We start from the raw sequence: 57,671 nt of genomic DNA, 5'->3' as shown, positions 1-57,671 counted from the left end.
TTAAATTTGTAAACAAGTAATCATTTTGGACAGTAAAGGTTTTTTGTCTAAGATCAGTAGCCTTCCATGATACAGCTTCATAGCATTTTTTAACTTCATACAGCTTTGGCGTCACGTCACCATTAGCAAATAAAAGTCCGTTACCGCTAAAATTGCCATCATGTGGACTTTCTCCAAAGTCACCACCGTATGCTAAATAAGTAATTCCTTCTTTTGTTGTTGTTTCAAGAGCTTGGTCTCGCCAATCCCAAATGAAGCCGCCTTGTAAGATAGGGTATTGATTAATAATATTCCAATAATCAGCTAAGTTACCGCACGAATTCCCCATTGCATGGCTATATTCACAGAGAAGATAAGGCTTTTTAGGGTTCATCAGCGCATATTTTTCAATGTCGGCCGGCTTAATGTACATCGTGCTTTCGATATCAGATGCATCGTAATCTCGGTGATGGAATATTCCTTCATAATGTACGAGGCGCGTATCATCTTTTTGCTTGAAGAAATCATACATATGCTTGAAATTTTCCCCACCAAACGATTCGTTTCCAAGTGACCAAATGACAATAGAAGAGTGGTTTTTGTCACGTTCGTACATAGAGCGACAGCGATCTAAAACATTTTCTTTCCATTCAGGCTTACTTCCCGGGATTGCATCTTGTTCCCCTTCTTGCAGGTAGCTCCATGTCCCGTGAGTCTCCAGATTTGTCTCGTCAATTACATAAAGGCCATACTCATCGCAAAGTTCGTACCAGCCTGAAGCATTAGGGTAGTGAGAGGTGCGCACTGCGTTAATATTAAACTGCTTCATTAATAAAATATCATGGAGCATATCTTCTTTTGTAATGCCGGCTCTACCTTTCGTCGCAGAAAACTCATGGCGGTTTACGCCTCTGAAAACAATTGTTTCGCCGTTAATCTTCATTAATCCATCTTTTAATTCAAATGTACGAAATCCAACCTTGCAGCTTTGTGCTTCAATTACGTTTCCGTCTCCACCTTTCAAGGTTAGCACAAGCGTATAGAGATAAGGGCTTTCTGCACTCCATTTGTTTGGTGAGGCAATGCTTGCTTCAAGCAAAGCAGTCTCTTGTTCATGTACTGAAAGAGATGTTTGCAATGGCTGATTCAGCATTTCTTTAAGCTCAGCATCATAAAGCATGGCTTCAAGCGTTACGTTTTCAGCAATTTGTTCGATATAATTCGTAATATCAGCAGAAATCGTTAGCTTTCCGTTCACATATTTGTCATCTAGCTGTGCGCGGACGGTAAAGTCAAAAATATGAACTGGAGGAGTAGAGTATAGATAAACGTCTCTAAAAATTCCGCTCATTCGCCAAAAATCTTGATCTTCAAGCCAACTAGCATCGCTCCAACGATATACCTCTACAGCTAGTTTATTTTCACCTTCTTGAATATAAGGAGTTAAATCAAACTCAGCAGGCGTAAAGCTATCTTCACTGTATCCGACTAGTTCACCGTTTACCCATACATAAAAAGCGGATTCTACTCCTTGAAAACTAAGATAGATAGGCTGATTGTTCCAACTTTTATCTACTGTAAAAGTGCGCGTGTATTGTCCTACAGGATTATAGTTAGTTGGTGCAAAAGGTGCTTTAATATCATCATGATGTATCCAAGGATACGTCACGTTTGTATATTGTGGGTAATCGTCTCCTTGAAGCTGCCAGTGGGAAGGGACCGAAATGGATTCCCACGCGCTATGATCAAAATCTTTGCGATAGAAATCCATAATGCGTTCATCAGGGCGCGGTACCCACTGAAACTTCCAATCTCCATTCAAAGACTGATAGTAAGAAGATGAGGTATTAGAGTGTAAGGCTTGTTCTGGCGTTTGATAAATTGTCGTATTTGCATGAGCTGGTAAGCGATTTAATTGGAAAATTTCAGGATTGTTATTCCATTCAGGAAACCCGTTTGCTGGTGGAGTATAGCTGAATTTTTTAATTGTTTTTAACATGTTCATCCATCCCTTATTCATTTATAATGGTATATGAATATGATAACGCTTACTAAAAAGCGAATCAATCAGACAATTTTAAAAACATATAACAAAATTCATATGAAGAATGATGAGCAGGAGAGGGAGTTAAATGGATAAAGCAATTTTTCCAACACTAACAGAGTTAGATATTAGCCTACCCTTTTATGTCTCAAGCGTAGGGTACTGGAAACATCAAGTTCATATCGCACGTGAACACGAGTTTCCAGACTTTCAGTGGATTCAGTGTATGAGTGGGAAGGGGAAGCTTTGTGTGAATAACGAAGCGTATACAATTGAACAGAATGAAGGTTTTTTTCTAACTCCTCATGTTCCGCATGAATATTATCCTTTAAGTGAACAGTGGGAAGTATGGTGGGTTTCGTTTAATGGAGCACAAATCAATGAAACTCTTCGAACATTTGGCTTGCTAAACTCAACAAAGGTTAAGGTAACGTATGCTGAAACGCTTTTGCAAAAGCTAAATGATATGATTACAGCGTTCGAAAGCAAAGGATCATCAAGTAGCTTAAAGGCTTCTGAGTTAATTTATAGCTTTTTACTTCATTTACAAAATGACTGCTTGCTGTCTGAAAGAAAAACGAGACATGAGCACCACGCGCAGCTTCAGCCTGCCATTGATTATATTGAAGGTTCGTATGCTAGTGTTGTAACCCTAGATGCTATTGCTCACTCTTTAAACGTAACGCCTCAGTATACGTGCCTTTTATTTCAGCAAGCTTTTGGTTTAAGACCAATCGAATACGTTACGCGAGTGCGCATTCAAAAAGCGAAGGAGCTCTTAATTAAACATAGCCAAATGTCTGTCTCAGAAGTTGCAGCATTTGTTGGATATGAAAATGTCAGCTATTTTATTAAGCAGTTTAAGAAATATGAAAAATTAACCCCTAAGGCATTTCGCAAACTGTATTTATCATCATAAACTTAAAAAGGAGTCGAGCGATGAATCTTGCTATAATAGAAACAGAGCGGTTAATTTTAAGAAAGATGAAAGCGTCTGATGATCAAGCGCTGTTTCAAATATTTAATGATCCAAAAGCGATGAAATTCTATCTTCATACAAAAAGCATGGATGAAACCAAGCTGTGGATTCAATCTGTCCAAAATCATGATATGTCCTACGGCTTTAGTTTGTGGACCGTAGAAAAAAAGGGGGGAAAACAAATTATCGGGCAGTGTGGCTTGTTGTTGCAAAAGGTTGATGGCACCATAGAAGTAGAGTTAGGGTATTTATTTCTTCAAGATTTTTGGGGGAAAGGCTATGCAACCGAAGCGGCTCAAAGTTGTATTAACCACGGGTTTCAAAACCTTGGGTTAACGAGGATTACAGCTTTAATTGATCCAGAGCATCACGCATCGCGAAAAGTAGTGGTAAAAATAGGAATGAAAAAAGAAAAGCAGATTATAAAGTGGGATAAACCTATTGATGTTTATTCAATTCAAGCTGGAGGGGTGTCAGTTGACTAATATTGTAGAATTAACAAATATTTCACTTATACGCGAAAACAAATTGCTGCTAAACGACATATCGTGGGAAATCAATCAAAACGAGCATTGGTGTTTACTAGGCTTAAATGGCTGTGGCAAAACAACGCTCTTAAACGTTATAAATGGATACATATGGCCAACTAAAGGAGAAGCAACGATTTTAAATCATACGTTTGGTGCAACTAATTTGCCAGAAATGCGCAAAGAAATTGGCTGGGTCAGTTCGTCGTTACAACAGAGATTTCCTGAGGATGAAACGGCAATCACGATTGTTTTAAGCGGTAAGTTTGCTTCAATTGGATTGTATGAAAGCGTAACTCAAGAAGAGATAAAACGTGCAAACCAACTGCTCAAGCAGCTTAAGTGCCAGCACTTTGCAAATCAACTATATCGCACCTTATCTCAAGGTGAGCGTCAACGAGTGTTAATTGCACGCGCATTGATGGCGTCTCCAAAGCTTCTTATTCTAGATGAGCCGTGTACAGGTTTAGACCTTTTAGCTAAAGAGCAATTACTATTGTTAATCCAGCAGATTGCGATAGAACCAGATGGTCCAACTCTTATTTATGTGACGCATCATGTAGAGGAAATCTTATCCTGCTTTACCCATACTATGCTAATGAAAGAAGGACGAGTGTTTTCGGCTGGCAAAACAGCTGATTTGTTAACGGAGGATCGGCTTTCTGCGTTCTTTGAACAGGAAGTATTAGTTCAAAAAATAAAAGACCGTACATGGCTATCGCTAAAAGAAAAAGTTACCTATTGAAAATATAGAATTTTCAAATGAAAAGAGGCTGGGACATAAGTAATTCAGCCAATGATAAACCTGAACGATTGAGAGTTTCTCACTTTTAATCGTTCAGATTTTTTGTTGATTGTGAAAACAATGTTGGAAACAGGGTGGAATGGAGCATAGGACACTCGACTCCTGCGGGAAAGAGAGGGAAAACGGAGATCCCGCAGCGCAGCGAGGAAGCTCAGGTTCCTCCCCGCGGAAAGCGAGTGGCCGTAGCGCAATGGAACGAACGTGTTCAGACAAACCAAAAAGATTGGAACAGCTAGTGTTCGTCTCTTAGAAGCAATCATTTTGTTATGTCCCAAACTCTTTTTTAAGCCTTTGCTTGATAATGAGAAAGAGCTAATAATGGAAAAAGGTCATTATAGCTGTGATAGTTAATATAAAATTGCCCGGGAAGTCCTATACCGGTCGGATAGTTCCGTTGCTGTATAGTTTGTTCTGAGCGATTAAGTAAAAAGGAAACACCATCTATTATTTCTTGGTTTGTTTTTGGACAGACGCTTAGTAGTGCATCTATAGCCCAAGCCGTTTGAGAAGGTGTACTAAACGATAATGGTATATAGCGCTTGTATTTCGCACTAGAGCATGATTCTCCCCAGCCGCCATCTGAACGCTGGATGCTCTTAAGCCAGTTAATTGCTTTTACAATCTGCTTATCGTGTTTTGAAACACCTACTGCTAAAAGGCCCGTAACGGCTGCCCATGTACCGTATATATAGCAAACTCCCCATCGACCATACCAGCTGCCATTCTCTTCTTGATTGTCAAATAACCAATCAACGGCTGCTTGAATTTTTGGGTGATTTTTGTTCATGCCTCCAAATGACCCAAGGCATTCTAGTACTCGGCCCGTTAAATCCGCAGTTGCGGGATCTGTAGCCGCATCTTCCGCATTTTCAAGGGGTAGATACGTAAACAATGTGCTATCAGTGTTTTTTTCAAAGGCAGCGAACCCACCGTCTCGATTTTGCATCGATAACAGCCAGTTGATTCCTTTTTGCCACGAATGGAAATAGGAAGGATCGTCTGAGGCTCGACTTGTTAGTGCACGAATTGCAGCTGAAGTATCATCTAAATCAGGGTTGATGGTGTTGTTATGTGAAAATCCCCATCCACCTGGTTGAATACCTGGGTTGTGAACACGCCAATCTCCAAAGCGAGAATGTTGTTTTTGCTGTAAATAGGAAGTCGCTTTTCTTATCATGGGGTCTTTCCAAGATAGGCCGGCTTCTTGAAGTGCATAAGTTAAAAGAGCTGTATCCCATACGGTTGACGTAGAATTTTCAATATGTGTATAAGTGGAGCATTCACTAGCTAATCCGCAAATTCCCTCAACGGCCCGTTGAACAATTGGAGAATTACGCTTATATCCAAGCGCTAAAAGAGCGTAAATCATAAAAAATGTAGCACTAGCGTAACTGTATAGCGTCCCATCATCTTCTAATCGATCGAGCATGTAGCGCTCAGCTGCTTGATACCCAAGTCGATGAATATAAGATGGAAGGGATGTCAAATGTTTCACTTGCTTAAGAAATGGTGATGCTCGAACATTTCGTTGCATATCCAGTTCCTCTGACCTTGTGAGTAAATGGCTGAGAGAAGGGGTATGCTTAGATGTCACTGAAAATTTTTTATTGGCAACGATCATCATTGGAATAAAATGAATGCGTGCATAAGCGCTTAAATTATAAAAGCTAAGTGGAGCGTTAGGCGGAACGACTAGAAACGAAAGCGGTAAATAAAATAACGAAGGCCAGTCGTACAATCCGTTTGCTGCGAGCATCCATTTTGTCATAAAATGAGCCTTTGATAGCGCATTGGTTTCAATGAGGTAAGCTTCTGCTTTTCGAAGAACGCGATCTTCACGCGTATAGAAGCCAGAATATAAAAGGGCTGCGTAGGCTTGAAGAGTCGCAGAGGGGTTTGGCTTTTCATCATCGTGTAAAGTCCAAACGCCATCTTTGTTTTGTTTTGAAACAATTCGTTTTGTAAGCTTTTCAACAAGCTTTTGGTTTGGGTGTTCGATGCTTCGCAATAGCATAATTAGGAAAGAATCAGTCATAACGCCACCTTCAAAGCAATACTGAAATGAACCATCAGCTGACTGTCTGCCTTGAATTTTTTGTATATAATAATGGATCTCTTTTGCTGTTTTTTCTTGTAGCATGAGTCATCACCTCAAATTAATATTTACTAATTCCAAACCCTCACTATTTAACCTTATTCCATTTGGACGTCTTGTATGAGGGTTGAAAGTTGCAAAGCAATGTTCATTTCCTGCAAAATAATAGTAGATTAAATGAGGTGAAAAGGAATGAAAGAAATAAAGGTAGAGATTATCCAGGGAAGAGGATCTTATTATAACCTTGGTATGCTACAAGGGTTACTGCATAAGGGCACAAAGCTTGAAGAGAATCATTTGAAAAGAAGAAAGCGATCGATTCGAAGCTATGAGGCTAATCAACGTCAGGCTAAAACGTATTATGATTTGTTTGCACCAGGCTTGTGGAGTGAGTTAGAAGGATTGAGTGAAGGGCTAGAATGGTCGCTTGAAGATATTGTTCATGAATACAGTGGCTATCAACAAAACTGGGATAAAACAGGGTGTTCTGCTCTTATGCAAAACGGAGTGTATGTGCGTAACTATGACTATCACCCTAAAACATATGAAGGAAGGTTTTTACTCTTTCAACCCGACCAAGGCTTTGCTAGCGTAGGATTTGGAACTAGAATGATTGGTCGTATGGATGGTATGAACGAAAAAGGCCTTGTAGTCGGCTACCATTTTGTCAATCGTCGCAGGCAGACAGGTGGCTTCATTTGCTGCACGTTAGCTCGTTTTATTTTGGAATCATGCGAAACAACGGAAGAAGCGATAGCTGTTTTAGAGAGAGCACCCCACAGGCATGCATTTAACTATTCACTTTATGATCGAAGTGGGAATGCAGCTGTTGTGGAGGCATCAGGTAGAGGAGTGCGCGTATTGAGAGGAGCTACGATGGCTTGTACAAATCATTTTCATGAATTAGTCGAAGAGAATCGTCATCACCTCGTTGAATCAACAGAGCGTTTAGAGAATATTCGGAACCAGATTGACCAAGCGCTATCCATACGAGATTCGTATCAAGTTTTTAATGATCCAGCCTACGGAGTCTTTAAAGAAGACTATAAAAATTCAGCTGGAACGTTGCATACGGTTGCATATGAACCTCATATGCTGCAAGTAGCAGTTGGAATTGGTCGGTCAGCTGAGCCTTTCACCTTTTCATTTAAAGAATGGATAGAAGGTAAACCTTTGGATAAATCATATTTGAAAGGGATTATTCATACAACAGAGGAATTTCCATTTGAAGAAACCAAGCACTAATGATTTTTTATTAAATTTTGTTAACAACTTTGTCTGACAAGTTGTCAAAAACTTTGGTAAATGATAACGTTGTTGTTAGCTAAAATTATATATAGAAAGAAAGTGATGTTTTGTACTATTCATCAAGGCCAAGAGGCGTACACTTATTTATTCCGGGCCTACTGTTTGTACTGACAATTGTTTTATTTACAATGGTGCAAGTAGGATTTTATTTAGAATCAGGAATTATTCGAAAAATTTGGGTCATCCTAATGGCGTTACTCCCAGTAGCTGGACTTATTACAGCGATTAAAGGAAAGCGTGGGAGCGTGAAGACCTGGTTAATTCTTGGAAATTTAGTGCTTGTGTTAACTGTAACGGTGATGAGCGTTCAAGCTGTTTTCTCATAAGTTTTTACATAGGAAAGAGACTCAGACATAAGTAGTTCAGCCTCTACTATACCTGAACGATTGAGAGTTCATAACTTTTAATCGTTCAGGTTTTTTGGTTGATTGTGAAAACAATGTTGGAAACAGGGTGGAACGAACGTGTTGAGACAAACCAAAGAGATGGGAACAGCTAGTGTTCATCTTTTAGAAGCAATCATTTTGTTATGTCCCAAACTCTTTTTATTGTTTTATTAAATTAAAATAGTTTTTGTTTCTGCATAGACAGCTTCACCAGCAATTGAAATGCACAAATCACGAGAGTTTTCCACTTTAACATACACCAATCCATCCCTCTCTATTTCCAACCCTTGTTCAACAAGTAGATTCATGCTGCTGAAGGCTGAGTCGTGAACATAGGTTGCGTAGTAAGCGCCCATCACGCCTGAAGCAGTTCCTGTTACCGGGTCTTCTACTATCCCTGAATAAGGAGAAGAGAAGTGGCGCCCGTGCATATGTGCATCTTTATGAACGGTTTCAAAGCAAAAAGGATGAATAGAAGCTCTCGGAAAATCTGTTAGTAGTTGCGGGAATCTTTCCGATAAAGGCTGTATTTTTTGACAAGCAGTCAGCGATTTTAATGGCACAATTAAAGTCCAACTTCCCGTGCTTCCGTAAACAATGGGTAAATCTGAAGAAAAGTCATGTACTGTAATTCCAAGAGCACTTGCTAATTCATCTTTTGAGCCATTAAAAGGGTGAAAGCTAGGCTTTGCTTGATTCATTGTAATGAGTACCTGGTCGTTATCTTCTATTTTAATTGGTAAAATGCCAGCTTTGGTTTCAATCGTTAGTTTTTTTGAGAGCATGTTATTCGTATAGAGTGCATAAAGCGACGCAATGGTGGCATGTCCACATAAATCAACTTCCTGTCCAGGAGTAAAGTAGCGGATATGTAATTCTGCGGATGAAGATGGTAAAATAAAAGCTGTTTCACTAAATTTTGCTTTTGTTGCAATGAGCTGCATCTCATGATCTGTTAGTGAGTCAGCTTTAAAAACAACTCCTGCAGGGTTTCCCTTATGTGGTTTTCTACTAAACGCATCGTATTGATTAACTTTAATTTGTTTCATATAGTCACCTTCCTTTCTCTAGCATATCATAGTTTAATTGACTTCGAAGGCAGTAGATAAAGCAGTAGCTCGAATTTTCATTATACAAAAAATGGATTTCGGAGAGCTGTTTTATGTTACCATATGGATGATATAGTATGAAGGGGGACGCGAAAGCATGAAAAACGTAGTAGCTGCGCTTAGCATGGGAATGGGCTCAGTGGGAGTCGGGAAATTTGCAGCAAGCCATGTTTACAAGCAATAAAATCTTTAGTCAAGCCCTGTTTGCGGTCAATGGTGTATCAACAAGGTTATTATATACAGATTTAAGGATGCAAAAGGCTGGTCGCTTTTTAGAACAAGAAAATAAGTTTAAAAATAAAAAAGAAGCCGAAGTTTATCGTGACCTCATTAAAGAGCGCTATCAAACGGTTAAAGATTATTACCAAAACGAGTATGAGCGAAAAGATCAGGTTCGTAAGCAAACAAAGGAAGCAATCGATAAACGAATTAAAGAATAAAGTGGTGAAGCACCATCTTCATCAACTAATGACTAATAGAGAATAAAGGAATGTTAATAAATGAGTACATATATCGTTATCGGAGCAGGAATATTAGGAGCATCAACTGCTTATCATTTAGCCAAATCAGGAGCGGATGTAACGGTTGTAGACAAAAAGCATGATGGACAAGCAACAGATGCAGCTGCAGGAATTGTATGCCCATGGCTGTCACAGCGTCGTAATAAAGCTTGGTACCGTTTAGCTAAGTACGGTGCAAAATATTATCAAGACTTAATTGCAAGCTTAGAAGCGGATGGAGAAACAAATACAGGCTATAAAAAGGTTGGAGCGATCAGTATTCATACAGATGAAAATAAACTTGATAAAATGCAAGAGCGGGCTTACAAGCGACGTGAAGATGCGCCTGAAATTGGTGATATCAGTCGCTTGCTAGAAGATAAAACTCAACGGGAGTTTCCCTTTTTACAAAATGGCTTTCAATCTGTTCACATTAGCGGAGCTGCTCGCGTTAATGGAAGAGCATTGTGTGAAGCTCTGCTTGCAGGGGCCAAAAAACATGGAGCAAAACTCATTCATGATGAAGCCAAACTTCTATATAAAGGTAAAAAAATAAGAGGAGTTCTTACAAGTTCAGCTACTATTGAAGCAGATTATGTTATCGTTACGGCGGGAGCTTGGGCAAGAGAGCTATTTGAACCGATTGGGATTGATTTACAAGTTACGTATCAAAAAGCCCAAATTATGCATTTGCAGCTTGACGAAGAAGACACCGGTTCTTTACCTGTTGTGATGCCACCCAATGACCAATATATTCTCGCTTTTGAACAAGGTAAGATTGTAATTGGGGCAACACATGAAAACGACACGGGCTTTGATTACCGGGTAACAGCTGGTGGGGTTTATGAAGTGCTTAATAAAGCATTAGAGATAGCACCTGGATTAGCCGACGGAGCAATAGATGAAATTCGCGTAGGATTCAGACCGTTTACGCCAGGGTTCTTACCAATTATCGGGGCCGTTCCGTCACATTCAAACGTCTTTTTAGCAAATGGACTTGGAGCATCAGGTTTAACAGTAGGACCTTATTTAGGATCACAGCTTGCTAAGCTTGCGCTCGGACAAGAAATTGAGCTACCTCTTGAAGACTATTCTGTAGAAGATGCAATTCAAGCCAATAAATATATGTTCTAAATAATCATTAAGATGATACATCAGCGGATTAGACGTAATACAGTGATAAAAACTCTCCATTTTTATCTCTTATCCTAAAAAAATAAGAAAAGATAATGGAGTGGTGAAGAATGGATTGCTGTTTGCGTACAGCTCTCTCTTTACTAAAAAGATGTGTTCAATATAGCATGCAGAACACATCTTTTTACTTAGTCAACTGCTGATGGGACGAGATCTTCTTTTTGAATACTTGGTACACTTTTTGGTTCGTAGCGAAGGTCATTTGTTGAAAATAGTATAATGCTTACTGTACTTCCCTTTGCATAAGCGCGAATAAGGAGCGGTTGGTCATAGTTGTTTCGAAAATTGAAGTCAGGACCGTACCAGCTTACAGTGGCATCTCTTCCCGGTGGAACATAGTGAACCGTTTTGCTATGTGAAAATCGCTGAGTTACTTCCAATCCCGCACGATCAACGGCGTTAAACAAGGTTGAGGAAACTTGACAAATGCCACCCCCAATTCCTTCTGAAAATTCACCACGCACGATAATTTTAGCAGGAAGATAGCCTTTTTCTTTTGTTCGTTGCCCCACAGTACGATTAAACGAAAACGTTTCTCCAGGAAAAATAACTTGATTATTAATGGCTTCTGTAGCTAAAGAAATGTTGTGTGAGCGGTTTTTATTATGCGTATTAAAATAAGTATAATAATGACTAATTTGCTTGGACCGTACGGATGCTAACAGTTCGCTGTCCACTTTAGGATAAATAGCCACCTTTGGAATCTTAATGGATGGTTGTGAATGATTATAAAAGGTTCTGTAAAACTCTTCTTTAAATAATACGCTGTTAAGCTGTGAGCCAGGTTGCTCAGAAATGATGTTGCCCGCACGATCAAGCTTTGCATTAACAGGTGGTTTATACACAATAGGCTGAATTTTTTTCAATAGCATGTCGTATTTATCATCATCAATAAGTGGAACGCCTGGAATATCACTTTGAATATCTGCACGATTAATGGTTGTAATTGGTTTATTGTCATCGGTTAATAACAAATGGTCTGATACCGCAGTTGGATGAGCAACCAACATAAGACCTAACATCCAAGTTAGTTTCATACGCATTTCCCTCCCGATGTTAGTATAAGGAAGCATAACAATTTCATGTAACCGAATAAAGGTTTCTTTTAGTTATTAAGTGCCAATCATAAAATACATAAACTGTCGTATATTAATAAAGCTAAAATGTACATGAAAGAGGTTTATGTATGAACAAATATTTCATTATTTTATTGTTTATAAGTCTTATTACGCCGACTCAAGCAAGTGCAAAAGCAAAAAATCATCCTTTAACTTATTATGGCGCAGTACAAAAAGGTAAAATTATACCATGGAAAGAAGCCCAACATTTACTTCTTAAAGGCAAGAAATTTACGGTAATTGATATGGATACAGGTTTATCCTTTAACGTGCAGCGGCGAGCGGGAAACAAGCATGCAGATGTACAACCGTTAACAAGAACCGATACAGCCGTTATGAAATACATCTATGACAATCATTGGAGCTGGAATAGAAAAGCAGTTCTGATTCCTGTAAAAGAACAGCTTATAGCTGCATCGATGAATGGTATGCCACACGGGGCCGGGGCGCTAGATAACGGATTTCCAGGACATTTTTGCATTCATTTTTTAGGCAGCACTACTCATAAACGAAATCATGCTGACCCAGATCATCAAATGATGGTGTTAAAAGCCGGAGATAATCTTGAGAAATTTGTTTCTACAGCTACACCAGAACAACTCATTCAGCTTTTCTTAATTGGAGTTAAACAAAGAGATGATATACTGTTGAAAGCAGCGGTAGGTAAAAAACAGCTAGAAAAAGTCTATTCAAAAGTGGAAAAGATTGAAGCATTACATTACAAACAAGAAGAAATTCAATCAGTGATAGAAACACAGCCCTTAATCGTAAAGGGAGCAGTAAATGTTTCAACTATTGCAGTTGAGAGAGGTGAAGGTCAAAGAAGCTTAACAGTGAGCTTTAAATTAGAAAAACCTTCAACCAGTGGTACTTGGAAGATTAAAGAGGTAAGTTTTAACTAGCTAACAAAAAGCTGTTTGTATGAGGCAGTTTTTTTATAAAATAACAGGATCACTGTTTAAAATGCTATACACGCGATAATGAGTAATTTATACTAATAGTGAGTTTATCGACTTATTTTTAAAAATTAGAAAGAGGTTTTTATCGTGGTGAAAGCGGGTTTATTTGGACATTATACCTTTGTAGGAGTTTTATTTGGCTGTATTTCTGGGCTCTTTATTGAAGGGGTTGTATACGAAGAAATCGCAGTTTTACCGCTCGGTCTATTCAGTGGTTTGTTAGTGGGTAGCTGCGTCGATTTATATCGGTGGTGGAAAACGCCTGTAAAATAAAAAATCGTCAACATAAACTGAATTGTAGCAGTTGTCACAATCGGTATTTTGAAAATAAGTAATGGAAAAGAAAATATGTTATAATGCTCTTAACAGTAACAGTTAAGGGTGATGACAATGGAAATTGGTCAGCGTATTAGAGAGTTAAGAGGAAAAAAAGGAATGTCTTTAACCGAACTTGCTACACGAGCTGGGGTAGCTAAATCTTATATTTCATCGGTAGAGCGTGGCATTCAGCTTAATCCTTCAATTCAGTTTTTAACAAAAGTGTCGAATGTATTAAATGTTAATGTTGAGACGCTTATCAATGGTACCGGTGATAAAGATGAATCACAGTTAGACGCAGAATGGGTAGAGCTTGCAAAAGAAGCGGCACATTCCGGAGTTAGTAAAGAACAATTTAAGCAGTTTTTAGAGTTTCAAAAGTGGCAGCGCACTAATCAATAAGCTGCTTAAAAAATAAATGAGATGGTGTTTAAATTCAGAAAATAACGAAAGATTATTGACAATAAAATGTTAAAGTGATAAGATTCACATGTGTTCTTTATAAAGAACACATGTGTTTTTTGCTCTTATTTACTTGTTTATGAGGTACATGAGCAGTTATGAAACAAAAGCATATAAAGGAGGATTAAAATGAAAAAAGAATGGAATACGCCAACGGTTGAAGTGTTAGAAGTCAAAATGACATTAAAAGGTTGGGAAGACAAGCCATCAAAAGATTCTTCCAACAATGACCTAGACAGCTAATAACAGCTAGATGGCCTTGTTACGTTGTTCGCAAGGTCATCTTCTGGTTTTTTATAAACCACAGCATGTAGTGATCCTGGGAAATAGATAAACTTTGTTTACATCTAAACTATCAGCGTCAAGGTTACTTCAGTCATTTCTTTTCTATTTTTAACCATCATGCAAAGATCTATCAGCCTAAGTACTACATAGCCCTCGTTGAAAAGAAGCTGTACCGTATGCTTCGCTTTTCATATCACTCGTGGGTTGAACAAACAGGTCCTGAGTTGGTTGGGCCTACAACATCTCTAATTCCAGTTATCATTCATATTGAAAAAATGATGCAAGAAGGAATCCTGTTGTCAATTATGAAAGAACCGAACACCCACTAAGCATAAATGATAAAAAATAAAAAAACATTATATTGACACGTTCTTTATAAAGAACAATATTATTGTTGAACATGCATAATAAGGGTGGTTAGCATGAAGAGTGAGAATATACAAACCTTTCAAAGAGGTAAAAGTGACAAAGAAATTAATTTAAAGGAATATTATGATGTGTTAAAGAAAAGAGTCTGGGTCATTCTAATCATTACGGCTATTACTACAATGATTGGCGTTATCTACAGCGGCTTAAATAGCTCCCCTCTTTATCAAACATCAACACGAATTATTATTAATACAGATAGTGAATACATGAAAACGTTAATGGTCATGATTAAAGATCCTATCATGATGCAAAAAGTAAAAGAAGAGTTAAGGCTACAAAAATCTCCAGAGTCGATTGCGAATCAAATACAAGTTACAAGGATTGACGAATCTCAAGTTGTGAGCATCTCAGTTGTTGACTCGACTCCACAAAGGGCAGTAAGTATTGCGGATACAACGGCTCGCGTTTTTAAAAATGAAATTGCTTCCATCTTAAAATTTAAAGATGTACAGCTATTATCCGGTGCAAAAGAAAACCCTTATCCCATCAATGAATCCCAAAGTCGTACAATTATTTTTACCTTTTTGTTTGGATTAGCAGTTGGTGTGGGTTTGGCATTCTTATTGGACTCTTTAGATGTAACGCTACGAAAGCATAGTGAGATTGAAGATATTCTCGGTGTTCCAGTTCTCGGCGTAATCTCAAGTATGAATAAGAAAAATTTATCTATTAATAAAAAACGAGCGAAAGAAATGGAAGTAAGGAGAGAAGCTGCTGATGCTAAGTAAAAAAAGTCAATCATCCGCTTTTAAAAAACAAAGTCTAATTGCTTACTCAAATCCAAACTCTTTAATTTCAGATCAGTTTCGAACAATTAGAACCAATATTCAATTTTTAATGAAAGAGAAAAAGAACTACTTGCTGTTAATTACATCTGCAGAGCAAGGAACTGGAAAATCAATGATTGCAGCGAATCTAGCGACTTCTATTGCTCAAAAGCAAAGAGTGTTATTAATTGATGCCAATCTCCGCTCTCCGTTCATCCATACAATTTTTAAGCTGTCTAATAAAGTTGGGCTTACAGATGTACTAGAAAGAACCGCTGATTTAGTAGAGGCTATATATCAGCCCGCCATCGGTCAGCTTGAAATTTTAACGAGCGGTAAACCATCTTATAATCCAGCAGAGCTTTTGGGAAGCGACACAATGATTCGACTTATGCAAATTATTGTTAATCGCTACGATGTAGTGATTATTGACTCACCGTCCGTATTAGATTTTACGGAAACAAGGTTAATGGCTAACCGGTGTCATGGGGTTGTACTTGTACTTAAGCAGGGAAAGATCAAACCTCAGCAATTGATTGAAGCGAAAAATATTTTAGATTTAGCGCATGCAAAGCTAGTAGGAACGATTATTAATGAAAAATAAGTATACAAATGTTCTTTATAAAGAACGAGGTGATGTCTACTTACCTGTATCAATGGAGACACTCGACCGTGCTGTGGGTTACAAAACCTTAGACGCTAGTCGTCAAAAGTGTGGTGTGAGGATAGGTTAGATGCCTATTTAGTTTAAATAAAGTTTTTATGTATGAAGTATAGTGTGAACTTTATACATAAGAACTTTATTATATTAATTCCAGAAAGAAAGGGATCAATTCATGACGCACAGACAGAGATTATCACTATTTATCGTCATCGATTCATGTATTGTTTTCATGACAATCTTCATTAGTAGATTTCTTGTTAATAGTGACTTTCATATAGTAACTGCTGAAATATGGATGAGTTCACTAGTATTGCTGCTTGGGCACCATCTGTTCGCTATTAAATTGGGCTTATATTATAAATCATGGGAGTATGCAAGCGTAGGGGAGCTCGTTATCATTTTAAAAGCTGTTTCTTACTCAGTTATGCTGGCCGGTGTGTTTCAACAAGTGATTATACAGACCGTTCATGTTCGACTTTTATTAATAACGTGGCTTTTGCATCTTTTGCTTATTGGGGGGTCACGATTTGTGTGGCGTGTTTATTTAGATTCTTTAAATAAAGAAAAGCAAAAGAAAAAACGAACACTAATTGTAGGCGCAGGCTCTGCCGGCACCATGGTTGTGCGACAGCTAGTAAAAAACAAACAAAGTGAGCTTTATCCTGTTGCGTTTATTGATGATAACGTAAGCAAGCAACACCTTGATATTTTAGGTGTAAGAGTTGTAGGAGGCTTGGACAGCATTGATTGGGTCGTTAGTGATTTAAAAATTGACAATATCATAATTGCAATTCCTTCTTTAACAAAAAAGCAGTTACATCGCATATCAAAAGCTTGTGTTAAAACACGAGTGAAAACTCAGACACTTCCAATGCTTGAAGATTTGGTAACTGGGAAAGTATCAGTCAATCAATTTCAAGATGTGAAGATAGAGAGCTTGTTGGGAAGAGAGCCTGTAGATATGGACATGCAAAGCGTGGCCAAGTACGTAACAAATAAAACGGTTCTCATTACGGGAGCTGGTGGATCCATTGGTTCTGAAATCGCTAGACAAATTACAGGGTTTGCGCCTAAGCAATTAATCTTATTGGGACACGGAGAAAACAGTATTTATTCGATTAGCGTAGAGCTAAAAGAACAATTCCCCACTACGAAAACGCTTTTTATAACAGAAATTGCAGATATTCAAGATGCTGAAAAAATGATGCGTGTGATGAAACACTATGCTCCTGACGTCGTGTATCATGCCGCCGCTCATAAACATGTTCCACTTATGGAACATAATCCAGAGGAAGCTGTAAAAAACAATGTTATTGGCACGATAAACGTAGCAAGAGCTGCCAGTGATAATCACGTGAACACATTTGTCATGATTTCATCAGATAAAGCCGTAAATCCGACAAGCGTTATGGGAGCAACAAAAAAACTAGCTGAATCCATTGTTCAATATATGAATGAACAGAGTGCAACAACATTTGTAGCCGTCCGCTTTGGAAACGTGCTTGGAAGCAGAGGGAGTGTTATTCCTCTTTTTAAGAAGCAAATTGAAGCAGGAGGACCTGTGACCGTTACAGATCCAGAAATGGTTCGCTATTTTATGACGATTCCAGAAGCGTCTCGACTTGTTATTCAAGCTGGAGCATTAGCAAAAGGTGGCGAAGTATTTGTTTTAGATATGGGAAAGCCTGTGAGAATTGTTGATTTAGCTAAAAATTTAATTACCTTATCTGGTTATAGTTTGGATGATATTGACATTGCATACACGGGAATTCGTCCAGGAGAAAAACTATTTGAAGAATTATTGACAAAAGAAGAAGTTCATGAGGAACAGGTTTATCCAAAAATTTACGTAGGCAAAACATCTTCGCCTTATTTTCAAGAGATTGAGAGATTACTTGCAACATCTCATGAATTAAATAAGCATGAACTGCGCAGCGAGTTAATTTATTTAGCAAATAAGAAGGTAGATAAGACATTATCTGTATCAAGTTAATATTACTGTAGTAGAAAGGAACGCTCGTCTATGCCTAAAATATTGTTTTGTGCGACAGTTGATTTTCACTTCAATGCGTTTCACCTTCCATATTTAAAGTGGTTTAAAGAACAAGGGTGGGAAGTCCATGTTGCAGCGGCTAAAACAATGGATTTACCATATGTCACTCACCAGCATGCGTTATCTATTCAGCGTTCACCTTTTCATATGAAGAATCTGCTTGCATATAAAGAGTTAAAGAAACTAATGAAAAAGCATCAATATGAAGTTATTCACTGCCACACGCCAATGGGTGGCATATTAGGGCGCTTAGCGGCTTTACAAATTCGAAAGTATGAAGCGTGTGTCCTTTATACAGCGCACGGCTTTCATTTCTATAAAGGGGCACCTTTATTAAATTGGCTTGTATATTATCCAATTGAGCGAGCAATTTCGTCTTACACTGATGTTTTAATTACAATTAATAGTGAAGATTATCATCTGGCTAAAGCAAAACTAAAAGCGCATAAAACAGTGCATGTAAAAGGTGTAGGGGTTAATACTGATAAATTCAAGCCAAGGTCCAAAAATCTTAATAAAACAATACTAGGCTACCATTCTCAGGATTTTTTACTAATCTACGCCGGAGAGTTTAATCACAATAAAAATCAACAGTACCTTATTCATTTAATGAAAGAGTTAAAAATACGAATACCACATGCTAAATTGTTGCTTGCAGGAGAGGGACCTTTACAAGCAAATTGCAGGTTATTAGCTGAACAATTAGGTGTAAGAGAAAGCGTTGAGTTTTTAGGGTACCATAAGGACTTAAATGAATTACTGCCGCTTTGCGATGTTGCTGTTGCTTCAAGTTTTAGAGAAGGTCTACCCGTCAATGTAATGGAAGCCATGGCATGTGGGTTACCGATCGTAGGTACAGATAATAGAGGACATAGAGAACTAATTCAGCAGCGACAAAACGGCTTCATTGCTCATACTCTGCAAGAATTTGCTTCTTATATTGAAGAGCTAGCAACAAACCAAGAATTAAAATATAGAATGGGCATGAAAGGGAGAAACGCAATTATGAATCATTACAGTTTAGAGAAAGTAATGGATAGAAAAAGAGCAATCTACGAAGCATGTATGAGAAAGGAAGAGAAACGGTGGATTGCAAATTAAGAGTACTTCATGTTGTCGTTAATATGAACAGAGGTGGAGCAGAAACGTTGCTCATGAATTTGTACCGCAACATCGACCGTTCTAAAGTTCAGTTTGATTTTTTAACATGCAAAGAAGGGGTTTTTGATTCAGAAATAAAAGAACTGGGTGGAAAGGTCTACCGTATTCCATATGTAACTGAAGTTGGTCACCGCTTGTATTTAAAGCAACTCTACTTATTTTTTCAACAACATCACACTTATCAAATTGTACACGCTCATTTAGATAAAATGAGTGGTTTTGTACTGCAAACAGCTAAAAAAGCTAAAATTCCAATTCGAATTGCCCATAGTCATAATACGAGAAGTGAAGGTGGTTTAGTGGCGCGCACTTATAAATGGTATGCAGGAACTCGAATTGTCCCATCTGCTACACACTTATATGCTTGTTCAAAAGCAGCTGCTAGCTGGTTATTTCAGAAGCATGACAGGAAAGTCATTCTGTTGAACAACGGAGTTGACGTGGATCGATTCCGCTATTGTCAGCAAGCAAGGCAGAAAGCTCGTGCAGAGTGGGGCGTTAATGAACGTACACTTGTATGGGGACATGTTGGTCGCTTTAACCATCAGAAAAACCATCGCTTTTTACTTGAATTATTTCATAAAGTTCATCAAAAAAATCAAAATACCGTGCTGGTCCTCGTTGGAGAGGGAGTATTAAAAAGCGAGATTGAAAAGCAAATTAAAGAACTGGAGCTCGCACAAAGCGTTAGATTATTAGGCGTTCGCTCAGATGTTCATGAGATCTTGCAAGGGTTTGATTGCTTTGTTTTTCCTTCAGTACATGAAGGGTTACCCTTAACCTTGATTGAAGCACAAGCATGTGGTCTACCCTGTATCATCTCTGATGACATCAGTGAAGAAGTTGACATGGAATGTGGTCTTATTCAGCGATTATCACTAGATAAGGCGAAGGAGTGGGAAAGGGTTCTATCTTTTATAGACCCTTCTTTGCCTCGAAAAGAAGTGGCTTATTTATTAGATAGAAAAGGCTATAACATTAAGCATCAAGCTGAAAAAATTGAGCATTTTTATCGGGTGTGCATGAAGGAGGGCCATGATGAAAACCATAACCATTTTTACGCCAACATATAATCGGGCATATTGTTTGAACGATTGTTATGAAAGTTTAAAAGTCCAAACGTGCAAAGACTTTATTTGGTTAATTATCGATGATGGCTCCACGGATGATACTCGTCAAAAAGTGGCTGTTTGGAAAGAAGAAGGAGATGTAGATATCTCCTATTGTTTCCAAGAAAATAAAGGCATGCACGCTGCACACAATAAGGCGTATGAATTAATAGATACAGAACTGAATGTCTGTATCGACTCAGACGATTACATGCCAAGAGACGCGGTAGAGAAGATTATACAGCATTGGAAGCGATACGGAAATAGCAGCGTAAGCGGAATTATGGGGTTAGATTCAAACCGTAACGGCACTATCATCGGAACGGCTTTTCCTGAAGAATTAAAGCAGTCAACGCTGTTTCATCTTTATCATAAGCACGGCGTTACAGGAGATAAAAAGCTTGTATATCGAACAGAACTAACTAAAAGATATCCATATCCACTGTTTGAAGGTGAAAAATATGTCGGGCTTGCTTATAAGTATCACATGCTTGATAAAGACTATGAGCTGCTTTTAATGAACGAAGTTTTGTGCTGTGTAGAATATCTTCCCGATGGATCATCTCAAAATATGTTATCACAGTATCTAAAGAATCCACAGGGGTTTGCATTTTACAGAAAAGAGTTGATGAAACTTCCTTTTGCCAGCCCTCTGTTTAAATTTCGCCAAGCTGTTCATTATGTATCAAGCAGCCTCATCAGCCGGAACGGTCAGTTTTTAAAGGAGACACCTCTTAAAACAATAACTCTGTTAGCTGTCCCACTTGGTATTACGCTATATGGCTATATTACGTTAAAAACGAGAATGTTTATATCCTAAAACTTGGTTTAAATGAAAGGATCTTTTCAAATGGCTCTTTTATGGTTAAACCTAATTATTGTCTTTTTGTTGTCTTTTTTTTCACGGTATGCAGCTACACCTTTAATGGAATCAGGTTCACCTGTTGAAATTCGCCCTAATAAGCTTCTTGTTACAGGAGCGCTGATGGCGCTTGTTTGTATTTCAGGTTTGAGATCAAATATCGGCGATACATTGGCTTATATAGATATTTACACATCCAATGATTTTACGTGGCAATATGTGATGAGTCAAAAAGACATCGGGTTTGGGTTGTTTCAAATGCAGCTAAAGAACCTTTCACAAGATCCACAGCTTCTCATCTTTTCAACAGCTTTAATAACAAATGTTTTGGTTGTAACCGTCCTCTATAAATATTCGAGAATGCTAGATTTAAGCCTTTATGTATACATTACGGGAGGTTTATTTTTAGTATCAATGAATGGTATTAGGCAAATGTTAGCAGCAGCTATTATCTTCACAGCCACAAAACTGCTAATTGAAGGTAGATGGAAAGGATATTTTCTAGTTGTTATATGCGCTTCGTTTTTTCATCAAAGCGCATTTATTTTACTTCCTTTATATTTTGTTGTTCGGACAAAAGCATGGTCTAAATCTACAGTCGCTCTCGTTTTGTTAGCTGTAACTGCAGTGATTGGCTTTGACCAATTTATAAACATCTTGTTCTCAGCTATTGAAGATACCCAGTATGCAGAGTACAAAAACTTTGATGAAGGAGGAGCAAATTTTCTACGAGTTTTGATTAATGCCATACCTTTAGTCATTGCCTATTTAGGGAGAGAGCGGCTGCGAGAATTATTTCCAGAAAGTGATTATATCGTCAATATGACGCTTCTTGGCTTTGTATTCATGATTGTTTCAACACAAAACTGGATCTTTGCTCGCTTTACCATTTACTTTGGTCTTTATCAGCTAATTTTAATTTCCTGGCTAGTCAAGCTATTTCGAGAGAAAGATCAGAAAGTCGTTTACTACGGAATCTTAGCTTTTTACTTTGTTTATTTTTATTACGAGCACGTGGTGACGTTAAATATTATATATAAAAGTGACTTCTTAAACTGGTTTTAAAAGTTTAAGAGTAAAGTGAATGGAGGAGGAAAAAGATGGCTATTTTAGTCACAGGAGGAGCTGGTTATATTGGCAGTCACCTCTGCGTAGAGCTATTAAATGCAGGCTATGAGCTGATTGTAGTTGATAATTTTTCAAATAGTCATCCTGAAGCATTAAAAAGGGTTTCTAAGCTAACAGAGAAGTCTTTCGCTACATATAGTATCAGCCTACTGGATGAGCAAAAGCTTAAACAAATCTTTGCAAAACATCCTATCGAAGCAGTTATACATTTAGCAGGTCTCAAAGCTGTTGAAGAGTCTGTAAAGGAACCTTTGATGTACTATCAGCACAATTTAACTTCAACATTTGTACTATGTAATGTAATGAAGCAATACGGGGTGAAAAAGATGGTATTTAGCTCGTCAGCAACTGTTTATGGGAAGAGCAAGCAGGTTCCCATTACAGAAAAAACCCCCTTAGGAGCGATTAATCCCTATGGAAAAACGAAGGAGATCATCGAACAAGTTTTAGGTGACTTGTATGGCTCAGATGCTTCATGGAGCATTGCAATACTAAGATATTTTAACCCTGTTGGTGCTCATGAGAGTGGGTTAATCGGTGAAGACCCTCGAGGGATTCCAAGCAACCTAATGCCATATCTTTCACAAGTAGCAATAGGTGGGCTTTCTCACCTTAATGTTTATGGAAACGACTATCCGACGGTTGATGGTACGGGAGTTCGAGACTATATTCATGTCGTAGATTTGGCTATAGGACATATAAAAGCAATGGAAAAGGTGAGGAATCAAACAGGAATTCATACGTATAACTTAGGAACAGGAAAAGGCTATAGTGTATTGGAACTAGTGGCTGCATTCCAGCTTGCTTCAAAGAAAAATATTCCGTTTCGTACAACGAATCGTCGAAGTGGTGACACGGCCATTTGCTTTGCTGACGTAACGAAAGCGGAAAAAGAATTAAATTGGTCTGCGCTTCGTGGTATTGATGAGATTTGTAAAGATACGTGGAATTGGCAGAAATTAAACCCAAATGGGTACACCACTCAATCAGTGCAGAAAATAATTTTATCAGAATAGGATGAATTTAATGGCTTCTAACATTAAGCAACTAAATGAACAGACATTACGGCGGATTTTAGCTGAATTGGAGAAAAAAGCACAGGTAGCCACACACTTAACGCTTTCGGAAGTACTCGATGATTTAAAGCAGAGTTTACTAGCCGTGAATGTGACAGCAGATGCTACGTCAAAAAGTAAACAAGATAAGGAGTAAGTGTTCACATGAAGCGTTTACTTGATATTGTTGTTACATTTATCTTATTAATTCTGCTATTTCCTATACTACTAATTTGTTGTATGATTGTGAAATTTAGCTTAGGTTCACCAATTTTCTTTAAGCAACAGCGTCCTGGCTTAGAGCAGAAACCTTTTTATGTATACAAACTTCGTACAATGAACTCGACGGTAGATGAAGAGGGTGAACTATTAGCTGACCATATAAGATTAACCAAAATGGGATTATTTTTAAGGAAATATAGCTTAGATGAACTTCCCCAATTAGTTAATGTTTTAAAAGGGGACATGAGCTTAGTGGGACCTAGACCACTTTTAATGGAATACTTAACCCTCTATACAAAAGAACAAGAAACTCGTCATTCAGTTAGACCAGGAATAACAGGATGGGCACAGGTGAACGGTCGGAACAATCTTTCTTGGGAAGAAAAGCTTGCGTTAGATACTTGGTATGTTCGAAACCAAACGATGGGCTTGGATTTGAAAATATTACTACTGACGGCTTTAAAAGTTGTAAAAAAAGAAGGGGTTTCAAAGCAAGGGCACGTCACGACGGATAAATTTACGGGTTCGAAAGATGTGATATAGGATGAATGTTGTTGTTATAGGTAACGGAGGTCACAGTAAAGTTATTCAAGAGATAATTCGCTTAAACGGCTATATCATTATCGCGGTGTTAGATGATCAATATCAGACTAATTTCTTTGAGGATGAAGTGATTTATGCACCTATATCGTATATAGAAAAATTGGAGAGTGCGTATGTATTTCAAATTAGTATTGCTATTGGAGATAATTCAATAAGAAGACAGTTAATGGAGCTGTTAAATCTTTCACCCAGTCAGTATTTATCTGTTATTCATCCAACGGCTGTTATCAGTCAAACAGCAGAGATTGGTAATGGAACCGTTATTATGCCATATGCGGTTGTTAATGCTGGTGCAGTGATAAAAAAACATTGCATTATCAACTCAGGTGCAATCATTGAACACGATAGTTTACTAGAAGATTATGTACATGCTGCTCCTCGAGCTACGATTACAGGTGAAGTAACAATAGGTGAAGGCGCATTTATTGGAGCAGGAGCTACCGTTATCCCTCAAAAAAAAATTGGAGCATGGTCAATAATTGGTGCTGGCTCAACGGTTACATCAGATTTACCAAGTTATTGTATAGCAGTGGGCTCGCCAGCAATAGTGAAAAATAATAACTCCATAAAAGCAGAAAGAAGGTGAGTAAGTTCCATGTACCAAATTTATTTATCGCCTCCTCATATGAGTGGAGAAGAGCAAAGGTATATTCAACAAGCATTTCAAACGAATTGGATTGCACCAGTAGGCCCTAATATTGACCGGTTCGAGCAAGAAGTAGCCTTATACGTAAGAGCTAAAGGAGCTGTAGCAGTAAGTTCAGGTACTGCTGCCATTCATTTAGCTCTTTCTTTGCTAGAAGTTAAAAAAGGAGATCGGGTATTTTGCTCAACTCTAACATTTGTGGCAAGTGCTAATCCCATTCTTTATCAAGGAGCAGAACCGGTTTTTATTGACTCAGAGCCAGATACATGGAATATGTCTCCACGTGCACTAGAAAGAGCATTGAAAGAAGCTGTTCAAATAAATCAGTTACCTAAAGCTGTAATTGTCGTTCATTTGTATGGACAAAGTGCAAGGATGAACGAAATTATGGAACTTTGTCAGAAATATAAGGTACCTGTAATTGAAGATGCTGCTGAATCTCTAGGCTCCACTTATAGAGGCCAGTATACAGGAACGTTCGGTGATTTTGGTATTTATTCATTTAACGGCAACAAAATTATTACGACATCAGGTGGTGGAATGCTTGTTTCAAATAATGAAGAAGCATTGAACAAAGCGAAGTTTTTAGCAACACAAGCAAGGGATCCAGCGATTCACTATGAGCATAGCACGATGGGATACAATTACCGGATGAGCAACATATTGGCTGGAATTGGTTTGGCTCAATTAAATGTTTTACAGAAACGAATTGAAGCTAGGAGAGCAGTATTTCAGCGCTATTATAAACGTTTATCTCATATTAACGGCGTTGCGTTCATGCCTGAGCTACGAGAGACTATCACCAATCGATGGCTGACAGCCCTTACAATTGATTGTGACAAGCTAAACATAAAGCCTAAAGAAATTATAAATGTCTTAAAGAAAAACAAAATTGAAGCAAGACCTGTATGGAAACCTTTGCACTTACAGTCACTATTTAAAGGCTGCCTTTACTATAGCCATTCTGAAGTCGAGCATATTGCTGAAACGCTTTTTTATACAGGAGTGTGTTTACCATCTGGTTCCAACCTCTCCGTAGGTGAACAAACAGCTGTTATTAAGCTATTGCAAACTAGTATGATGACCAGCAGTCATTCAATCGTGTAGTCAATAAGAGAAAGTATGAGGTATGTATATAATGATAGGAGATAATATATATAGGATTCGTAAATCAAGAGGCTTAACTTTGTCAGAGCTTGCAGAAAGATCAAATGTCTCAAAGTCATATTTAAGCAATATTGAACGAAATGTAAACCAAAACCCATCTATACAAGTTGTTGAGAAGATTGCAGCAGTATTGGGCGTCGAATTTAATTGGTTATTAGAATTACAACCTCAACATGACTCTCTCCCGGAACAAGAATGGCTAGATTTTATTGATGAACTAAAGAAGATAGGTGTGAAAAAAGAACAGTTAGAAGAGTATAAAAGGGTTTTTGCGTTTATTAAATGGCAGCAGGAAACGAAAAATACGTTGGTAGAATAGTAGGAAGGAGTTATGAGAGGTGGCTAAATCCAAAGAGACAATCCCTAAGATTATTCATTACTGCTGGTTTGGTAATAAAGAAAAGCCTCCATTAGTTCAAAAGTGTATTCAAAGCTGGCGAGATTGTTTGAAAGATTACGAAATCATTGAGTGGAATGAATCAAATACATCGTTAGAGTCTAACCAATACGTGAAAGAAGCGTATAAACAAGAGCAGTATGCATTTGTCAGTGATTATGTTCGAATGCAAGCGTTGTATAACATGGGCGGAATTTATTTAGACACAGATGTAGAACTGTTTAAATCTTTTGATAATTTGTTAATCAATCAGTCTTTCTTTGGCTTTGAAGAAAAAAGTTTTGTCGCGACAAGTACATTTGGTGCTATGAAAGAACATCCTATTATAAAGAACATGCTTGATTATTATGATGGGCAAAGCTTTATTCAAAAAGATGGATCCTACAACCAGCTGACAAACGTCGCTGTTATGACAAAAATGTTTGAAAAAATGGGAATGAAAAGAACAGGAGAGCAACAGTATATTGAAGAAATGGCAGTTATTTATCCGCAAAGTTATTTTTCACCGTACGATTATATAAACTGTCGTCTACTTCAAACGGAAGAAACGTACGCGGTCCACCATTTTTATAAAAGCTGGCTTTCCCCACGGCAAAAAGCGAAAGGAATGGCAAAGCAAGCAGTTGTCAAGCTTATTGGTGGTAACAACTTAGCATATATTCGTAGCATTATAACGAAGGGATCGTGAAGCCATGAAGAAAATGTTAATCTCTTCGTTTGACATGGAAGTAGGAGGTGTGGAGCGTAGCTTATTAAGTATGCTCGGTCATTTTGATTATGAAGCATATGAAGTAGATCTTCATCTTCATAGTCATACAGGAGATTTATTTGCGGACTTACCATCAAAAGCTAAACTGTTACCAGAATTAAAAGCATATAAAACGTTTCGTAAATCAATTGTTCAAAATATAAAAGATAAGCAGTTCCCCATTGCGCTAGCTCGACTTTTAGCTAAGTATCGAGTAGCTTACTGTAAAAGTGCTGAAAGTGGCTATAAGCAAATGCAGTATATGTGGAGGTATACTCTGCCTTTCTTACCTGCTCTGAAGCAAGAGTATGATGTAGCAATTAGCTATCTATGGCCACATGATTTTGTAGCAGAAAAAGTACAGGCTAAAATTAAAATTGCGTGGATACATACTGATTTTTCTACGATCAAAACGGATAAGGTACTCGACCTTAAAGTATGGAAACAGTTTAACCACATCGTAGCGGTGTCAGAAGAGTGTAAACAAGCATTCTTAAGAAAGTATCCTTCTTTAGCTGATAAAACAACAGTGGTTGAAAACATTCGCTCCCCTAAGCTTATTGAAAATCAAGCTAATGAGCCTTTAGAATCTCGAATGGCGAAAGATAATCGATTTAAAATTGTCACGGTAGCTAGGCTTTCTCATGCTAAAGGGATTGATCGAGCTGTGCAAGCATTCAAATACTTGAAAGCAAAAGGACATAGCAATATCGCCTGGTACGTGGTTGGATATGGTGGGGATGAGGAGATGCTTCAATCGTTAATCCAAGAAAATAATTTAGAGAATGATTTCCTACTGGTAGGAAAAAAAATGAATCCATATCCGTATATAAAAGCAGCCGATCTATACGTGCAGCCTTCCAGGTACGAAGGGAAAGCAGTAACGATATGTGAGGCGCAAATCCTTGCAAAGCCGGTGCTTATTACGAACTACCCAACGGCTGTGAGTCAGGTGAAGAGCTATGAAGACGGCGTTATATGTGAAGCTTCTATAGAAGGAATAGCAAGTGGAATTGAAGAAATGCTACATAACTCGGGTTTGAGGAGTCAGCTAACTTCTAAGTGTAAAAGTATAAACTATCACAATGAGAAAGAATTAGAGAAGCTTTATGAGTTAATGAACTAGGTTGCCGTATTCTTAAATAGAAGACGTGTGAAAAGTGAGGCAAACTAAATGAAAAAACGGATCCTAATTGTAATAGACTCTTTAAATAGTGGAGGGGCCGAAAAAAGCCTAATCTCACTATTAGCTTGTTTTAATTATCAAAAATATAAAGTAGATTTACTATTATTTTCAATTGAGGGGCTCTATTTAAATATGCTTCCAAAGGAAGTTACTATTTTACCGCAGCCTGCGTATATGAAAAAGCAAGCTAAAAAGCGAGTAGATTTAGTAAAAGAAAAAGAGTTTAAATCACTCTATTTTAGAACGTTCGCATCGCTTGCTTTGCGTAACCCTTTAAAAAAGAAAACAATGCACTCCTCTCAAATTTTATGGACATGGGCGAATAGAGGAATGGAACCGCTAGAACAAAGATATGACGTAGCGATTGCATATAGTCAAGGAATGCCAACTTATTTTGTAGCAGAGAAAGTACAGGCAGCTAAAAAACTTGCCTGGGTAAATACTGACTACAAATTAATTCGTCATCATAAAAAATTTGATGTGTATTACTATAATCAATTTCACCATATTATTGCTGTTTCGGATTCATGTAAAGAAGTGTTGACGACTGAGCTACCAAGCATAGCAAAAAAAGTGGAAGTCATTTATGATATTATCTCTCCTGCGCTCATTTATGAGATGGCAATAAAAAAAGGAGGGTTTACTGATTTGTTCGATGGCATAAGAATATTGACAATAGGGCGACTTGTTGAGCAAAAGGGCTATGATCTTGCCATTGAAGCGTGCTATAGATTAAAAAAGCAAGGCTTCAATATAAAGTGGTACGCAATTGGTGAAGGCTCACTAGAACAGAACCTAAAGCAAAAAGTAGCCGCCTACCACTTAGAAGGTGTATTTGTTTTTTTAGGCACATATCAAAATCCCTATCCTTTTTTACATCAGGCGGATATCTACGTGCAACCTTCTAAATTAGAAGGCTATGGTTTAGCTATGGCGGAAGCGAGGCTATTGAAAAAGCCGATTGTCGCTACTAATTTTCCGATTGTCTATAATCAGCTTAGAGATCGAGAGAATGGATTAATTGTAAAAATGAACGCTGTCAGTTTGGCTAAAGGTATTCAAGAAATGATTTGTGATAGTGAATTAAAAAAGTCTGTCTGTGAAAAGCTGAGCCATGAACAAGTAGGGACAGAAGCTGAAATCTTCAAGGTGTATTCCTTACTTGAGGCCGCAAAATAAAGGTGGAAGATGAAATGAGAGTACAAAAAGCAACCTTAAATGCGGTGATGAACGTATTATCTTTTATTCTACTATTATTTCCCGCCTTTATAGTGAGAAAAGCTTTTATTGATGCTTTAGGTAACGAACTACTAGGGCTTACTGCGCTATATACTAGCATGATTGGGATGCTATCAATTCTAGAATTAGGTATTGGTAGTGCAATTGTATATGCTTTATATCAACCATTTGCTGAAAGAAATACAATCAAGATTAAAGGATACCTTAATTATTATGCTAAATTTTATAAAATAATTGGTGCAATTATATTGGGCGTAGGTATATGTATGCTACCGTTTTTACCGCTGTTTATAAAAGGAAATTTGAATATAATGGACGCAAGAATATACTTTCTTTTATTTTTAGCGAATAGCGTTATCACCTATTTTTTTTCATATAAATTTAGTTTGCTCATTGTAGCACAAGAAGAATATCGAATAGCTGTGAGCATGACCTTAGCTAAGCTGGGGACCTTTGCTTTACAGTTTGTGTTATTAAAACTATATCCAAGCTTATATGCTTTCTTGATTATTCAGCTCGTTATTAACCTTCTCTTTTATTATATATTAAATCGCTTAATTCATAAAAAGTTTGCTTGGGTATTTGAGGCAAAGGGAGAAATAGAACCTTCAGAAAAAAGAGAGTTAACGAAGAATATGAAAGCCATGTTCTTTCATAAAATTGGCGGTATCTTGGTGTTTAGTACAGATAATATCATCATGGCTTACTATATTAACCTAGGAGTAGTAGGAGTGTTTAATAATTACTATATGATTATTAGTGCGTTTCAAGCTACCATACTAAACGGCTTATCAGGTATAACAGCAAGCATTGGCCAGCTGCTCACAGAAAATAATCGAGAAAATGCGTTTGTCGTTCATCAACGTTTATTTTTTATAAGCTTTTGGTTGGTGTCATGTATGGTTATTTCACTGTGGAATACGATTAATTCGTTTATTTTGATATGGCTTAATGAAGAACAGCTATTAGACTCACTAACGATTGGCCTCATATTAGTAAATTTGTATATTTTTTTAATGCGAGGGTCGGTAGATCGATTTAAAGAAGCGGGTGGAATATTTTATCAAGATCGATATGCTCCTTTAATTGAAGGTGCTGTGAATATCGTTGCGTCACTTGTGCTGGTAAAAGTGATGGGTTTATCAGGTGTTTTTTTAGGAACGCTCATCAGCAACATAGCGGTTATCTTTTGGGTTAAACCAAAAATGGTATATAAATATGTATTTCATAAGCCTTTACGCCAATACTTCCAGCTCTATTTTAAGTATTTACTATTTGCTTTAATTCCTTTGTTCGTAACGCATTTGGTGACGTCTAGTCTTAAAGGTTCAGATAGTATTCTGTTATTTTTATCCAATTGTGTGCTTAATTTAGTTATTATTAATGGTTTCTATTGGGCACTTTTTCATCGTACACCGGAGTTTTCTTATTTTAAGAAGTTAGTAGTAAACAGCTTAGCGGCTAGTCGTTCTCGTTTTTCTTTCCAAAAAGGTTTTAGTAGAGGTCAATAATTGACGACAAAACTGGAAGAAACAGTATTGCAATGAAGAAAGAAGTATAGTAAAGTTCTTTATAAAGAACAAAAATGAGATATATTTTTTAATTATGTGTTCTTTATTAAGAATAGAAAAGTGGGGAGTAGAGAAGTGAGTGCAATTGCTGGTATATACCATTTTAATTCAAGAGAAGTATCAACCGAAGAAATAAACCGGGTAATGCGTTCATTTCAATCATACCCAGCCGATGATATTCAGGTTTGGCGTCAAAAAGGTTTGTTTTTGGGTTGTCATAATCAATGGATTACGCCTGAATCTATTTCTCAACCTATCCCATTTTATAATTTAGAGAAAAAGCTTGTTATCACAGCGGATGCTATCATTGACAATCGTGAAGAGCTTTTTTTAAAGCTAGGTGTTGATAAAAACGCTTGGGGAGACATTTCTGATACGGAGCTAATCTTACTTGCATATGAGCGCTGGAATAGTAGCTGTCCAAGTTATTTAATTGGTGACTTTGCTTTTATGATTTGGGATGAAAGCGAAAACCAGTTGTTTGGGGCAAGAGACTTCTCAGGAGCTCGTACACTTTATTATCATCATGGTTACGAAACATTCGCATTTTCTACCCTTGTTCGCCCGCTGTTACATCTGCCATTCGTGAGGTCAAAAAGAAATGAAGAGTGGATAGCAGAATTCTTAACAATTCCGTGGAACTTTGAGTCCGTTGATACATCTTCAACGGTATACGAACAGATCAAGCAGCTGTCTCCTGGTTATCAAATCATCGTCAAAAGCGGACGCGTAACGCTAACACGCTATGCATTTATTCAGCAACAAGACTTGCTATTGAAAACAAACGAGGAATATGAAGAAGCATTTAAAGAAGTTTTTCAAGTAGCTATTAGCTCAAGAATTCGTACGCATAAAGCAATTGGTGCACATTTAAGCGGGGGATTGGATTCAGGGTCAGTTGTTAGCTTCGCTGCGAAAGCTTTACGAAATCGAGAGGAAAAACTTCGCACCTTTAGCTATGTACCTATTCAAGATTTCGTTGATTGGACGCCAAAATATAGAATAGCTAATGAGAAAAAATTTATAAAATCAACTGTCCAATATTTAGGGAATATAGAAGATACTTATCTAGATTTTAAAGAGCGAAATCCATTTACGGAAATCGATGATTGGATTAACTTATTAGAAATGCCCTACAAATTTTTTGAGAACACGTTTTGGCTTAAAGGAATTTATGAGGAAGCTGCGCGACAGAATATAGGTATTTTGTTAAATGGTCAAAGAGGAAACTGGACAATTTCTTGGGGGCATGCGCTTGACTACCAGGCATCTCTTTTGAAGAAGTTATCTTTGAAAAAGCTGTCTCACGAGATGAAACTGTATAGTCAAAACATCGGCGTTACTCGCTCAAGGGTTTTTCATTTTGTCCGTAGAAAAGCTTTTCCACTACTACATTTGTCGTCGTACCGAAAGCAAGAAAGTCAATTTCCACAAATGGTTAATCCCAACTTTGCTCGAAAGCAAGACGTATATAAAAAGCTGAAGAAGCACCAAATTGATTTAACAGGAAATGCTATAACCAGCGTATATGAAGTGAAAGAGAAACAATTTGAACACCCTTATTATTGGAATATTACTGGTACATATGGCTCTAAACTATCTGTACGGTATGGTGTGTGGGATCGAGACCCGACCAACGATTTGCGCGTGATTCGTTTTTGCTTATCCGTCCCAGAATCTCAATACGTACAAGATGGAGTTGACAGATCGCTGATTAGAAGAGCTACAAAAGGGATGCTTCCGGATAACATTCGTATGAATCAAAAGGTGAAAGGTGTGCAAGGCGCTGACGGGACTTTACGTATGGTTCAAGCATGGCCAAGTTTTCTACAGGAAGTTGAAGCTTTAATTTCTGATGAACAAATGGCTTGTTATCTTGATATGGCTTCTTTAAAAGAAGCTAAAAAGACGATTGGTACTATCCCGAAGCCTGAATTGATTTTCGACCTTCGCTTTCGATTGCTTATGCGTAGCCTAATTTTTTATCGGTTTATGAAAAAAATGAATTGAAAGGGGGTGAACGAATGAAAAAACAGTGGGAATTACCAGTATTAGAGGTAGTAGAAGTTAAAATGACGATGGCAGGGCCTGGAATTAAAACACCGGATGCAGTGCAGCCTGATGTTGATGAAGTGATTCACCATAGCTAAATAGATGATTTAATTGATGGACTGCCCTTGTACGCACTTTATCAGTATAAGGGTATCTTTCAACTAATGAACGTATCTTTTTCACTGGTTGTTCTTTATAATGAACAAAAGTGTTTTTAAATAGAGGAGGCGTGATGATTGTTAGATATTCAAACAAAAGTAAGGTATCAAGCGTTTGGATTATTAATTGCTAGTGAAATGAAGATCCCGGAACTGATAGCGGTCGATTTAGGAAAAAGCGAAGAGGAAGTAACCGTGCAAATAAAAGAGTTGGAGCTTTTATGGAATCAAACATGCCGTGAAGATCAATATTTTCATGTTGAAGCAAATCGATTCTTTTTTAAAGTCCCTGATGTAGCCATTTTTGATGTAAAAAATGGCAATGAGATTAGCATATGTCCTATGAAAAACTCAAATGAAGATCAAATCAGGCTGTATGTGCTTGGTTCTTGCATGGGTGCACTATTATTGCAGCGAAAAATCCTGCCTTTACACGGAAGTGCAGTTGTTATTAATGGAAAAGCGTACGGAATTGTTGGGAAATCAGGCGCGGGTAAATCTACGCTAGCGTCAGCTTTTTTACAAAAAGGATACGAGCTGCTAACAGATGATGTGATTGCCCTGCCTTTGCAGAATAACCAGCCAGTTGTGATTCCTGCTTATCCACAGCAAAAGCTATGGCAAGAAAGCTTAAGTCATTTTGGTATGAACGCTACCATATATCGCCCGATTGTCCAGCGTGAAACAAAGTTTTCGATTCCAGTTACTTCTCAGTTTGCTAATTGTCCAGTTCCGCTAGCAGGCGTAGTAGAGTTGGTAAAAAGCAATCAAGAGGAAATAGAAATAAACGAAGTAGCGGGTATAGAAAAGCTCCAAATGCTGTTTAATCATACGTATCGTCGTTTTTTAATGGAATCGTTTAATCTGTATGATTGGCATTTTCAAACCACAGTATCCGTCGCTAACCAAATCGGTATGTATCAGCTAAAACGACCTATTAATCGCTTTACAGCAAGTGAGTTAGTAGAAAGTATTCTACATAAAATTCATGAAGGAGAGAAGAAAAATGATAAATAGCCAAGTGATTGAAAAAAGCCAACTTGTTGCACAAGCAAAAGGACAGATTGTAAGTGATATGGGTGGAGAGAAAGTTATGCTAAGCATTCAAAACAGCAAATATTACAATCTAGGTGAAGTTGGTGGTGATATTTGGGAAGAATTAAAGCAACCGATGACAGTGAGCAACCTAATCTTACGCTTAACAGAAAAGTATGAAGTCGAAAAAGACGTTTGTGAGCAGCAGGTCATGCACTTTTTAACCTCTCTAAAAGCTGAAGGCTTACTTTTAATCCAAGACGCACCTAATAAATAACTAGCAGGGGGCCATCATGAAAATTTGGAGTAGGTGCAGGCGATTTATAGAATTGGAGCGTCAAAAAAAGCGTTTATTTATTGAAGCTTTTGTGTATTTAGCATGGGCACGCTTGATGAAAGAAAAGTCATTTGAAAAAGTGGCATCATCGCTTCATTTACAGATGAATGAAACTTCTTTTGAAACAGAGGCAGCTCATAAACAAACGCTTCAAAACGTTTCAGACGCGCTTTACGCAATGAGCGGCTACACTTTTTGGGAAAGTCAATGCTTGGTTAAAGCGCTAGCTGGGATGAAGATGCTGGAAAAAAGAAATATTGAAAGCACACTTTATTTAGGAACGGCTAAAGATGAGGATCACCAGCTAGTAGCTCACGCGTGGTTACGAAGTGGGAGCTTTTATGTATCAGGTGTTGAAGGAAAAGAGCGCTATACCGTCATTGCAAAGTTTGCAAAGCATCCCACGAAAAGGAGAACAGGATGAACCAGACGTTACCATTAACAAATATTCCGCAGGAACTTAAGCTTATTTTAGAGTTGTTAAGGAACCAGCACGACGATCAAAGTGAAGAATCTTGGGTTAATTATACACGGTCAATCGATTGGAATCATTTTTTTAAGTTAGCAATGCATCATCGGGTATACCCTTTGCTGCATGTAAAGCTCAATGAAAATAAGAAATTAAAAATCCCAAAAGCAGTTTCAGAAAAACTAAAAGCACAATATGAGCATAATACGATTAAAATGCTTTATTTAAGTGGTGAAATGGAAGCAGTCAGTACCTTATTCTTAGGTGAGAATATTCCAACTTTGTTCTTAAAAGGTCCTGTTATCGCAGAACATCTTTATCAGAATTTATCGCTTCGGACATCGAGTGACTTAGATTTTTTAATTTCAATAGAGCATCTACAGAAAGCTGAAGAGCTGCTTGTTAGTCTTGGATATGAAAAAGATGATTATATCCAAACGGTCTTGGGTGACTGGAAGTGGAGACATCATCACGTAACCTACTTTCATCCTATAAAGCGCATTAAGCTTGAGATTCATTGGCGGTTAAATCCAGGCCCAAGCAGTGAGCCACAGTTTAAAGAATTATGGAGTCGCAAAAGGCTAAGCACCGTAACAAGTTCGCCTGTGTATTTTTTAGGACAAGAAGATCTAACTGTGTTTTTAATCTCTCATGGAGCTCGGCACGGCTGGTCAAGACTGCGCTGGTTAGCAGATATTCATCAAATTTTAAATCAGGATATAGAATGGAAGCTGGTATATAATCTGTTTAAAAAACATTCTAATTACCATGTCGGTGGGCAGGCGCTTTTGCTAGTAAAAGCATGTTTTCAGTCGTCCATCCCCGAAGGAGCACACAAGTTTTTTATAACAAAAAAGGCAAAACGCTTAGCACAAGGAGCCTTTTATTATTTAGAACAAATGATTAATCTTCATACGGAGCCTTTAGCCGAAGACATTTCCGCTTATCACTCTCGTCATTTGTTTTCGCTGATGTCAACTCAACAAAAAGCATGGTTCTTGCTTAGCTTTTTATATCCTTATCCAGAGGATGCTGAAACGCTCCCTTTACCAAGCTATTTACATTTTTTCTATTTTCCTTTGCGACCTGTATTATGGGCATGGCGCAAAACTAGGAAGCAAGTATTTTCCTAGGAGGTGTAGTCGATTTATGAATTATGTTTTTTATTTCTTGAAACAAATTCACTCATATGCTGGAAAGGCTCTTTATTTAAATTTATTGGCTATGGTAGCCATTAGTTTACTTGAAGGAGTAGCTATTTTATTGTTAGTTCCAATGCTTACTATGAGTGGAATCGTTGATTTTAGTAAGGTAAATGAATCGGGGATGAAATTCTTTGAGTTGTTTACATATGTACCGAATCAGCTTAGTCTTTCGCTTATTTTAGTAGTATTCGTATTGATTGCTTTTGTTCAGTACTTTTTGTACAGGCATGTCTCTATTAAAAATGCGATGATACAGCAGGGTTTTTTTCGACAGATGCGCCTGCAAACATATGAGAGCGTTCTACATGCTAATTGGAGCTTTTTTTTAAGAAAAAGAAAATCAGATCTTATTCATTTATTACAAACGGAAGTGGCTAGAGTCAGTGGAGGCACTCACGCACTTTTGCAGTTTATGACTTCTTTAGTGTTTACGTGTATTCAAATTATGTTAGCTTTATTGCTCTCACCTGTTATTACGCTATTTGTATTATTATGCGGTGCGATTTTGCTCTTTTTCAATCGAACCTTTTTGAGAAAGTCATTGTCATTAGGAAAGCGAAATTTCACATTGGGCAGAGACTACGTAGCAGGGTTGACTGATCAAATTAATGGTATTAAAGATATCAAGAGCAATACATTAGAAGCTTCGAGGGTAGAATGGCACTCATCTATTACGAAACAAATGCAAAGTGAGCAGCTGGAATATACAAAGATGAAGATGACGTCTCAATTTTACTATAAAGTAGCTTCCTCCATTTTTATTGCTCTCTTTATCTTTGTTGCGATTAAGTTGTTCCAGGCCCAAGCAAGCCAGCTAATGCTCATTATTTTAATTTTTTCAAGGCTTTGGCCAAAGGTAGCGGGTATACAAGGGGAGTTAGAACAAATTGCGAAGTCGTTTCCATCTTTTGAAGCGATTAAACTTTTACAGGAGGAATGTAGAGAAGCGCAAGAGTACGGTAATAGACAGTCGCAAAGTACTCAGCTCGTATTTAAACGAGAAATCGCTTGTCGAAATATCCATTTTCGTTACAACGAAGACGGAGAAGCCTACGCATTACAAAATATCAATCTTGTCATTCCAGTTCATCAAATGACGGCGCTAGTAGGAAGATCGGGTGCTGGGAAAAGTACATTGATTGATATTATAATGGGGTTAAATCAACCTCAAAAAGGAGCCGTATTTATAGATGGTGTTCCTTTAAGTGCTACTAACATAATGGCATTTCGACAGTTGATTAGCTATGTGCCGCAAGATCCAGTTTTATTTAATGCGAGCATTAGAGAGAACTTATTATTAGTAGATCCTAACGCTACAGAAGAAAGAATGTGGGAAGCTCTTCAGTTTTCCTTAGCTGCTGATTTCGTAGAAAATCTACCAAGCGGTTTAGATACGTTAATAGGAGACAGAGGAATAAAGCTGTCTGGTGGTGAACGACAGCGTTTAGTGCTAGCAAGAGCTATTTTAAAAAAACCAAAAATTCTTGTGTTAGATGAGGCCACCAGTGCGTTAGATACGGAAAATGAGTATAAAATTCAGCGGGCTTTAGATAGTTTAAAAGGCAGAATGACTATTGTTGTAATTGCTCATCGATTATCTACAATTCGCAACGCCGATCAAGTACTTGTACTTCAAGAAGGACAAGTTATTCAGCAGGGAGAGTTTAAAAGTCTAGCGGCTGACAAAGGGTTGTTGTTTAACAGACTGTTGGAAAAGCAAATGAAAGTAATGGAATAGCGAACTTTAATGGTGTAGAGAAGGTTTCTTTTTAAATGGTTTTGTTTTAGGTCCATATATCTACTTTAAATAAAAAAATTCCATAAATATCATTCTATCTCATCAAAGTGAATCTGTGGAATTTATGGTACAGTTAAATTTAGATATTTTCTGAAAATGTCGGTTTTCAGACAGAGTAAGATGAGTGGATGGAGGTATACAATGAAACCATTTAAAAAATTAATTGAAGAATTAGGAAATAGAGTCGATGTTTTGACAAGTAAACAGTCGAGCATTTATTTTGAAAAATTAGTGGGGCAATTCCCCTTTACAAAAACGAATACCATTGATTGGAAACGAGTGCTAATTAAAGAAAAATGTCAGCAGGTTCAGCAGGTTATTCAATGGCTACAAACAATGAAAATTTATGATGAACACGTTATTTTATTTTCAAAAGATTATCGTATTCCGGCTGTGCGAGTGAATTTGAAAGAAGCTTTAACAGTGGTGACAAAACTGCAAGATTGTCATTTGTTTATCTATTGTCCAACAATTGAGTATGTCATTGAGTGGGTGAAAGACAAATGCTTTACTGTCGGATTAGCTGCAAGATAACGAATAAAGAAGCATCGTCGTCCTATACGACGGTGCTTTTTTTATTATCCAAGCATAAATTCACTTCTTTTTGTTGACATTATAAAAAAAGTACGTATAATTAACATTAATCAAATTGTTAATTATAAAACTAATCAGGAGATAGAGCAATGTTAAATCATGATCAAAAAAATGTAAAAAAAGAATATCCAAAGCCATACGGATATACGGCAGATATTGCTGTGTTTACGATTGTAGCTACTGAAAAAGAAGCATATAAGCCACCAAAAATGGTGCTAAAACTAATGTTGATTCAACGAGCAATTTTAAATGCTGAAGGTGAACAAAATATAGAAGCAGGCAAATGGGCGCTTCCAGGTGGATTTGTGCACCCTGCTGAATCCGCTTATGAAGCAGCTAAGCGTGAACTAGAAGAAGAAACAGGTGTAGCTGGTATTCATATGAAGCAGTATGGAGTCTATGATAAACCTGGGAGAGACGCACGGGGATGGGTTATTTCAAATGCTCACTATGCCATTGTACCAGAAGAAATGTTAGCTAAAAGACAAGCAAATGATGATGCAGCAAACGTTGAACTTTTTGATTTAGAAGAAGTTTTTTCACTACCACTGGCATTTGATCATGCTCAAATTATTCAAGATGGAATTGCTGAAATTAAAAAAGATCTCCTTCAGACGACGGTTGCACAAAAATTTTTACCTAAAATGTTTACGTATTCCGAGCTTCAGGCTGTATTGCTTACAATTACGGATAATCCGGCAATTAGGAGTGATCAAGCATTTGCGCGTAAGATTCGAATGCTGCCTTTTATTGAAGAAGTAGAAGGACAAACAACGACTAGAACATCTAAAAAGCCAACAAAGCTATATCGGTTTATTGATGCAGATTTTGCTACATCTATCTACACAGCTAGATATTAATTAATAAACAATTTGTTTATTGTTAATTAATGATAAGGGGGAAAAGTAATGAAAGCACTTTTAAACATCGATTACACGAATGATTTTGTAGACGATAAAGGAGCTTTAACTTGTGGAGAGCCTGGACAGCAAATTGAATCAGAAATAGTTAGCTTAACTAAGCAATTTATCGATAACGGTGACTATGTGGTATTTGCAATTGATTTGCACGAAGAAAAGGATCAATACCATCCTGAAACCAAACTATATCCGCCACATAATATTAAAGGTACAAAGGGAAGAAGTTTATACGGTACGTTACAAGAGGTATATGATACGTACAAAGAAAACCAAAACACTTACTGGATGGATAAAACAAGATACAGTGCTTTTGCAGGCACAAATTTGGAAATGAAGCTTCGGGAAAGAGGAATTACTGAGGTACATCTAGTAGGCGTATGCACCGATATTTGCGTTTTGCATACTGCTGTAGACGCGTATAATAAAGGATTTAGTATCACCGTGTATGAAAAAGCGGTTGCAAGTTTTAACCAAGTAGGGCATGAATGGGCGTTAACTCATTTTAAGAATTCATTAAACGCAACGGTTATTAAATAAGTTGTGGATTGATTATTTGGAGGAAAATAGAATGACTGTGTATAAAGATGATAGCGTTATGCTGCATACGGATTTGTATCAAATTAATATGGGTGAAACGTATTGGGAAGATGGTATTCATAACAAAAAATCAGTGTTTGAGGTGTTCTTTCGCAAGCTTCCATTTGGAAACGGCTATGCAGTATTTGCGGGATTAGAACGCATTATAAACTATATTGAAAGCTTTCGTTTTTCAGAATCAGACATTACGTATTTACGTGAAGAAGTAGGGTTTAAAGAAGACTACTTAGACTTTTTAAAAGAGCTACGCTTTACAGGAAATATTCGTTCAATGGTAGAAGGGGAGCTTGTGTTTCAAAATGAGCCCATTTTACGAATTGAAGCCCCGTTAATTGAAGCCCAGCTTGTTGAAACGGCTATTTTAAACATTGTTAATTACCAAACGCTAATTGCTACAAAAGCTTCTCGCATTAAGCATGTAGTTGGAGATCAAGTAGCAATGGAATTCGGTACTCGCCGCGCTCAGGAAATGGATGCAGCAATCTGGGGAACAAGAGCGGCATATATCGGTGGATTTCAGGCAACATCAAACGTGAGAGCTGGGAAAAAATTTGGTATCCCAGTAGCAGGAACCCATGCTCACTCAATGGTTCAAGCTTATAAAGATGAGTACGTAGCGTTTCACAAATACGCGCGCCGCCATAAAGACTGCGTATTCTTAGTTGATACGTATGATACCTTAAAATCAGGCGTGCCAAATGCTATTAAAGTTGCAAAAGAATTAGGAGATAAAATAAACTTTCGAGCGATTCGATTAGATAGCGGAGATTTAACATATCTTTCTAAAAAAGCACGTCAGCTTTTAGATGAAGCGGGATTTGTTGATACAAAAATTGTGGCTTCAAATGATCTCGATGAAGACACTATTATGCACTTGAAGTCTCAAGGTGCTCAAATCGATATGTGGGGTGTTGGCACAAAGCTTATTACGGCATATGACCAACCTGCATTAGGTGCTGTATACAAGCTCGTATCTATTGAAGGAGAAAACGGTGAGATGGTTGATACAATTAAAATTAGCGCTAACCCTGAAAAAGTAAGTACACCAGGCTTAAAGCGCGTATATCGTATCATCAATAAGCTGAACGGCAAATCAGAAGGTGACTACATTACCCTTGAAGGTGAAGATCCACAAAGTGAAGAACGATTAAAAATGTTCCACCCAGTGCATACATTTATTAGTAAATTTGTGACAAACTTTGAAGCAAAAGAACTTCATCAAGATATATACAAAAGTGGAGAGCTTGTGTATCAAACGCCAAACTTACAGACGATCCAACAGTATGCAGAAGATAACTTAGGGTTGCTTTGGGATGAGTATAAACGAACGCGAAATCCAGAGGAATACCCAGTTGATTTAAGTGAGAAATGCTGGGAAAACAAAGCACGTCAAATAAATGAAGTGCGTAAAAAAGTCTCATCCAAATTAAATCAAGCGTAAAAGGGGATACTGAAGATGGAAGAAAATAAGTGGAACGAACTGAAACAGTTAAATGATACGAAGCAACTCAATCAGCTTACTTCACCGGGAATAAAGATTGGAATATACGGTTCATCCTTTGATCCAATTACTAATGTGCACTTGTGGACCGCATCAACCGTAGCTCATCGTAAAAAGCTAGATTATATTATCTTTCTTCCATCTTCTAATAAACGTACAGATAAACGCTTGCAAATAACCGATGAACATCGCGTTGCCATGATTCAAAAAGCTATTTCAACTAATCCTAAATTTTTATTAGATACTCATGAATTAAATGTATTGCCAGGTTATCATTACACATACTACACAATGGATTATTTCAAAAAGCTTTTGCCAAAAGCAAATCTCTATTTCATCATGGGTGCAGACTTACTGGTTGATATTGCGGGTGGTAAATGGAAAATGTCAGAAGAACTTGTCAGCGAAAATCAGTTTATTGTCATGGCTCGAAATGGCATTGACATGTTACAAGCAATTAGTCGCTCACCACTTTTACGAAATTATGATGATGGTCGCTTTCAGCTCTTAGATAAAGGATTAGCTATGGAAATTAGCTCTACTTATATCAGAGAGGAATTCGCCAGAGGTGGAGAACCTCGCTATTTACTACCAGACGCATGCTATGACTATATTAAGAATCATCATTTATATAAAAGATAAAGTGAGAAATTGAAAGGAGCTTATTATGACAATTCAACAGCAAATTATGAAAGAGTTAAACGTTTCTCCAACAATCACTTCATCAGAAGAGGTTCGTAAACGCGTTGATTTTTTAAAAACATATGTAAAAACAGCTCACGCGAAGGGGCTTGTGTTAGGGATTAGTGGAGGTCAAGACTCAAGCTTAGCAGGAAGGCTTGCTCAGCTTGCAGTTGAAGAACTTCGTAAAGAAGGTTATGAAGCAAAATTCATCGCGGTTCGTTTGCCGTATGGAGTTCAAAAAGACGAAGACGATGCGCAAGCGTCATTGGATTTTATTAAGCCTGATGAAACGATTACATTTAACATTGAAAAAACAGTTACGTCATTTTCTCAAACTTTTAATGAAGCAGCTGGTCATGAATTGGGAGACTTTCATAAAGGAAATGTGAAAGCACGTGTTCGTATGATTGCGCAGTACGCAATTGGCGGGGAACATGGACTATTGGTAATAGGTACAGATCATGCTGCTGAAGCAGTCACAGGATTTTTCACGAAGTATGGAGACGGTGGAGCGGACGTCCTACCGTTATCTGGATTAACAAAGCGCCAAGGAAAAGAATTACTAAAAGAACTAGGTGCAGATAAGCGCTTATATGAAAAAGTTCCAACTGCAGACTTATTGGATAACAAGCCAGGCCAAGCAGACGAAACGGAATTAGGCATTAAATATGATGAGCTGGATGATTATTTAGAAGGAAAAGAAGTGGCGCCAGAAGTAGCTGAAAAGATTGAGAAGCGCTATCGAATGACTGAGCATAAGCGCCAGCTTCCGGCAACTATGTTTGATACGTGGTGGAAATAACAGAAATAGCAAAAGGAGCTCTGGTTGTAGAGCTCCTTTTTTAGGGTTATTCTTGCACGGCTTCAAGTAGTAAATCCACGAGATGAACAGCTCTTACTTTCGAGGATAATCCTTCCCTTTCAATTCCTAACTTCATTTGAAGAAGGCAGCCTGGATTAGCTGTCACAATCGTTGTAGCTTGTGTAGCCACAGCATTTTTCATTTTTGTATCGAGGATTTGCATGGACATTTCAGATTCAACGATGTTATAGATACCAGCTGATCCGCAGCAGCTATCTGCATTTTTCATTTCCCTATATTCTACGTTAGCAATGGCTTTTAAAAGCTTTCTAGGTTCACTTGATGTTTTCATGACGTTGCGCAAGTGACAAGAATCTTGATACGTAATCACTTGTTGAGGCAGTGAAAGTTTCATGTTGAAAAATTCCAGATCGACAAGAATACTGCTTATATCCTTCAGCTTTTTAGAGAACGCTTGAGCGCGCTCAGCCCAGTTAACATCATCTTTTAACAGGTGATCATAATCGATTAAAAAAGCACCACAGCCTCCTGCATTTGTGATAATATAATCTATTTTTAAATCTTCAAAGGCTTGAATATTGCGCTTCGCAAGCTGTTTCGCTCCGTCTTTTTCACCGCTGTGACCATGTAAAGCCCCGCAGCAAGCTTGATTTTTAGGAATCACAATTTCACAACCCGCAAGCTGAAGTAGCTTCATTGTAGCATCATTTGTTTTCATAAACATGGTATCCATCAAGCAACCAGAAAAAAAGGCCACTCGTTTTTTTGTTTCAACTTTTGAAAGCAAATGGGTAGGTCGATTTTTCATTTCCTTTAAAGGAGGAACAGTTGGTAATACTGTTTCCATTAACGCTAGGTTGTCTGGAAGAAGCTTTAGTATTCCGGTAGAGCGAACAATGCGTTGAAGGCCAGAACGCTGATAAAAGCTAAGTAACCCTGTCGCGTTTTGCATGCGGTTTTGATGAGGAAACAGGCCTTCAAATACCACTTTTCGAATCGTTTTTACAGGAATAGAGTGCTTTTTATTTTGATTGATAATATCTCTTGCTTCTTCAAGTAAATGTCCATAGTTGACTCCAGAAGGACATACAGGCTCACAGGCTCTACAGCCAAGGCACATGTTTAACGATTTTTCTACCTCTTCATCAGGCTCAATAACACCGTCAACTACGGCTTTCATGAGCGCAATTCTTCCTCTTGGAGAATGCGATTCTTGAAAGCCTGATTCAATATAAGTAGGGCAGGTTGGTAAGCAAAAACCACAGCGCATGCAGTTTAATAGTTCATCTTCATTCATTTGTTCTTTAAATTGCTTTTGGATTTTCTCACGTTCTTTAACTGTTGTCATGTTGTAATCACCACTCGTTTTCGGGAATCTTTAGCAAAAACTTTCCCTGGGTTGAGAATGTTATTTGGATCTAGGGAACTCTTAATGGCTTGCATTGCAGCAATTCCTTCTTTGCCCACTTTAAGCTCAAGATAAGGAGCTTTCATGACGCCAACTCCGTGTTCACCTGTAATTGTGCCTCCGAGCTCAATCGCTTTAATAAATATCTCTTCAAAGGCCTTTTCAACACGCTCAATTTCTTCATGGTTTCGTACATCTGTTAAACATGTTGGATGAAGGTTACCGTCTCCAGCATGACCGAATGTACAAACTGTTAAGTTATATTTTTTAGCAATTTCATTAGTGGCCACAACCATCTTTGCAATTTCAGATCTTGGAACCGTTGCGTCTTCTAAAATAGTCGTTGGCTTTAAACGCGCTAAAGCTGATAGGGCAGACCTTCTTGCTGTGCGAAGATCATCAGCTTCTTTTTCTGAATCAGCTACCTTTACCGATACAGCATGCTCTCTTTCACAAATGGCAGCCATCTTCAGCATGTCTCGCTTCACAATGTCAATTGGTCCATCTTGTTCAATTAATAAAACAGCTTTTACATCTGTAGGAAGCCCAATTTTAGCAAAATCCTCTACGACTTTTAATGTTGGTTGATCTAAAAATTCAAGCGTAGTCGGAATAATTTTATTCGCAATAATCGTTGACACCGATTTTGCTGCGGCTTCAAGGTCTTGATAAAGAGCAAGCATCGTCATTTTTGATTCAGGCATTGGTATTAGTTTTAAGATTGCATTTGTAATGATTCCAAGAGTTCCTTCAGAACCGACAAACAAGCGTGTTAAATCGTAGCCAGCTACGTCTTTTGCGAGCTTTCCTCCCGTCTTAATAACGTCTCCATTTGCGAGTACAATCTCAAGCCCTAACACATAGTCGCGCGTAACGCCATATTTAAGACCGCGAAGCCCCCCTGAGTTTTCGTTGATATTTCCCCCGATTGTAGAAATTTTCATCGAGCTCGGATCTGGAGGATAAAACAGACCTCTTTCTTCTACTTGGTGGATGAAATCTAAGGTAATGACGCCTGGTTCAACTGTAGCAGTTAGGTTTTCTTCATCAATTTCTAACACTTGATTTAGATGTTTAAACAAAAGAACGATACCACCTTCAGTTGGACAGGTTCCTGCGCATAAGTTTGTGCCCGACCCTCTAGGTACAATCGGAATTTTATATTCATTACATAGTTTTACAATAGCTGCTACTTCTTCAGTGTTATTGGGCGCAATAACGGCATCAGGCAGTGATTGGAATTGAGGTGTAGCATCGTAGGAGTAAACGAGTCGACCGGCTTTTGAGTCATCATAATTATGGGCGCCGACAATGTCTTCAAAGGATTTCTTGAGTTCAATAGGTATCATGGTTATAGCTCCTTTTAAGTAAACGAATTCTTACTTTTATAATAAGAAATAGAAGAAGGATTAACTATGGTTAATCCTCTAAAGTGTAGCAGTTATTTATGCGGTATCGTTGGTTATTCATCTAAAAACAAAAAAGCGAGGTGAAAAATGAGCAAGTCCTCGGTATGGCGAAGGTTTAGTCCAGTTAATTCTTCGACTCGCTTTATTCGATAGTGTAGCGTGTTGATATGAATGTGCAGTGCATCTGCCGTAGCTTTGAAGGATTGATTTTGCCTTAAAAACGTTTTAACAGTTTTTATTAATTCTTGATCATTCATAACCTGGGAAATGGTTCTGCGAATAAATTCAACCTTTGTTTCTTTTTTTATATCTTTTAACAACATTTCAAGACGAAGGTCATCATCAAATATAATAGCTCCGGATTTTTTTGCAGTACTCAAAGCTCGTTCCGCTTCGTGAAAAGATTGATGAACCATTCTAGGAGAAGCAGGTTGTCCAATTCCAATTGAAGCGTTTACTTGATATCGAGTTTTGAAATGGCGGCTAATTTGCTTAGCAAAATGAAGCGTACGTTCCTTTGTCTTTTGGTCAGCTTGTAAAATAATAAAGCGGTCGTTTCCCCAGCGAACAAACACATCTTTGTTGTCCTGACTAAAGTTCTCCATAAGATCTTTTAACATTTTGTTATTCATTACGTCTGAACAGTGACCGATTAAAACTTGTCGTTCAATTGAAAGATCGATACCAATCAATTCCGCTTGGTGGATAAATTCTTCACTCCAATCGGATTTTTGGACCCAATCGAATACAAACGCTTCAAGTGCTCGCGCTTGCCATTCAAGCTGCTCGGAATAGTAGCGTTCATTCATCATTAGTTCAGTCATTCTTTTTAAAATTTCGGCATAAGCGGATACGCGTTCTGGGTTACCGGTAATACCAATTACACCAGCAATTTGATTTTGAAAAAGGATTGGAAGATTAATTCCCGCTTTGACGCCTTTTAAAGGAGCTTGATTTTCTTGAGTAATAATGAACTTTTGCTTTTTTTGCGTGCAAATGAGAGCTCCTTCATGAAATGTATTTACTCGGTTTTTATCCGTGCTGGCGATGATCATGCCAGACGTATCGGCTACAATTAAATCTTCATGAATTAGATGATTGATTTCTGAAATGATGCTATCTGCTAAAGATGCTATCATCATACATGTTCCCCCGTTCTGTTTCTATCACTAGTGTAGCATAGTGGGAGTGAAGAGCTAGTAGTGAAAAGCATAGGCTTTAAATAGAAAGATAAGGAAGTAAGTCGTCTGGATTCTAACAAGAATACTTCACCTTTCTCATAATCTTGAAAACAAGAGGGGGCTAAAAGAGCCCTCTCTTGTTTTCATTGAGCCGTATATCCCCCGTCAATAACGACAGCTTGACCGGTCACGCCTTTTGCTGCATCACTTGCTAGAAAGAGGGCGTAATCGGCAATTTCACTTACATCTAATAAACGTTTCTGAGGGACGAGTGGATAAATTACTTCTTCAAGTACTTTCTCGAGCTCAACGTTTCTCGTACGAGCTAAGTCTTGTAATTGGTTACGGACAAGAGGCGTATCTACGTAGCCAGGGCAAATAGCGTTAACGGTTATTCCATGTTCAGCACCTTCTAGCGCCGCTACTTTTGTTAAGCCGATGACTCCGTGTTTTGCACTGTTATAAGCTGCTTTTCCTGCAAAGCCAATCAAGCCATTTATGGATGCCATATTGATAATGCGACCAAATTTTTGCTGCTTCATAAGAGGAAAGACGTGCTTTGTAGCAACAAAAGGTGCAGTCAGCATAATCTTTAATAAAAGTTCAAATTTTTCAGTTGGAAACTCTTCGAGTGGGGAGACAAACTGCATGCCCGCATTGTTAATTAATACGTCAACTTTTCCGTATTTTGCAGAAGCAGCGTTAATCATCGATTTAATATCATCTTCATTTGTGACGTCTGCTTTTACACCGTAGACGTCATATCCCTTTGAAGAGAGTTCTTGCTCTGCTTTTTTAACACCTTCTTCATTTAAATCAGTCAAGACAACCTTTGCATCATGTTCAGCAAAACGCTCGCCGATTTGAAAGCCAATTCCTTGAGCAGCCCCTGTAATTAATACAACTTTATTTTTAACCATTGTTCATTCCTCCCACACGCTTTATATAAAACGCTTACTTTTCCATTTTATCAAAATAGTAGGTTGATATAAATATAATTGCTTTTCAAAAAAGGAAATTTTCTTTGGTTGAAGAATATAATACAAGTTCATAGAAAGTTTATACAGGAACGAGAAGGTAATAGAAAGAAGGTTTTATATGCAAGCAGCAGTAAAGTTACAAACGAAACAAGAACAAACTATTTATCGTATTTTATTTGCTATCAGCTTAGGTCACTTTTTAAACGACTGCATGCAATCAGTTGTTCCAGCGCTTTTTCCCATTCTAGAGCAATCAATGAATTTAAATTATACGCAAATTGGTTGGATTGCATTTGCGCTGAATATGACATCCTCTATCATGCAGCCGGTATTTGGTATCTTCGCAGATAAGCGGCCACTCCCATTTTTATTACCAATTGCAATGTGTTTAAGTTTAGTCGGCATTATTGGCTTAGCGCTAGCACCTAACTTTTATTTTGTTCTAGCGTCCGTGCTGTTTATTGGATTAGGATCAGCCATTTTTCATCCGGAAGGGTCACGTGTTGCCTATATGGCTGCTGGACAGAAAAGGGGGTTAGCTCAGTCAATCTATCAAGTAGGAGGTAATACGGGGCAGTCGATGGCGCCTTTATTTACTGCTTTTATCTTTATTAGCTTAGGTCAGTTTGGTGCAATGTGGTTTACACTCTTGGCAGCGGTTGGTATTGTAACTCTTTACTATGTATCAACGTGGTACAAGCAAGAGCTGATTGTTCGAAAACAGTTGCAAAAAAAGCGATCAGTAAATGAAATGAAAGTGACAAGCAAATTAGTATTCGCTGTTGCTTTATTAATTTTTTTAGTTTTTGCTCGTTCGTGGTATGGAGCTGGGATTTTGAATTACTTCCAATTTTATTTAATTGAAGCATACGGAGTCACAATAAAACATGCACAAATCTATGTCTTTTTATTTATGATTGCAGGAGTCTTTGGCACTTTTTTTGGGGGACCTTTAGCAGATCGTTTCGGAAAACGAAACGTTTTGTTGGTATCCATGCTTGGGTCAGCACCATTTGCACTTATGCTACCGCACGTGATGCTTGGTGCAGCAGCCCTGTTGTTAGTGCTTATTGGTTTTATTCTTCAATCTAGTTTCAGCGTTACGGTAGTTTACGCTCAAGAATTATTACCTGGAAAAATCGGCCTTGTTTCAGGGCTTATCGTGGGCTTGGCGTTCGGGATGGGAGCGCTGGGAGCCGTTATATTTGGAAAGTTAGCGGATATATATAGCCTAAAATTTATTATGCTGTTTTGTAGTATCCTTCCTCTAATTGGAATTCTAACGTGGTTATTGCCAAGTGACAAGCAAGTAAAAGAGATGAATAACGAATTATAAAAGAGGCTGGGACATAAGTAATTCAGCCAATGATAAACCTGAACGATTGAGAGTTTCTCACTTTTAATCGTTCAGGTTTTTTGGTTGATTGTGAAAACAATGTTGGAAACAGGGTGGAATGGAGCGTAGGACACTCGACTCCTGCGGGAAAGAGAGGGAAAACTGAGATCCCGCAGCGCAGCGAGGAAGCTCAGGTTCCTCCCCGCGGAAAGCGAGTGGCCGTAGCGCAATGGAATGAACGTGTTCAGACAAACCAAAAAGATTGGAACAGCTATTGTTCGTCTCTTAGAAGCAATCATTTTGTTATGTCCCAAACTCTTCTTATCATTCACAAATTTAAGAAAAACAAATCCAGAAGGATAAATTTTTGAATCAATTAACGAAAGTGGCGTGTCAGCTACGTTTCTTTGAAAGAGAGGAATGCCACTTCCTAGCAATATAGGCTTTTGAAAGATCCAATACTCATCAATTAAGTTTTCATTTAAAAACAGTGCATTTAGTGACCCGCCCCCTACAAGAAAGATGTTTTTCCCTTCCAGCTTCTTTAATTCGGTGACTTTGTCGTGAACTTCTGTAGGTGAGATGAACGTTACGTCTTCAGATTTGCCGCCCTTTTTTGTTGTCACTACAAATACTTCCTTTCCCTTATAAGGAAACTCGCCGAACGTTAATACTTGTTCGTACGTGTGGCGACCCATAAATACGGTATCAATGCTTTCATCAAATTCATTATATCCATAATCTTCGTTTGTTTCATTCTCCACTAGCCAATCAATTTTTCCGTTTTCACGCGCAATAAATCCATCAATTGTAGTTGCAATATATAAAATTACTTTTCTTGTCATGCCATGTTCCTCCTTAGCAAATCGCTATTATATTTTACCCGCTTCGTGTATGATAATAACATTTAAATGCGTCAAAAACTGTCATAGATAGGTGAATATTATGAAAACAAAAAAGTTATTTGAACTGATGTTTTATATTAATGCGAAGCGCTATTTTACTGCTAGAGAAGTTGCAGAAGAGTTTGATATGTCTGTGCGTACTGTTCAGCGCTACTTATTGGATTTACAGGAGCTAGGGGTTCCTTTATATGCTGAAAAAGGAAAATATGGCGGCTATCGTGTTTTGAACAATCGCGTATTGCCTCCTTTATTCTTTTCTGAGGAAGAAGGAAAAATGATGTATTTTTTACTTGAAATGATCACTCATTATCCTACAATCCCGTTTCAAGTAGATACTCAGAGGGTAAAAACAAAGTTTTATACTCATTTACCTGCAGATGTAAGAAATCAGTTAGAACAGATAAAAGATTTTGTTGTATTTTTAACGCCAAATCGTTCAGAGGAAGCCCCCCTTTTAAAAGACTTATTGCTATCAGCAATGAAGCATAAAAAAGTAGTGATTCAGTATGAAAGTAAAACAGGGATAAAGGGGCATATTGTTAAACCAATTGGTATTTATGCGCATGAAGGTCTATGGTACTTTCCGGCATATAGCTATAAAAAAGAAAAAATCCTGCTTTTTCGTGCAGATAGGGTAAAAAAAATAGAGAACTTAGGTGAAGATTTTACGGAATCGCTAACGTTAAAGAAATGGTTAGCTCAAGACTATGTTCCCACAAAGGCTCTATTGTTGCATATTGAAATAACAAAAGAAGGCGTGCGGTTAGCAAGTGCAAATCCTAGCTTAGGACCTCATATAACCATAAATAACGATGGAACGGGAACAATAAAATCAGTAATTGGTCGAGATGACCTTGATTTTACGGCAAATATATTGCTGAATTTAGGACGTTATGCAGAAGTAATTGAACCAAAAGAATTACGGGAGTCATTAAAAAAGAAAGCAACTGAAATTGTAAATATGTATACATAAATGACTAAGCAAAATAACGGACGAGCAAGCCTCTTTCTTTTAAAATAAAAGCAAAGGAAGTGATATCAATTATAATTTTAAGCGTATTAGATCAGTCTCCAATATCAAGCGGCCAAACAGCAAAAGATGCGCTTGCTCAGACGGTACAGCTAGCAAAGTGGACAGAAAGACTAGGATATCATCGCTTTTGGGTAGCTGAACATCATAATACAAATGGGTTAGCAGGCTCTTCGCCACTTTTATTAATGACTCATTTGGCATCTCAAACAAGTTCGATTCGAATTGGCTCTGGAGGCGTGCTTCTCCCTCAATACAGCCCATATAAAGTGGCTGAAGACGTACAGTTATTAGAGAATTTGTTTCCAGGGCGAATTGATTTGGGATTAGGTCGATCTCCAGGAGGCGATGCACTAACGAGGTTAGCATTAACAGACGGAGTACGAAAAAGTCTGAATGAATTTCCACGTCAAATTCAAGCGCTACAGGGACATTTGCTGCAAAACCTTCCTGAAAATCACCCTTATTACGGGGTAACAGCTTATCCCAAAAGTGATACTAAGCCTGAGATGTGGCAGCTAGGCATTAACAAACGAGGTGCGCGAGCAGCTGGGGAACTTGGCGTTTCCTTTACGTTTGGTCACTTTATTTCTCCTATTGGAGGAAAAGAAGCCCTGAAACACTATCGACAAGAATACGTTCCATCAGACTATCAGCAAGTGCCTCACACGAACGTTTGCGTATTTGTGGTGTGTGCTGATACAGACGAAGAAGCGGAGCAACATGCCAAAACGCTTGATGATTGGTTGCTCAAAGTAGAAAAAGGAAAAGATACAAAGGTTTCTTCTATTAATGAAGTCAACCAGCGCGTGTATTCTGAATATGAGAAACAAAAAATAAAGAAAAATAGGAGTCGAATGATTGTAGGATCTACAGAAACTGTTCATGCTAAATTGTTACGCTTACAAAATGAATATAATAACGATGAATTCTTAATCATTACTAACATTCACGATTTCCAGGCGAAGCTACATTCTTATGAGCTCATTAGCAAGATGTTTCAATAACATAATTACAGCCTAGAACGTTCATACTATACTACTGACTAGTAGGTAGGAGTGATTATATGAATTTAGAAGATATTGATCTGTCTAAAAAGATTTCATCTAAAAAAGAATATAAAAAAAAGCTAAAATCTTTGCAGCTACGCTTATTGCAGTTAGAACACATTATCTATATGGAAAAGGTACCTATTATATTTGCGTTTGAAGGGTGGGATGCGGCAGGGAAAGGGGGAGCTATTAAGCGTATTACACAAAAGTTGGACCCCCGAGGCTTTCACGTGTATCCGATTAGTGCACCAACTGATGATGAACGTAGGTATCACTATCTTCATCGCTTTTGGACAAGATTGCCGCACGCGGGGCAAATAGCTTTATTTGATCGTTCTTGGTATGGACGCGTACTCGTCGAGCGGGTTGAAAATTTAATTTCAACAAGTGAGTGGGGAAGGGCGTACGAAGAGATTAATCAGTTTGAGCGTACGTTAACGGATAACGGCTATATTGTAGCAAAGTTTTGGTTCCACATTAGTAAGGATGAGCAGCTCAAGCGCTTTAAAGAAAGGGAAGCGGATCCTTTTAAACGCTGGAAGTTAACAGAAGAAGATTGGCGTAATCGAAAAAAGTGGGACGAGTATGAAGAAGCGGTAGAGCATATGTTTAAATATACGAATACGAATCAAGCTCCGTGGTTTGTTATTGCAGGTAACGATAAGCAATATGCGCGAGTCAAAACCTTAAGCGTGATGATTTCTTACTTTGAACAAAAATTGATGGAGCGTGGAATTCAAGTATAGTAAAAAGGTGACGAATATTCGTCACCTTTTTATGATTAAGCGTACATACCTTTAACTTGTTTTTGTAAGTCTGTGTTTGTTAGGTATTCATCATATGTTGTTTGCTTATCAACCACTCCGTTTGGCGTGATTTCAATAATGCGATTCGCAATTGTTTCAACGAACTGATGGTCATGAGATGTGAAAATCATTGCACCTTTATAGCTCATTAATCCGTTATTTAATGCCGTAATCGATTCTAAGTCTAAGTGGTTGGTAGGATCGTCTAAAAGAAGAACGTTTGAACCACTTAGCATCATTTTAGAAAGCATACAGCGAACCTTTTCGCCTCCAGATAATACATTGGCTTTCTTTAGTACTTCTTCACCAGAGAATAACATTCTTCCTAGGAATCCACGAAGGAAGCTTTCGCTTTCATCTTGTGGTGAGTATTGGCGTAACCACTCAACTAAGTTTAAGTCGCTATTCTCAAAGTACTCAGAGTTATCTTTCGGGAAGAACGATTGAGATGTTGTTACACCCCATTTAAATGTACCGCTATCTGCTTCCATTTCACCCATTAGAATCTTCATAAGCGTTGAGTTTGCAATTTCGTTACGGCCAACTAACGCAATTTTATCTTCTCGATTCATTGTAAAACTTACGTTATCTAGTACCTTAACACCATCAATGATTTTTGTTAAACCTTCAACTCGCAGTACGTCGTTTCCAATTTCACGCTCTGGCGTAAAGTTTACGTATGGGTAACGACGAGAAGATGGACGGATATCATCTAACGTAATTTTATCAAGTAATTTTTTGCGAGATGTTGCCTGCTTTGATTTTGATGCATTGGCGCTAAAACGAGCGACAAACGCCTGAAGTTCTTTAATTTTTTCTTCTTTTTTCTTATTAGCATCAGATGCCATTTTTTGAGCAAGCTGGCTAGATTCATACCAGAAGTCGTAGTTACCAACGTAAACTTGAATTTTACCAAAATCTAAATCCGCAATGTGCGTACACACTTTGTTCAAGAAGTGACGGTCATGGGATACAACGATTACTGTGTTTTCAAAGTTAATTAAAAACTCTTCTAACCACTGAATTGCCTGAATATCTAAGTTATTGGTCGGCTCATCTAGTAGTAAAACGTCAGGTTTGCCAAATAAAGCTTGAGCAAGTAATACTTTTACTTTTTCACTACCTGTCAGCTCAGCCATTTTTTTATCGTGAAGATCTTCAGAAACGCCTAAACCTTTTAAAAGAATCGCTGCTTCAGATTCAGCTTCCCAACCGTTAAGTTCAGCAAATTCACCTTCAAGCTCAGCTGCTTTCATTCCATCTTCATCAGTGAAGTCAGCTTTCATATAAATAGCATCCTTCTCTTGCATCACTTCATATAAGCGAGCGTGACCCATAATAACGGTTTTTAATACTTCATATTCTTCGTATTCGAAATGGTTTTGTTTTAAGAACGCTAGGCGTTCGCCAGGTCCCATATGTACATCACCAGTTTGTGACTCAAGTTCACCAGATAAGATTTTCAAAAATGTTGACTTTCCAGCACCGTTCGCTCCAATCAATCCGTAGCAGTTACCAGGCGTAAACTTAATGTTTACATCTTCAAATAACTTACGGTCTGCAAAACGTAGGCTTACATTACTAACTGTAATCATGTATGAGCAATCCTCCAAATTCAATATCTATCAAATTATATCATTCTTTCTTTACAAGAGCGATATCAATAGCAATAAATTGAACATAAAGTGTACATGAACCAAGGAATAACGTCAAGGAGGCTCAGCTTTTACTCTATTTCTGGCAGGAGCCGAATGTCTTACGCTCCATTCCACAAGTTTTTTAACTTGTTTTGGGAACGAACAAAAAATATCCGAACGATTGCAGGTTAGCGATCGTTCGGATATCTCATTAACTAAAATACTTATGAATCAGCCTTATTCAAAGATATAAGCCAGTGCACGAATTGCTTGGTCTGGTGTTTCAACGACAACTTGTGCTTTGTTTGAAAGCTCTTTTAAAGGATGGTGCAGTTTTTCTGGACGTACAAGGATAAGGGGCTTGTTAAATGCAACGGCTGTAGCCGCGTCCATTGCGCTATTCCACTGTTTGTATTTTTCACCGAAAAGCGCAATGACTACGTCGGATTTCTTAAGCAGTACTTCTGTGCGCAAGTTGTTAAAAGCTGAAGCGGCTTCATCTTTTAAAATAGCTGAGTCTTGTTTACCTAAAATGACTTCGCCGATATTATCCGAGCGATCATGGTCCGTCATCGGTCCTACAAACGTAATTGGAAGCTTTAAGCCCTCCGCTTGCTTTTTGATATCGTCTCTCCAATTATCATGAATTTGTCCTGCTAAATAAACGACTAATTCCATAACGGCATCCCCTTTATAAAAAAATATATATACGTATAGCTTACCAAAAAAATGAAAAATAAACGAATGGTTTGTTTTAATCTAGACAAATACCTCAAAACAAGGAAAAATAAAAGAAGGATTACATAGAAGAGAGGATGAACATTATGTCAGAGAGAGAGGTACTACAGGTTCATAACGTCACGAAAAAGATTGGCAATAAAATTATTTTGGATAACGTATCATTGTCTGTGCGAAAAGGAGAAATCTTTGGGTTACTAGGTCCAAACGGTTCGGGTAAAACTACGCTTATTCGAGCAGTTGTAGGTTTAGTAAGTTCAACAGGAGACGTTACCATTAACAATCATGACCAGCGCAAACAATTTAATGAAGCTGTCAAATCAATTGGTGCAATCATTGAAAACCCGGAGTTTTATGGATATTTGACAGGTTATCAAAATTTAAAGCATTTTGCACGAATGCACGGTGTGTCTGCAAATCGAATCGATGAAGTGGTCGAGCTAACAAGGTTAGAAAAAAGCATTCACCAACCGGTAAAGACTTATTCACTCGGAATGCGTCAGCGCCTCGGAGTTGCACAAGCTATTCTACATAAACCGTCACTACTGCTACTAGATGAGCCTACTAACGGCTTGGATCCAGCAGGAATGATTGAATTTAAAACATATTTAAAACGGTTGTGCAAAGAAGAAGGAATTTCAATTCTTATTGCTAGCCATTTGTTGAAAGAAGTGGAAGCCTTGTGTGATCGCGTAGGGATTATTCAAGACGGCAGACTGCTATCTGTTCAAGAATTAGCTAAGCGTAATACAGAAGAGAACCTAACGATTGTATTTGCAGTTGATGCTGTAGAAAAAGCGGAAAATCTGCTATCAAATCAAGGCTACACTTGTGCAATAAAAGAAAAGCAGCTTTCTGTACAAGCTCAACCGAAAGAGGCTGCTGCTATTAATAAACTTCTAGTGGAAGAAGGCATTGAAGTATACCAAATTACTCCAATTTATGAATCGCTAGAACAATCGTTTATGTCTGTTACGGGAGGAGATTTCAATGCTTAATTTAATACAAAATGAACATATGAAGTGGTTTATGAAAAAAAGCACGAAAGTCGTATTTCTGGCAATTGCTGTCTTAACGCTTGGAATGGCTCTTATAATGAGAGCTATTACAACAAATGCTGGAATTACAGAAACGTTGCCAGGCTTTGTTGCTTTCACTTCAAACTTTTTAATTATTGTCCAATTTTTTGCTGTAGCCGCTGCTGGATCGATTGTTGCATCTGAATTTGAAAAAGGAACGATTAAACTTCTATTAATTCGTCCTAAGAGTCGCTCAACTATTCTTTTATCCAAATACCTGACTAGCATTTTTATTAGCTTGTACTATTTGGCTGCCTTCTTTTTATTTTCAATCATTTGGGGGATTATTTTCTTTTCAGGAGGAGCTTTTAATGGTCAAGAAGGACAAGGTATCTGGATTGCATATGGTGTTTCATATCTTGAAACCTTTATGATGGTTGCTTTTGCGTTTATGCTATCGTCGGTATTCAGAAATAGTGCATTAGCAGTTGGTCTTGGCATTGTTGTTGGAGTAGGAGCAAAAATGCTTGCTGGAATTTTATCTGAGTTTCAAGTACAGTGGGGAATTATTTTACTGTTTGCTAACACCAACCTTAGTCAATATATGGATGGAAATCAAACGTATTTCCCTGGGATGACCCTACCGTTTTCTCTATTGATTATTATAGCTCATCTACTCTTCTTTGTTGGAACGGCTTGGCTGTTTTTCTTAAAGCGAGACGTAGCGAATTGATATTTGAATTTTCTTTCTTTTTGTTTTTCTACAATAGTGTTTGACAAGGAAAGTAAAAGGTATTAAAGTAGTTAAGAGTTAATTTTGAATAATAAATCACTAGTGTTGCATTAATTTAAATTAACTATTAAAAAGACTCAAAATCTTCAATTTTATTATTTTAGGCAAACAAAAAGTCCTTTATAATGG

60 protein-coding genes and 1 pseudogene (1 of these 61 running past the window's edge) are annotated in these 57,671 nt (G+C 37.8%); 50 read left to right on the top strand and 11 right to left on the bottom strand.

Annotation, left to right across the window (positions count from 1 at the left end):
- Positions 1-1,978 carry the 5' portion of a beta-galactosidase, LacZ type gene (locus AS180_RS04335; protein ID WP_025910520.1) on the bottom strand. 1,130 nt of this gene lie to the left of the window's left edge, so the window shows 1,978 of its 3,108 coding nt (coding positions 1-1,978); it begins with the start codon at positions 1,976-1,978; its stop codon lies off the left edge, out of view.
- A gap of 133 nt (positions 1,979-2,111) precedes the next feature.
- Here AS180_RS04335 and AS180_RS04330 point away from each other — a divergent pair, with 133 nt between their 5' ends.
- The 4 genes from AS180_RS04330 (at position 2,112) to AS180_RS22210 (ending at position 4,570) form a co-directional block, all read left to right on the top strand.
- Positions 2,112-2,942, top strand: coding sequence for an AraC family transcriptional regulator (locus tag AS180_RS04330; protein ID WP_025910519.1), 831 nt, complete (start codon positions 2,112-2,114; stop codon positions 2,940-2,942).
- Positions 2,943-2,962: 20 nt separating this feature from the next.
- Positions 2,963-3,487, top strand: coding sequence for a GNAT family N-acetyltransferase (locus AS180_RS04325; RefSeq protein ID WP_025910518.1), 525 nt, complete (start codon positions 2,963-2,965; stop codon positions 3,485-3,487).
- A gap of 1 nt (position 3,488) precedes the next feature.
- On the top strand, positions 3,489-4,274 hold the full coding sequence (locus AS180_RS04320) for an ABC transporter ATP-binding protein (RefSeq protein ID WP_025910517.1): 786 nt from the start codon (positions 3,489-3,491) through the stop codon (positions 4,272-4,274).
- Positions 4,275-4,408: 134 nt separating this feature from the next.
- Positions 4,409-4,570, top strand: coding sequence for a hypothetical protein (locus AS180_RS22210; RefSeq protein ID WP_156413439.1), 162 nt, complete (start codon positions 4,409-4,411; stop codon positions 4,568-4,570).
- 47 nt (positions 4,571-4,617) lie between these two features.
- On the opposite strand, the gene AS180_RS04315 is transcribed toward AS180_RS22210, so the two are convergent.
- Complete coding sequence (locus tag AS180_RS04315) at positions 4,618-6,474, bottom strand: terpene cyclase/mutase family protein (RefSeq protein ID WP_062686487.1); 1,857 nt, start codon at positions 6,472-6,474, stop codon at positions 4,618-4,620.
- 147 nt (positions 6,475-6,621) lie between these two features.
- Here AS180_RS04315 and AS180_RS04310 point away from each other — a divergent pair, with 147 nt between their 5' ends.
- Positions 6,622-7,674, top strand: coding sequence for a C45 family autoproteolytic acyltransferase/hydolase (locus AS180_RS04310; RefSeq protein ID WP_061785796.1), 1,053 nt, complete (start codon positions 6,622-6,624; stop codon positions 7,672-7,674).
- Positions 7,675-7,784: 110 nt separating this feature from the next.
- The gene (locus AS180_RS04305; RefSeq protein ID WP_226372925.1) at positions 7,785-8,063 is read left to right on the top strand and encodes a hypothetical protein; all 279 of its coding nucleotides are present in this window, start codon (positions 7,785-7,787) and stop codon (positions 8,061-8,063) included.
- A gap of 230 nt (positions 8,064-8,293) precedes the next feature.
- Here AS180_RS04305 and AS180_RS04300 read toward each other — a convergent pair whose 3' ends face one another.
- Positions 8,294-9,172, bottom strand: coding sequence for a PhzF family phenazine biosynthesis protein (locus tag AS180_RS04300; RefSeq protein ID WP_061785235.1), 879 nt, complete (start codon positions 9,170-9,172; stop codon positions 8,294-8,296).
- Positions 9,173-9,387: 215 nt separating this feature from the next.
- Here AS180_RS04300 and AS180_RS04295 point away from each other — a divergent pair, with 215 nt between their 5' ends.
- Together AS180_RS04295 and AS180_RS04290 are read left to right on the top strand one after the other, a co-directional pair.
- On the top strand, positions 9,388-9,672 hold the full coding sequence (locus AS180_RS04295; RefSeq protein ID WP_139109149.1) for a hypothetical protein: 285 nt from the start codon (positions 9,388-9,390) through the stop codon (positions 9,670-9,672).
- Between the two features lie 60 nt (positions 9,673-9,732).
- Positions 9,733-10,866, top strand: coding sequence for an NAD(P)/FAD-dependent oxidoreductase (locus AS180_RS04290; protein ID WP_025910509.1), 1,134 nt, complete (start codon positions 9,733-9,735; stop codon positions 10,864-10,866).
- Between the two features lie 188 nt (positions 10,867-11,054).
- Here the strand turns inward: AS180_RS04290 and AS180_RS04285 are convergent, their stop codons facing one another.
- Positions 11,055-11,963 carry a VanW family protein gene (locus AS180_RS04285; RefSeq protein WP_061785237.1) on the bottom strand — a complete coding sequence of 303 codons (909 nt, stop codon included), beginning with the start codon at positions 11,961-11,963 and terminating at the stop codon, positions 11,055-11,057.
- A gap of 149 nt (positions 11,964-12,112) precedes the next feature.
- Here AS180_RS04285 and AS180_RS04280 point away from each other — a divergent pair, with 149 nt between their 5' ends.
- The 35 genes from AS180_RS04280 (at position 12,113) to nadE (ending at position 43,227) form a co-directional block, all read left to right on the top strand.
- Positions 12,113-12,946, top strand: a complete 834-nt coding sequence (locus AS180_RS04280; RefSeq protein ID WP_062686486.1) for a class III extradiol ring-cleavage dioxygenase family protein — start codon at positions 12,113-12,115, stop codon at positions 12,944-12,946.
- Between the two features lie 144 nt (positions 12,947-13,090).
- Positions 13,091-13,276, top strand: a complete 186-nt coding sequence (locus tag AS180_RS04275; protein WP_062686485.1) for a hypothetical protein — start codon at positions 13,091-13,093, stop codon at positions 13,274-13,276.
- A gap of 117 nt (positions 13,277-13,393) precedes the next feature.
- On the top strand, positions 13,394-13,723 hold the full coding sequence (locus AS180_RS04270) for a helix-turn-helix domain-containing protein (RefSeq protein ID WP_062686484.1): 330 nt from the start codon (positions 13,394-13,396) through the stop codon (positions 13,721-13,723).
- A 189-nt stretch (positions 13,724-13,912) separates the two neighbouring features.
- Positions 13,913-14,026 (top strand): paeninodin family lasso peptide, encoded by a 114-nt coding sequence (locus AS180_RS22205; protein ID WP_119543706.1) that lies wholly within the window; start codon positions 13,913-13,915, stop codon positions 14,024-14,026.
- Positions 14,027-14,244: 218 nt separating this feature from the next.
- Positions 14,245-14,397, top strand: coding sequence for a hypothetical protein (locus tag AS180_RS22200; RefSeq protein WP_156413438.1), 153 nt, complete (start codon positions 14,245-14,247; stop codon positions 14,395-14,397).
- A 93-nt stretch (positions 14,398-14,490) separates the two neighbouring features.
- Positions 14,491-15,225 carry a YveK family protein gene (locus tag AS180_RS04265; protein WP_062686483.1) on the top strand — a complete coding sequence of 245 codons (735 nt, stop codon included), beginning with the start codon at positions 14,491-14,493 and terminating at the stop codon, positions 15,223-15,225.
- The gene (locus AS180_RS04260; protein WP_064484033.1) at positions 15,215-15,868 is read left to right on the top strand and encodes a CpsD/CapB family tyrosine-protein kinase; all 654 of its coding nucleotides are present in this window, start codon (positions 15,215-15,217) and stop codon (positions 15,866-15,868) included. Before AS180_RS04265 ends, AS180_RS04260 begins: the two co-directional genes overlap by 11 nt.
- A 232-nt stretch (positions 15,869-16,100) precedes the next feature.
- Positions 16,101-17,921 carry a polysaccharide biosynthesis protein gene (locus tag AS180_RS04255; RefSeq protein WP_062686481.1) on the top strand — a complete coding sequence of 607 codons (1,821 nt, stop codon included), beginning with the start codon at positions 16,101-16,103 and terminating at the stop codon, positions 17,919-17,921.
- 30 nt (positions 17,922-17,951) lie between these two features.
- Positions 17,952-19,082: a glycosyltransferase family 4 protein gene (locus AS180_RS04250; RefSeq protein ID WP_062686480.1), complete on the top strand. Its 1,131-nt coding sequence runs from the start codon at positions 17,952-17,954 to the stop codon at positions 19,080-19,082.
- On the top strand, positions 19,067-20,215 hold the full coding sequence (locus tag AS180_RS04245; protein ID WP_090752714.1) for a glycosyltransferase family 1 protein: 1,149 nt from the start codon (positions 19,067-19,069) through the stop codon (positions 20,213-20,215). Before AS180_RS04250 ends, AS180_RS04245 begins: the two co-directional genes overlap by 16 nt.
- The gene (locus tag AS180_RS04240; protein WP_062686479.1) at positions 20,181-21,071 is read left to right on the top strand and encodes a glycosyltransferase family 2 protein; all 891 of its coding nucleotides are present in this window, start codon (positions 20,181-20,183) and stop codon (positions 21,069-21,071) included. The genes AS180_RS04245 and AS180_RS04240 overlap by 35 nt, the downstream gene beginning before the upstream one ends.
- 30 nt (positions 21,072-21,101) lie before the next feature.
- Positions 21,102-22,178 carry an EpsG family protein gene (locus tag AS180_RS04235; RefSeq protein WP_062686478.1) on the top strand — a complete coding sequence of 359 codons (1,077 nt, stop codon included), beginning with the start codon at positions 21,102-21,104 and terminating at the stop codon, positions 22,176-22,178.
- Between the two features lie 35 nt (positions 22,179-22,213).
- On the top strand, positions 22,214-23,257 hold the full coding sequence (gene galE, locus AS180_RS04230) for a UDP-glucose 4-epimerase GalE (protein WP_062686477.1): 1,044 nt from the start codon (positions 22,214-22,216) through the stop codon (positions 23,255-23,257).
- A 10-nt stretch (positions 23,258-23,267) separates the two neighbouring features.
- Complete coding sequence (locus tag AS180_RS04225; protein WP_062686476.1) at positions 23,268-23,453, top strand: hypothetical protein; 186 nt, start codon at positions 23,268-23,270, stop codon at positions 23,451-23,453.
- 8 nt (positions 23,454-23,461) lie between these two features.
- Positions 23,462-24,061, top strand: a complete 600-nt coding sequence (locus AS180_RS04220; protein ID WP_062686475.1) for a sugar transferase — start codon at positions 23,462-23,464, stop codon at positions 24,059-24,061.
- Position 24,062: 1 nt separating this feature from the next.
- Positions 24,063-24,707, top strand: coding sequence for an acetyltransferase (locus tag AS180_RS04215; protein WP_062686474.1), 645 nt, complete (start codon positions 24,063-24,065; stop codon positions 24,705-24,707).
- 9 nt (positions 24,708-24,716) lie between these two features.
- Entirely contained in the window at positions 24,717-25,874 is a 1,158-nt protein-coding gene (locus AS180_RS04210) for an aminotransferase class I/II-fold pyridoxal phosphate-dependent enzyme (protein ID WP_062686473.1), read from the top strand.
- A 22-nt stretch (positions 25,875-25,896) separates the two neighbouring features.
- Positions 25,897-26,253 carry a helix-turn-helix domain-containing protein gene (locus tag AS180_RS04205; RefSeq protein WP_309599122.1) on the top strand — a complete coding sequence of 119 codons (357 nt, stop codon included), beginning with the start codon at positions 25,897-25,899 and terminating at the stop codon, positions 26,251-26,253.
- Positions 26,254-26,272: 19 nt separating this feature from the next.
- Positions 26,273-27,019 carry a glycosyltransferase family 32 protein gene (locus tag AS180_RS04200; RefSeq protein WP_062686471.1) on the top strand — a complete coding sequence of 249 codons (747 nt, stop codon included), beginning with the start codon at positions 26,273-26,275 and terminating at the stop codon, positions 27,017-27,019.
- Positions 27,020-27,023: 4 nt separating this feature from the next.
- Positions 27,024-28,205 (top strand): glycosyltransferase, encoded by a 1,182-nt coding sequence (locus AS180_RS04195; RefSeq protein ID WP_062686470.1) that lies wholly within the window; start codon positions 27,024-27,026, stop codon positions 28,203-28,205.
- Between the two features lie 48 nt (positions 28,206-28,253).
- Complete coding sequence (locus tag AS180_RS04190) at positions 28,254-29,444, top strand: glycosyltransferase (RefSeq protein WP_062686469.1); 1,191 nt, start codon at positions 28,254-28,256, stop codon at positions 29,442-29,444.
- 14 nt (positions 29,445-29,458) lie between these two features.
- A complete protein-coding gene (locus AS180_RS04185; RefSeq protein ID WP_062686468.1) occupies positions 29,459-31,015 on the top strand; it encodes a lipopolysaccharide biosynthesis protein in 1,557 nt (518 codons plus the stop codon).
- 135 nt (positions 31,016-31,150) lie between these two features.
- Positions 31,151-33,085 (top strand): asparagine synthase-related protein, encoded by a 1,935-nt coding sequence (locus AS180_RS04180; protein WP_062686467.1) that lies wholly within the window; start codon positions 31,151-31,153, stop codon positions 33,083-33,085.
- A 14-nt stretch (positions 33,086-33,099) separates the two neighbouring features.
- A complete protein-coding gene (locus AS180_RS22195; protein ID WP_062686466.1) occupies positions 33,100-33,225 on the top strand; it encodes a paeninodin family lasso peptide in 126 nt (41 codons plus the stop codon).
- Positions 33,226-33,363: 138 nt separating this feature from the next.
- Entirely contained in the window at positions 33,364-34,302 is a 939-nt protein-coding gene (locus tag AS180_RS04170; RefSeq protein ID WP_374699984.1) for a phosphoenolpyruvate carboxykinase (ATP), read from the top strand.
- Positions 34,292-34,597, top strand: a complete 306-nt coding sequence (locus AS180_RS04165; RefSeq protein WP_062686465.1) for a lasso peptide biosynthesis PqqD family chaperone — start codon at positions 34,292-34,294, stop codon at positions 34,595-34,597. The genes AS180_RS04170 and AS180_RS04165 overlap by 11 nt, the downstream gene beginning before the upstream one ends.
- 16 nt (positions 34,598-34,613) lie before the next feature.
- On the top strand, positions 34,614-35,081 hold the full coding sequence (locus tag AS180_RS04160; RefSeq protein ID WP_062686464.1) for a lasso peptide biosynthesis B2 protein: 468 nt from the start codon (positions 34,614-34,616) through the stop codon (positions 35,079-35,081).
- Positions 35,078-36,259, top strand: coding sequence for a nucleotidyltransferase domain-containing protein (locus tag AS180_RS04155; protein WP_062686463.1), 1,182 nt, complete (start codon positions 35,078-35,080; stop codon positions 36,257-36,259). The genes AS180_RS04160 and AS180_RS04155 overlap by 4 nt, the downstream gene beginning before the upstream one ends.
- A gap of 16 nt (positions 36,260-36,275) precedes the next feature.
- Positions 36,276-38,069 carry an ABC transporter ATP-binding protein gene (locus tag AS180_RS04150; protein ID WP_062686462.1) on the top strand — a complete coding sequence of 598 codons (1,794 nt, stop codon included), beginning with the start codon at positions 36,276-36,278 and terminating at the stop codon, positions 38,067-38,069.
- A 201-nt stretch (positions 38,070-38,270) separates the two neighbouring features.
- Complete coding sequence (locus AS180_RS04145; RefSeq protein WP_025910496.1) at positions 38,271-38,663, top strand: CDI toxin immunity protein; 393 nt, start codon at positions 38,271-38,273, stop codon at positions 38,661-38,663.
- Between the two features lie 149 nt (positions 38,664-38,812).
- Entirely contained in the window at positions 38,813-39,583 is a 771-nt protein-coding gene (locus AS180_RS04140; protein WP_061785243.1) for an NUDIX hydrolase, read from the top strand.
- 48 nt (positions 39,584-39,631) lie between these two features.
- The gene (locus AS180_RS04135; RefSeq protein WP_061785244.1) at positions 39,632-40,180 is read left to right on the top strand and encodes a cysteine hydrolase family protein; all 549 of its coding nucleotides are present in this window, start codon (positions 39,632-39,634) and stop codon (positions 40,178-40,180) included.
- 31 nt (positions 40,181-40,211) lie between these two features.
- Positions 40,212-41,681 (top strand): nicotinate phosphoribosyltransferase, encoded by a 1,470-nt coding sequence (locus AS180_RS04130; protein ID WP_062686461.1) that lies wholly within the window; start codon positions 40,212-40,214, stop codon positions 41,679-41,681.
- Positions 41,682-41,696: 15 nt separating this feature from the next.
- Positions 41,697-42,383: a nicotinate (nicotinamide) nucleotide adenylyltransferase gene (nadD, locus tag AS180_RS04125; protein WP_025910490.1), complete on the top strand. Its 687-nt coding sequence runs from the start codon at positions 41,697-41,699 to the stop codon at positions 42,381-42,383.
- Between the two features lie 25 nt (positions 42,384-42,408).
- Complete coding sequence (gene nadE, locus AS180_RS04120) at positions 42,409-43,227, top strand: ammonia-dependent NAD(+) synthetase (protein ID WP_025910489.1); 819 nt, start codon at positions 42,409-42,411, stop codon at positions 43,225-43,227.
- Positions 43,228-43,273: 46 nt separating this feature from the next.
- Here the strand turns inward: nadE and AS180_RS04115 are convergent, their stop codons facing one another.
- From AS180_RS04115 to AS180_RS04100, 4 genes are all read right to left on the bottom strand, one after another.
- A complete protein-coding gene (locus AS180_RS04115) occupies positions 43,274-44,596 on the bottom strand; it encodes a (Fe-S)-binding protein (RefSeq protein ID WP_025910487.1) in 1,323 nt (440 codons plus the stop codon).
- Positions 44,593-46,005 carry a glycolate oxidase subunit GlcD gene (gene glcD / locus AS180_RS04110; RefSeq protein ID WP_025910486.1) on the bottom strand — a complete coding sequence of 471 codons (1,413 nt, stop codon included), beginning with the start codon at positions 46,003-46,005 and terminating at the stop codon, positions 44,593-44,595. Before glcD ends, AS180_RS04115 begins: the two co-directional genes overlap by 4 nt.
- A gap of 113 nt (positions 46,006-46,118) precedes the next feature.
- Complete coding sequence (locus AS180_RS04105) at positions 46,119-47,207, bottom strand: CdaR family transcriptional regulator (RefSeq protein ID WP_025910484.1); 1,089 nt, start codon at positions 47,205-47,207, stop codon at positions 46,119-46,121.
- A 182-nt stretch (positions 47,208-47,389) separates the two neighbouring features.
- Positions 47,390-48,166, bottom strand: a complete 777-nt coding sequence (locus AS180_RS04100) for a 3-hydroxybutyrate dehydrogenase (RefSeq protein ID WP_062686460.1) — start codon at positions 48,164-48,166, stop codon at positions 47,390-47,392.
- Positions 48,167-48,344: 178 nt separating this feature from the next.
- Between AS180_RS04100 and AS180_RS04095 the strand changes: the two genes are divergently transcribed.
- Positions 48,345-49,562 carry an MFS transporter gene (locus tag AS180_RS04095; RefSeq protein WP_062686459.1) on the top strand — a complete coding sequence of 406 codons (1,218 nt, stop codon included), beginning with the start codon at positions 48,345-48,347 and terminating at the stop codon, positions 49,560-49,562.
- 113 nt (positions 49,563-49,675) lie between these two features.
- Entirely contained in the window at positions 49,676-49,933 is a 258-nt protein-coding gene (locus AS180_RS23470) for a hypothetical protein (protein ID WP_226372926.1), read from the top strand.
- A 54-nt stretch (positions 49,934-49,987) separates the two neighbouring features.
- On the opposite strand, the pseudogene AS180_RS24030 reads toward AS180_RS23470, so the two are convergent.
- Positions 49,988-50,407 (bottom strand): annotated as a pseudogene (locus AS180_RS24030) (dihydrofolate reductase family protein); the annotation flags it as partial.
- Between the two features lie 100 nt (positions 50,408-50,507).
- On the opposite strand from AS180_RS24030, the gene AS180_RS04085 reads away from it, so the two are divergent.
- From AS180_RS04085 to AS180_RS04075, 3 genes are all read left to right on the top strand, one after another.
- A complete protein-coding gene (locus AS180_RS04085) occupies positions 50,508-51,440 on the top strand; it encodes a helix-turn-helix transcriptional regulator (RefSeq protein WP_051567173.1) in 933 nt (310 codons plus the stop codon).
- Positions 51,441-51,508: 68 nt separating this feature from the next.
- Positions 51,509-52,504, top strand: a complete 996-nt coding sequence (locus tag AS180_RS04080) for an LLM class flavin-dependent oxidoreductase (RefSeq protein ID WP_035320991.1) — start codon at positions 51,509-51,511, stop codon at positions 52,502-52,504.
- Between the two features lie 59 nt (positions 52,505-52,563).
- The gene (locus AS180_RS04075) at positions 52,564-53,295 is read left to right on the top strand and encodes a polyphosphate kinase 2 family protein (RefSeq protein WP_062686457.1); all 732 of its coding nucleotides are present in this window, start codon (positions 52,564-52,566) and stop codon (positions 53,293-53,295) included.
- Between the two features lie 35 nt (positions 53,296-53,330).
- Here AS180_RS04075 and AS180_RS04070 read toward each other — a convergent pair whose 3' ends face one another.
- Both AS180_RS04070 and AS180_RS04065 read right to left on the bottom strand, forming a co-directional pair.
- Entirely contained in the window at positions 53,331-54,950 is a 1,620-nt protein-coding gene (locus AS180_RS04070) for an ABC-F family ATP-binding cassette domain-containing protein (protein ID WP_025910477.1), read from the bottom strand.
- A 279-nt stretch (positions 54,951-55,229) separates the two neighbouring features.
- Entirely contained in the window at positions 55,230-55,670 is a 441-nt protein-coding gene (locus AS180_RS04065; protein ID WP_062686456.1) for a YtoQ family protein, read from the bottom strand.
- A gap of 146 nt (positions 55,671-55,816) precedes the next feature.
- Between AS180_RS04065 and AS180_RS04060 the strand changes: the two genes are divergently transcribed.
- Together AS180_RS04060 and AS180_RS04055 are read left to right on the top strand one after the other, a co-directional pair.
- Positions 55,817-56,728 (top strand): ABC transporter ATP-binding protein, encoded by a 912-nt coding sequence (locus AS180_RS04060; RefSeq protein WP_025910475.1) that lies wholly within the window; start codon positions 55,817-55,819, stop codon positions 56,726-56,728.
- The gene (locus AS180_RS04055) at positions 56,721-57,482 is read left to right on the top strand and encodes an ABC transporter permease (RefSeq protein WP_062686455.1); all 762 of its coding nucleotides are present in this window, start codon (positions 56,721-56,723) and stop codon (positions 57,480-57,482) included. The genes AS180_RS04060 and AS180_RS04055 overlap by 8 nt, the downstream gene beginning before the upstream one ends.
- Positions 57,483-57,671 lie beyond the last annotated feature (189 nt).

It is taken from the genome of Priestia veravalensis (assembly GCF_001457055.1).
In the GTDB taxonomy this organism is placed as follows: Bacteria; Bacillota; Bacilli; order Bacillales; family Bacillaceae_H; genus Priestia; species Priestia flexa.
This window is presented reverse-complemented; position numbering and strand designations above follow the sequence as displayed.

Bases quoted from the DNA above. Each gene is read 5' to 3' on its own strand.
- AS180_RS04330 (WP_025910519.1), top strand. From the start codon at position 2,112: ATGGATAAAGCAATTTTTCCAACACTAACAGAGTTAGATATTAGCCTA.
- AS180_RS04325 (WP_025910518.1), top strand. From the start codon at position 2,963: ATGAATCTTGCTATAATAGAAACAGAGCGGTTAATTTTAAGAAAGATG.
- AS180_RS04315 (WP_062686487.1), bottom strand. From the start codon at position 6,474: ATGCTACAAGAAAAAACAGCAAAAGAGATCCATTATTATATACAAAAA.
- AS180_RS04310 (WP_061785796.1), top strand. From the start codon at position 6,622: ATGAAAGAAATAAAGGTAGAGATTATCCAGGGAAGAGGATCTTATTAT.
- AS180_RS04300 (WP_061785235.1), bottom strand. From the start codon at position 9,172: ATGAAACAAATTAAAGTTAATCAATACGATGCGTTTAGTAGAAAACCA.
- AS180_RS04290 (WP_025910509.1), top strand. From the start codon at position 9,733: ATGAGTACATATATCGTTATCGGAGCAGGAATATTAGGAGCATCAACT.
- AS180_RS04285 (WP_061785237.1), bottom strand. From the start codon at position 11,963: ATGAAACTAACTTGGATGTTAGGTCTTATGTTGGTTGCTCATCCAACT.
- AS180_RS04280 (WP_062686486.1), top strand. From the start codon at position 12,113: ATGAACAAATATTTCATTATTTTATTGTTTATAAGTCTTATTACGCCG.
- AS180_RS04270 (WP_062686484.1), top strand. From the start codon at position 13,394: ATGGAAATTGGTCAGCGTATTAGAGAGTTAAGAGGAAAAAAAGGAATG.
- AS180_RS22205 (WP_119543706.1), top strand. From the start codon at position 13,913: ATGAAAAAAGAATGGAATACGCCAACGGTTGAAGTGTTAGAAGTCAAA.
- AS180_RS22200 (WP_156413438.1), top strand. From the start codon at position 14,245: ATGCTTCGCTTTTCATATCACTCGTGGGTTGAACAAACAGGTCCTGAG.
- AS180_RS04265 (WP_062686483.1), top strand. From the start codon at position 14,491: ATGAAGAGTGAGAATATACAAACCTTTCAAAGAGGTAAAAGTGACAAA.
- AS180_RS04260 (WP_064484033.1), top strand. From the start codon at position 15,215: ATGCTAAGTAAAAAAAGTCAATCATCCGCTTTTAAAAAACAAAGTCTA.
- AS180_RS04255 (WP_062686481.1), top strand. From the start codon at position 16,101: ATGACGCACAGACAGAGATTATCACTATTTATCGTCATCGATTCATGT.
- AS180_RS04250 (WP_062686480.1), top strand. From the start codon at position 17,952: ATGCCTAAAATATTGTTTTGTGCGACAGTTGATTTTCACTTCAATGCG.
- AS180_RS04240 (WP_062686479.1), top strand. From the start codon at position 20,181: ATGAAAACCATAACCATTTTTACGCCAACATATAATCGGGCATATTGT.
- AS180_RS04235 (WP_062686478.1), top strand. From the start codon at position 21,102: ATGGCTCTTTTATGGTTAAACCTAATTATTGTCTTTTTGTTGTCTTTT.
- galE (WP_062686477.1), top strand. From the start codon at position 22,214: ATGGCTATTTTAGTCACAGGAGGAGCTGGTTATATTGGCAGTCACCTC.
- AS180_RS04225 (WP_062686476.1), top strand. From the start codon at position 23,268: ATGGCTTCTAACATTAAGCAACTAAATGAACAGACATTACGGCGGATT.
- AS180_RS04220 (WP_062686475.1), top strand. From the start codon at position 23,462: ATGAAGCGTTTACTTGATATTGTTGTTACATTTATCTTATTAATTCTG.
- AS180_RS04215 (WP_062686474.1), top strand. From the start codon at position 24,063: ATGAATGTTGTTGTTATAGGTAACGGAGGTCACAGTAAAGTTATTCAA.
- AS180_RS04210 (WP_062686473.1), top strand. From the start codon at position 24,717: ATGTACCAAATTTATTTATCGCCTCCTCATATGAGTGGAGAAGAGCAA.
- AS180_RS04205 (WP_309599122.1), top strand. From the start codon at position 25,897: ATGTATATAATGATAGGAGATAATATATATAGGATTCGTAAATCAAGA.
- AS180_RS04195 (WP_062686470.1), top strand. From the start codon at position 27,024: ATGAAGAAAATGTTAATCTCTTCGTTTGACATGGAAGTAGGAGGTGTG.
- AS180_RS04190 (WP_062686469.1), top strand. From the start codon at position 28,254: ATGAAAAAACGGATCCTAATTGTAATAGACTCTTTAAATAGTGGAGGG.
- AS180_RS04185 (WP_062686468.1), top strand. From the start codon at position 29,459: ATGAGAGTACAAAAAGCAACCTTAAATGCGGTGATGAACGTATTATCT.
- AS180_RS22195 (WP_062686466.1), top strand. From the start codon at position 33,100: ATGAAAAAACAGTGGGAATTACCAGTATTAGAGGTAGTAGAAGTTAAA.
- AS180_RS04165 (WP_062686465.1), top strand. From the start codon at position 34,292: ATGATAAATAGCCAAGTGATTGAAAAAAGCCAACTTGTTGCACAAGCA.
- AS180_RS04160 (WP_062686464.1), top strand. From the start codon at position 34,614: ATGAAAATTTGGAGTAGGTGCAGGCGATTTATAGAATTGGAGCGTCAA.
- AS180_RS04155 (WP_062686463.1), top strand. From the start codon at position 35,078: ATGAACCAGACGTTACCATTAACAAATATTCCGCAGGAACTTAAGCTT.
- AS180_RS04150 (WP_062686462.1), top strand. From the start codon at position 36,276: ATGAATTATGTTTTTTATTTCTTGAAACAAATTCACTCATATGCTGGA.
- AS180_RS04145 (WP_025910496.1), top strand. From the start codon at position 38,271: ATGAAACCATTTAAAAAATTAATTGAAGAATTAGGAAATAGAGTCGAT.
- AS180_RS04140 (WP_061785243.1), top strand. From the start codon at position 38,813: ATGTTAAATCATGATCAAAAAAATGTAAAAAAAGAATATCCAAAGCCA.
- AS180_RS04135 (WP_061785244.1), top strand. From the start codon at position 39,632: ATGAAAGCACTTTTAAACATCGATTACACGAATGATTTTGTAGACGAT.
- AS180_RS04130 (WP_062686461.1), top strand. From the start codon at position 40,212: ATGACTGTGTATAAAGATGATAGCGTTATGCTGCATACGGATTTGTAT.
- nadD (WP_025910490.1), top strand. From the start codon at position 41,697: ATGGAAGAAAATAAGTGGAACGAACTGAAACAGTTAAATGATACGAAG.
- nadE (WP_025910489.1), top strand. From the start codon at position 42,409: ATGACAATTCAACAGCAAATTATGAAAGAGTTAAACGTTTCTCCAACA.
- AS180_RS04115 (WP_025910487.1), bottom strand. From the start codon at position 44,596: ATGACAACAGTTAAAGAACGTGAGAAAATCCAAAAGCAATTTAAAGAA.
- glcD (WP_025910486.1), bottom strand. From the start codon at position 46,005: ATGATACCTATTGAACTCAAGAAATCCTTTGAAGACATTGTCGGCGCC.
- AS180_RS04105 (WP_025910484.1), bottom strand. From the start codon at position 47,207: ATGATGATAGCATCTTTAGCAGATAGCATCATTTCAGAAATCAATCAT.
- AS180_RS04100 (WP_062686460.1), bottom strand. From the start codon at position 48,166: ATGGTTAAAAATAAAGTTGTATTAATTACAGGGGCTGCTCAAGGAATT.
- AS180_RS04095 (WP_062686459.1), top strand. From the start codon at position 48,345: ATGCAAGCAGCAGTAAAGTTACAAACGAAACAAGAACAAACTATTTAT.
- AS180_RS04085 (WP_051567173.1), top strand. From the start codon at position 50,508: ATGAAAACAAAAAAGTTATTTGAACTGATGTTTTATATTAATGCGAAG.
- AS180_RS04075 (WP_062686457.1), top strand. From the start codon at position 52,564: ATGAATTTAGAAGATATTGATCTGTCTAAAAAGATTTCATCTAAAAAA.
- AS180_RS04070 (WP_025910477.1), bottom strand. From the start codon at position 54,950: ATGATTACAGTTAGTAATGTAAGCCTACGTTTTGCAGACCGTAAGTTA.
- AS180_RS04065 (WP_062686456.1), bottom strand. From the start codon at position 55,670: ATGGAATTAGTCGTTTATTTAGCAGGACAAATTCATGATAATTGGAGA.
- AS180_RS04060 (WP_025910475.1), top strand. From the start codon at position 55,817: ATGTCAGAGAGAGAGGTACTACAGGTTCATAACGTCACGAAAAAGATT.
- AS180_RS04055 (WP_062686455.1), top strand. From the start codon at position 56,721: ATGCTTAATTTAATACAAAATGAACATATGAAGTGGTTTATGAAAAAA.